The following is a 57,671-nucleotide window of genomic DNA, read 5'->3' on the forward strand; positions in this document are numbered from 1 at the left end:
AACGTACCATCTGCTTTGACAGTGCCAGTACCGATAGTTGTCGTGCCGTTTTTGATGGTCACAGGAGCGTTGGGTTCACCACTTCCTGTTACTTTGACAGAATCTGTCGTTAAAGCGCTGATAGTAGTTGGTGCGATAACGTTGAAAGCTGTTGTTGCTTTGTCAAGTTCAGCTTGAAGTTCAGCTTTTTTAGCTGTGTCTGTTACAGCATCGATTTTAGCTTGCGCTGCGTCGATATCTGCTTGAGAAAGATCAGCTTTAGCAACACCGTCGATGAAAAGGCTATCTACAGCAGTTTGAGCCGCTGATTCCGCTGCTTTTTCATTAATAGCAGCTTGTGCTTTGTCAAGTTCCGCTTGTAGTTCCGCTTTTTTAGAAGCATCTGTTACAGCATCGATTTTAGCTTGAGCTGCATCGATATCTGCTTGTGTAAGATCAGGCTTTACTTTACCATCGATGAAAAGGTTATCTACAGCTGTTGTGGCTGCTGATTCAGCTCCACTTCCAGCCGCTTGTTCAGTAAATTCAGTTTGTGCTTTATCGATTTCCAGTTGGAGTTCCGCTTTTTTAGTAGTATCTGACATGGTATCGATTTTAATTTGAGCTGCATCAAGATCAGCTTGAGTAAGATCAGGTTTAATACCTTTAGATATATCATTATCTACAAATAAATTGTTAACGCTTGATTCTGCAACTTCTTGTGATGTCCATAGCGTTTTAGTTTGACTAGTATAATACACATCTTGAACATCTCTATAGTAATGCACTTTATAAAAATATTTTACTTCGACAGCTGTATCCATTTTAGATACACTAACAAGGTTTGAATTAGCGTAGAAAGTTCCATTATCACTAACATCACCAATCCACTGAGATCTAGTAGATCCATCGGGTTGAAGAGAAAGGAGATATACAGCTGTCTGGAATAAAGTTCCGAAATGTTTTTCATCAGCAAGAGACAATAAAGTATCTTTAGTTGGGAATATTCCACTTATTTGAGAGCCTGAAACCAATGGATTTAAAGAAAAAATTTCTGCAAGCTCGGTACTAGTTTGTTGTGTAGTTCCTTGTTGTTCTGCTGCATGCGTTCCTGTCGGTAAAGTTGTAATCACTGTGCTTGCCAATACGTTTGTTGCTAAAATCACTGCTGCTACTTTTTTGATATTCTTATTCATTTTTTATAATTCCTCCAAAAGTTTATTTGCATCGATTTGATGCGATTATTATTTAATACTAAATCTGATTTTTCTTTCTTTTCAATCTTGTAAGTGATGAGTGTATTTGGCTCATAACTTACTTTAAAAGAATAACATGACTTGGTGTTGAAAAAAATACAGTACTTCTTGTTTTCTAGTTTTAAATGTGAAAACTTTGTTACGCTTTTATTTCTAATTCCTCCTATACTTATGTTGCAACGCATTGGTAGGTTGTGATCTTGATTATGATTTTTGCGTCAGAACAAGATTCTTATGAGTAAGGTGTTCTTAGTGTTGTTTGTGTTACCCGTTTACCTTACTCATTAAGAATACCATGTATAGAACTGGAAAAAAACACAGTACTTCCTGTTTTTTGCTTCATTTTATGAACAATTTGTTACGTTTGTTTTCTAAAAACTAAAGAGATAATGTTATTTTTGAAACTTCTTTATACTGTGCGTCTACACCGATAACTTCGACGACATCATCTGGACTTGTAATGAAGTAGTTCGTGCTTGTGAATGTATAGCCACCATTCTTAGTAGTAGCTTGTTGCTTCAGGTTCCCATTAACCCATAAACGAACTTTAGCTACGTTCTTTCCAAACGTGCCTGTGAGTGTGTTATCTCCTATATTAAATGGGATGGCAGTTAGTCCATTGTCGAGTGGTGCTAAGTCGCTTACTACAACATCTATTCGATTAAGCTCTTGGTACTGCGCATTAACCCCAACAATTTCGACTCTATCGGTGGCATTTTTAATAAAACTTGCAATATTTGTGAATGTGTAGTCACCGTCTGATGTTGTCGTAGCTTGTGTAACAGCTTTTCCATTGACCCATAAGCGAACTTTAGCAACGCTTTTTCCAAAAGTACCATTCAATGTGTTTGTACCAATTGTGTATGCATCAGCAGTGAGCGAGGTCGTTGCAATTGGGGATCCTTTTATAGAGAGGCGAATACGCTTTTTCTCGTTATACGACGCATCGACCCCAACAATTTCAACCTTATCAGTAGCTTTTACAATAAAATTAGCGGCGGCAGGGAAAGTGAAGACGCCATCAGAGTTGGTTGTAGCTTGTGTGACGGCTTTATCATTAATCCAGAGGCGAACTTTTGCGATGTTGCTACTAAAAGTGCCAGACAGTTCGGTGTCACCAAAAGCATAATCGTTTGCAGTCAATGAGTAAGAATCAACGGGGGCAAGAACTGTTTTGATAGTAGACGGGCTGATTAAATCTGCTTGTTTATAGAAGATTTCCACCCGCATACCTGGTACTAAGGTGATAGCTTTACCGTAATAATCAAAAGGAATGCTGAAACTTCCATCTTCTTCAGTATAGTGTAAATATTTTTTGTAGGAGCCATCAAGATTGTATATGTTCATTATTAAGCCGTAATTAGCTGGGACTTTACCAGAAATGGCGGTATCATTTGGATGTAGCTCGTCCAGAATGGGAGCGGTAAATTTATTTTTGGGATCTAGCTCTGAATTAGGCAGTACGTCTTTGTAGTCGTCTAATAAAGTGGATTTAGCCGGTTCATCTAAAAGATTGATAGCTAATAGTAAATCATCTTTGCCTTCTACATAGGGACTAGTTAGCATGGAGTCATTATCTCGAATAACCTTAGCTCCTTTTTCAATAATAGTAGTTAAGTTTGCTTTCATATTTGTCGTGCTACCGATTTGTTGTAAGCCTAATTTTGTAACAAGGAATGTTTGTGTGTTGGCGGATGAATTAGCTATTGTCATGTTGTCGATTGATAAAAGATTAGGATTAGCATGGAAAATTCGAACTTTGTATCCTTCTTTGATAGTCGTATTACTCGTGCTAAGTGAAAGTTTTTCATTTGCAAGTGTTTCTCTAGAATAGGTTACTGTTCCTGCAGTATTAAGCACTTCAATTTTTGAATAAAGAGAGCTACCAAGACCAGGATTAACATTTGCATAATTGTTTTCGATAGCAAGTGTTTCTTTGTTCAGGTCTACTTGTGCGGTTGTATATTCACTGTTACTGACACCCTTAAAATGAATTGTTAAGCCAAGTAGGTTCTTCTAGTACATATGCTTCTTTTGTACGTACTTCATCGGCGTATACTGGATATGAGAAGCCTCCAATGATTATTAGTGTAAGCATTGTAAAAAATAAGCTAGCTGTTTTTCTTTTCATTTTTACGTCTCCTTCTTGAGATGTTCATAACCTCATAATTAGTATGTGTGCAATTTGTAAAAAGCAGTGCATGAACTCTTACCATACCTGTTATTTGGAAGAAAAAATACAGTATTTCCGTTATTTAGAGATTTTAAATGAACATTTCGTCACATTTATACTAATTTAGTTGATGGGAGCGAGAGGATAAAATTTGTTGTGACGTGCGGAATACAATAACTTTATATTGTTATTTTAAGCATATATGAAAGATGTAAGTGAAACAATTTTAGTCGGAATTTGATTTTTTCTGTGCCTTTTCATGTGAATTTAATGTACAATGGAAGTGGAATAATTTTTTAGGAGGAATAGATTATGTTTAAAAAAATGTTTAAAAAAGATAAAGCTGAAGCGGTTGTGGCGCATGCAACGGGACAATTTGTGAAATTGGAAGATGTTCCAGATCCAGTTTTTAGTCAAAAAATGATGGGTGAGGGAATGGCGATTAAACCAACGAGTGGCACGGTTGTAGCGCCGGTCGCGGGTGAAATTATTCAAATTGCTGATACGAAGCATGCGTTTGGAATCAGATCTGAACTTGGTCAAGAGATATTGGTTCATATTGGTTTGGAGACGGTTGCGCTTAAAGGTGAAGGATTTAACGTACTTGTTTCTTTAGGGGATAAAGTGACAGTAGGACAACCAATTGTGGAGGCGGATCTCGATTTCATCGAGAAAAATGCGAGTAGCACAGTTATTCCAATGGTTGTAACGAACAGCATGGAGAATAAATATGATTTTGATTGGAAAGCTTTGACAGATGTTGTTGCTGGCGATACAGTTGTATTTGAATCAAAAACTAAATAATGATGGACGGGCATTGTTCTTCGAGGCAATGCTTTTCGTTTCTTTTCGAGGAGTTTTAAGATAGAATAATACATAGTTAGAATTGGATGAGGAGTTGGGATTATGGTACTTGAAGTTATCGTTGAGAATATACGAGAAGCATCGGAAGCGGAGCATTTTGGTGTGGATCGGTTAGAGGTTGTTTCAGCTATTAGTGAGGGTGGCTTGACGCCGAGTTATGGGGTTATTAAGCAGATTACGCAAGATATTAAGGTGCCTGCGATGGTGATGATTCGTCCGCATAGCCATTCGTTTCATTATGATGCGTATGATATCGCGATTATGCAGGAGGATATTTTGATGGCGCAGGAACTTGGTGCGAGCGGGATTGTTTTTGGTGCGTTGACGAAGGCTGGCGAGATTGATCGCGATTTGTTGGAGAATGTGATTGATTGGAAGGGCGACATGGATTTGACGTTCCACCGGGCGATTGAGAGTGCGCAAGATATCGATAAAGCGTACGCGGTGCTTCGGGAATATGGCAATAATATTACGCAAGTTTTGACGTCGGGTGGTGGCGCTAAGGCTACGGACACGATTGATCGCTTGAAAAAGTGGATCGCGGATAGCCAGGCGGATATGACTTCTTTTGAAATTTTGGTGGGAAGTGGTGTGACGCCGGATAATATTGGTTTACTGCACGAAACGCTTCATAACACGCAATATCACGTTGGTGGTGGCGCGCGCGTGGATGGTGATTTTAGCAAAGGGCTTGATGTGGCGAAGATTAGGGCGCTGCAGGAAGCGATTAAATAGGATGGAAAAGTCGAGCTGAGGATGGTTCGGCTTTTTTAATGGAATAGGCTGTACCGACTTCTTGATTTAAGCTATAATAGGAACAGAATAACTAATGAGGTGGAAAAGTTGATAAATATGATTGGAACGGCGCAAGTGATGACCGTTATTGCAAAAGAGGAAGAATATTTTATGTTGGAAAAGCGTGGCGTGGAAGTGAAGTTACCGCTTACGAATGCGTCTAACTTGGACTTGGCGGTTGGGGATACGGAAACCGTGTTTATTTACCGTGATTATGATCATGAGGTTGTGGCGACGACGATTATCCCGAAAGCGCAAGTTGGTAAATTTGCTTGGGGAACGGTGACGGATGTGCGCAAGGATTTAGGCGTATTTGTGGATATCGGCATTCCGAAAGATGTTGTTGTTTCAATGGATGACATGCCGGCGCTGAACCATTTGTGGCCGAAAAAGAATGACCGCTTAATGATTATGTTGCGCGTGGATGAGAAGGAACGGATTTGGGGCGTGCTTGGTGAAGAGCATGATTTTAAAGCAATCTCGACAAAAGCGACGCAAGATATGTTTAATCAAAACGTGACGGGAACGGTTTACCGGTTGTTGAAAGTCGGGACGTTTGTGATTACGGAGGACGGGCATATTGGCTTTATTCATGAGACGGAGCGGACATCTGAACCGCGTCTTGGGCAGAAATTGGATGCGCGCGTGATTGCTGTGAAACCGGATGGAACGCTGAATTTATCGTTGCGTGGACGGGTTCATGAAGTGTTGGGCGATGATGCCGAAATGATTTTGACGTATTTGCGAAGTGTTGGCGGTAAAATGGCGTTTTCCGATAAATCTGATCCGGATGCGATTCGTGCTAAATTTGGCGTGAGTAAGGCGCAGTTTAAGCGGGCGTTGGGGAGCTTGATGAAAGAGCGCCGCATTAAGCAAGAGGACGGTTTTACGTATTTGACAGAGGATGATACCGAAAAATAAGACTTAAGATGGAGAGGTAGTTCGAGCCATAGCGGCTGTTGTGACTGTATTCCGCACTTTATAATGGGAGCAGAAGTTAAAATTCTAGTTACCCGTTATTTGAGTCTGACTCAAAATTTGACAGCAAAGGGGGTGTATTCAGATGAAAAAATTAGAAGGTTCGTTTATTTTCTTATTCTTGGTTTTAGTCGCGGTGGGTATCGCATTTGAGATGCTTTTCAGATGGGAATTACTCGTGTTATTTGCGATTGGTATTTGTTTTTTATTCACGTCGCGTAAAGAAGGTATTCCGAAAAAGAAAGCTCGGTCAAGACTTTTTATTGCCGCGGTATTTATTTTGATTTCGGTTCTTTTAACGGCGACTTTCAAAATTGGTTTGGTGATCGCAGGGATTTTTGCTGTGTATTATTATGTGAGCCGTAAGCGTGCGCCGCAGTTATTAATGGTGAAGACGAAGGAGACAGCGGAGAATTTGAATCCGCGCAATACGTTTATTCGCAATCAGTGGTTTGGTAATCAGCGGGTGCTAGATGTGGTATATGAATGGGATAATATCAACATTCAAACGGGTATTGGTGATACGATTATCGATCTTGGTAATACGGTTTTGCCGACGGGTGAGAGTGTTGTTTTGATTCGGAGTTTTTCGGGCAAGATTCGATTGTTAGTGCCGTTTGATTTGGGAATTTGTCTGGAGCACTCGGCGATTTTCGGGCATTTGCAGTATGATAAGGAAAGTACGGTCGTGCAAAATGATACGATTAAGCTTTATTCGGATAATTATGAAACGGCGCCGCGTAAGGTGAAAATCATAACGTCTGTCGTGCTTGGTGATTTAGAGGTGATTAGACTATGACGTTTACACGTGCCTCGATGGCGACGACGACAGGTTTGTTACTGCTTGCGACACTTGGAACAACGGTGATTTATCAATCGGGTGGCGATATTTCATGGTATGACCTTTTGATTGGCAAAAAGATCTTTTACTTGCCGTTTATCGTTTTTATCGTGTTGATGGCGATTTCGATTGGACTGATTGTCGGAGCGGTGATTGGTTATATTATTAAGCGGAAGTTCGAGGCGATTGATTTTTCATTGCGGCTTTTAGAGCAGGGGGAATTGGAGAAGAAGCCGGCGGACGATGAGGAAATTTACACGGAGATTCAGCAGGTGTATAATCAGATTGAGCGGTTGCGTGAAAAAATGAAGGCGCAGACGATGATGACGCAGGAAATCGCGAATGAGCGCGCGGAGACGACTGGCCAGACGAAAGAGGCTATTTTAGCGGAGGAGCGGCACAGGATTGCGCGGGAATTGCATGATTCGGTGAGCCAGCAACTTTTTGCGGCGATGATGCTGTTGTCGGCGCTCAATGAACAAAGCGCAAAGAATGCGACGCCGATGATGCAGAAACAGCTGAAAATGGTCGAGTCGATTGTTAATGAATCGCAGTCGGAAATGCGCGCGTTATTGTTACATTTACGCCCGATTCAGTTGGAAGGCAAGTCGCTGAAAATGGGGATTGAGTTGTTGCTGAAAGAGCTGACGACGAAGTTACCGATTCAGGTGGAATGGCAAATTGAGGATATTTCGTTCCAGAAGGGTATCGAGGATCATTTATTCCGAATTGTGCAAGAGTTGCTTTCTAATACGTTACGTCACTCGAAGGCGAATTTGCTGGAAGTTCGGATGATCGTGATTGATAATTTGGTCGTTTTAAAAGTGGTCGATGATGGTGTCGGCTTTGATATGAATAAACCGCAGACGGGTTCGTATGGTTTGCAGAATATGCGTGAACGGGTGGCTGAATTTGGCGGCTCGATTAAAATCATTAGTTTTCCTAAGAAGGGAACGAGTGTGGAGATTAAGATTCCACTGGTGAAGAAAAAGGATGTGGACGGTGAATGATAAAAGTTTTACTAGTAGACGATCATGAAATGGTGCGAATCGGTGTGTCCGCGTATCTTTCGGTGCAGGATGATATGGAAGTCGTTGGGGAAGCGGAGAATGGTCGCGAAGGTGTCGAACTTGCGATGGAGCTGCGCCCGGATATTATTTTGATGGACTTAGTGATGGATGAAATGGACGGGATCGAGGCGACGCAGGAAATTATGCGTCAGTGGAAAACGGCGAAGATTATCATTGTGACGAGTTTTATTGATGATGAGAAGGTGTATCCAGCGCTTGAAGCGGGCGCGTCGAGCTATATGCTGAAAACGTCGACGGCGGGCGAGATTGCAGATGCGATTCGTGCTACATATGGCGGGGATTCTGTATTGGAACCAGAAGTAACTGGGAAAATGATGCAGCGTTTGACGGCGAAACCGGAGAAGAATTTGCATGATGATTTGACGAATCGGGAAAATGAAATCCTATTGTTGATTGCAGAAGGTAAGTCGAATCAGGAAATTGCGGATGAACTTTTTATAACGCTAAAAACAGTGAAGACGCATGTGAGTAATATTTTATCGAAGCTGGACGTGCAGGACCGGACGCAAGCGGCGATTTATGCGTTTAAACACGACCTTGTTGACAAAGAGTAAGGGGGCGGATTTTTGCGATGAAAGAAGGATTTGCAGTTATTGGATTGGGACGTTTTGGCGGTAGTATTTGTAAGTCGCTGGTCGAGCAAGGGATGGAAGTGCTGGCTATTGACTCAAGCGAGGAACGTGTCAACGAATTTATGTCGATCGCGACGCATGCCGTGATTTGTAATTCGACGGACGAGAATGCGTTGCGCCAACTTGGGATCAGGAATTTTGAGCACGTGATAGTATCGATTGGTGAGGATATTCAGTCGAGTATTTTGACGACGCTGATTTTGAAAGAGATGGGCGTGAAATACGTGACGGCCAAGGCGACGAATGACAAACACGCGAAATTGCTCGATAAAATTGGCGCAGATCGGGTGGTGCATCCGGAGCGTGATATGGGTCGCCGGATCGCGCATTATATCGTGTCTAAAAACATGCTGGATTATTTGGAGCTTTCGGATGAGTACAGCCTAGTCGAGATTTCCGTTTCGAGTCGCCGATTCCTAGGCAAAAGCTTGCACGAACTCGATTTCCGGAATACGTTTGGCGTGAATATCGTTGGGATTAAGCGGGATAAACAGATGATTATTACGCCGGAAGCAACGGATGTATTGCAGTCTAGCGATGTCCTCATTGTGATTGGTAGCGATGATGATATTGAGCGTTTGCAGGAACAAATTCAATAAAAGTCGAAAAGGTGAGCATGAAACTGGATGCGAAGCCTTTTTTATTTTGCTTTTTAATAGGACTAGTTGGCGGGGAACTAGGGTATATGAAAAAGAAGTATCCGAATGACGCATTATGTGATAAACTTTCTAGGTGATACTAAAATCAGAAAAAGAAGGGAACAACGCAGAATGAAAAAACTTATTTTAGCCAAGTTAGGAATGAAGGGACTCATACATATGTTACAAGTCTTTATTTTTGCGGTGGTTTGTGTCGGTGTCCATACGCTGATCGTGCCGCAATTAATAGGACTGCTTCCGATCGCCTTATTAATGGGGATTATTTCGATTCAGCCAACGAGTGGTTTCACAAAGAAAGCGATGTCGAAAATCGGCGTGATGTTTGTGTTGGCCTGCGTGATTGTCGGCATTGCATCAAGCTTTTTTGATAACAGTGTGTACGTTTATTTTGTGGTGATGGTGATTGCACTGCTTGCGATTAACTTTATTATGCCGCAGAAATATATGGTCATCACGATGGCGATTGGGACAGCTTTGTTTTTCCTAGACACGTCTGATATGACGATACCGTATTGGGCAGTGCTGCTGATTGCGATTGTGGACGTCGGTTTCTTTTTTATCATCGTGCGGTTGATTGTGCGTTTTGTGCATATTCCAGTGGAGAAATCGATTCAGATGATGATGAAGCAGACGATGATGCTGTTACAAAAGGAACTAAATACTATATTAGTGAAAAAAGAAGCGGGAAAACCGAAGCCATTGTATGGCATTTTTGTGCAGTCGCAAATGTTGATTCGCGAATATTCAGCGGGGAAACAGAGTGATCCAGTGCATGTTGAGATTTATCAAAAAACATTGGCGTCTTATTTGCAGGCTTACTTTAGCTTATTAACGATTTCGGAATTGGGTGCGTACCGAGTGGATGAAACGGCGAAGGGGAACTTGCAAGCGGTTGGAATCGAGGACGTGGCTTTTGTCGCGGATGGGGATTCGATTTTGACTTTCCACATTCAAGAGTTTACAAAAGGAATCCAAGCTATACGCGCAAGTATCCAGACGCTTAGTGGAGGTGGAATCGCATGAAAAAAGCAACTTTAAGAGAACGTTTGGCGCTCGATCCGCGCGTTGCAAAGGTACTTATCAGTATGGCGATTTGTGTTTTGCTATATCCATTTTTCGGTAAGTATATTGTTTATCCGACGTATGTATTTAATGCGATTTACATCACCGCGCAGTTGACGAAAGGCGCGACGTATAAATCGAGTATCGAGCGTATTATTGGGACGGTTGCTGGTGGTTTGACGGGCGTTGTGTTCTATTTTATCGTTCCAGACCACCACTTTCTGATGATACCCATTGCAGCGACGGTTGCGGTGTTATGGGGATATCTTTTTGTCGGTAAATTTACGCCGGTTATGGCGGTTATCACGGTCATGGTTTTAGTCGGAAAAGGAGAAGGCGAGCCGGTGCTCTACATTAATAACCGGATGATTGATACGCTGATTGGCCTCACGATTGGTTTCCTCGTCTACGCGCTTTACCCGAAAAAGAAAACGGAGATGAATCGCGTATTTTATGACCATGCCAAGGCTTGCTTGACACAAATCGAGAAAATCCGTGCGAAATATCAAAAGCAAGAGGCGCTACATGAGGAGTTGGTTGCGGCTTGGAAAGCGTTGCAGGCGTTGAAGCAAGAGCGGATGACGATTGTGAATGACAGCAGTTTTGTGCCTAAAGTGGAGGATTCAGAACCGATGTTGTCGCTTATTCATGATTTGGAGCAGATGTTGCATAATTTGGAGATTCTGTATCATCATCCGATTTCTGAGAACAGGGAACCTGGTTTGCAGGAAGTCATTTCTTTCCATGAAGAGACGTTAAATCGGCTTTACGGAAAAACGAAGCAAGAGATACAGCTGATATAAAATAAAGAAGTATAGTATAAGACTTGCATCCCACAAAAATAAGCAAGACATCACGTCCCCCTTTTAGGTAAGACGTGAATCTTGCTTTACACAAATCGAGCGCTTGTCGCCGATTTATAATGGATATGCCTATAAACCTAGATGTTCTCGGAAGGCTTTGGTTGCTGCTGCTTTGGATTTGGCTTCTGGTTCGTAGTAATATAGATTGAAACCGTAAGCTTCACTGTAAATTGAGACGCCTTCTCCTTCCATTTTGAGTGTGTCGACATCGTTTCGGACGCTAGAATATTTCGTTGCAATTTCTATGATGTCGTCCATCGCGAGGTTGGTCGTGAAATTGTCGCCGACTGCTTTTAGAAGTTTGTTGAAATGTGTGATAGAAGCGGTGCCTGCGAGTTCGTTACTGATTCCCATGATAACATCGCGTTGACGGTCTTGACGGCCAAAATCTCCGCGGGGGTCTTCATGGCGAATGCGTACGTATTGCAGGGCTTCTTTTCCGTTTAGGTCAATCTTGCCTTTGACAAAGCGTTTGTTGACTTCGGTTAGATTAATATCATTCGTGACGCGAACACCGCCTACAGCTGATACGAGGTCGCTGAAGCCTTTCATATTGATCGTAACGTAATAATCGATCGGAACGTTCATCAGCTTCTCCACGGCGCCTACAGTACCTTCTGCGCCACCTTTAGAATAGCTACCATTTATTTTGCCAATATTGCCGTCATCGTAGGTTACTTTCGTATCACGTGGGATACTGAGCATCTTCACGGAATTCTTTTCTTTGTTAATGGTTGCGAGAATCATGGAATCGGAGCGACCATTTGTTTCGCCAGCACGGGCATCAGTCCCAATCATCAGAATGGAAAATGCGTGGCCATCGGTGAGTGTACTAGTGGAAGCTTTATCTTTAGACAATGGTACGTGAATGCTGTTCAATGTTTGCTGGATACCGTTATAATAGTGAATGGCGAAGGCTCCTAATGTGAAGGCAATGCCGAGTAGGATAACAAAGGAGATTTGGAGTCGATGCATCAGTCTGGATGGCTGTTTCTCAAAGGGTTGAAAGCGAATTGTATCCATATTTAGTCCTATCTTTCTGTGTGTGTTGACACGTCTAATTTATTTAAGTAGTCTCTGTAAGTGGTATAAGTATTGCATTATTGTTAAAATTAACACTAACATAATGGTATCACTCCAAGGGCTATAAATCAAATTAGAATTTAATGATAAAATGGGAGGAATTTTGCCATGAAAGAGGAAGAAAAGGTTTCAAAAATGTCGCAAGGGTTGATTGTTTCGTGTCAGGCGCTTGAGGATGAGCCGTTACATAGTCCGTATATTATGGCGAAAATGGCGCTTGCTGCTAAGGTTGGCGGGGCGGTCGGGATTCGGGCGAATTCGGCGGTGGACATTGAGGCGATCAAAGCGGAAGTGGATTTGCCTGTTATCGGGATTTATAAGAAGAATTATGGCGCGTGTCCTGTGTTTATCACGCCGACAATGCAAGAAGTGGACGAGATTGTGGCGACGGGAGCAGAGATTGTCGCGATGGACGGGACGAGTCGGGTTCGGCCTGATGGAACGGTAATCGCGGAGTTGTTTCCCGAAATTAGACGCAAGTATCCGGATCAGTTATTTATGGCGGATGTCGCGACGCTTGCTGAGGCGATCGCAGCGGAAAAATTAGGATTCGATTTTGTGGCGCCGACTTTATTTGGCTATACGGAAGAGACGAAGGGGAAAAAAATTGCAGACGATGACTTTGCGCTTTTGCGTGACATTGTGCGTGAGGTTCGCGTGGCGCGGATTATTGCGGAAGGGAATGTGCTGACGCCGGACATTGCGAAACGAATTCAGGATATTGGTGTATTTGCGATTGTGGTTGGTGGAGCGATTACTAGACCGCAGTTGATTACGGCGCGATTTGTAGATGTTTTGAAAGGGAATTCGTGATGAAGCGCGAATTTCTTTTTCTTTAGTTTGTCTAGTTGACTAGTTGTGTTTCTATGATATATTTCCATTATGAAAGCGTTTAACTAACTGGAAGGTGTGAGGGTATGTTTTGGACGAAGGAAAAGGTGCAGAATCGGAATGCGGAGCTTAGTCAATATCGTTATGTGAAATCGGAGGTTGTCTCGGATTTTGGTATATTGGAAGATCTAGATGGGGCGATTGGGAGTTACCCGGTTGGGCTGGATTTCAAGGAGACGATTGCGCTGGGATCGGATTGGCGTGGGCGGGATCGTTACGTTTGGTTGCGGGCGAGCGTTGTGTTGCCGGAGAAACGGGAGGGTTGTCGGATTCTCGGATTTTTTGATTTTGGGAAGACGGGCGATGGGAATAATGCTGGTTTTGAGTCGTTGTTGTTTGTCGATGGCGAGCCGTATCAGGGTGTGGATCAGAATCATAAGGAAGTGTTTTTTGATGATGCGCTTGCGGGGACGCGGGTGGAGTTGACGTTTAGGCTTTGGTCTGGGCTTGAGGGTGGCGGTCAGGTTAGGACGCAGGAGCATCGACTGAATGCGGCGTTTATTGGGTATTTGGATGTTGCGGTGGATGATCTTTATTATACGGCTTTGGCGGCATTGCAAACGCTTGATTATTTGGCGGAGAACAGCACGGAGCGTTATGGTTTGATGCAGGCGCTGGATCATAGTTTTCGGGTGATTGATTGGGCGAATCCCGGAGGCGCGGAGCATTTGGCGTCGTTGTATGAGGCGGGACGGGTGCTGAATGCGAAAATTGATGCGATGCCGAAAAATTTTGATGTGACGGTGACGTGTGTCGGGCATACGCATATTGATGTGGCGTGGTTATGGCGTTTGAAGCATACGCGTGAGAAGTCGGCGCGCTCCTTTTCGACGGTGATGCGTTTGATGGAGCAGTATCCGAATTATGAGTTTTTGCAGTCGCAGCCGCAGTTGTATGCGTATATTAAGGAGGATTATCCGGATATTTATGCGAAGATTAAGGCGCGGGTTGCGGACGGGCGTTGGGAAGCGGACGGCGGAATGTGGCTGGAAGCGGATTGTAATATTCCGTCTGGTGAGTCGTTGGTGCGCCAAATTTTGCAGGGGACGCGGTTCTTTAAGGAGGAGTTTGGCAAGGAGAGCAAGTTTTTATGGTTGCCGGATGTGTTTGGGTATAGTTGGGCGTTGCCGCAGATTTTGAAGAAGTCAGGGATTGAGACGTTTATGACGACGAAAATCAGCTGGAATCAGTTTAATAAGATGCCGCATGATACGTTTTGGTGGCGCGGGATTGATGGTTCGGAGATTTTGACGCATTTTATTACGACGCCAGATAATGCGCATGATATTTATTACACGTACAATGGGAACATTACGGCGCGTGCGGTGAAGGGCGTTTGGGATAGTTATAATGACAAGAATCTGAATCAGGAGTTGCTCGTTTCGTACGGGTATGGCGATGGTGGCGGTGGTCCGACGCGCGAGATGCTGGAAATGATTGAGCGGTTTGACAGGATGCCGGGCATGCCAAAAGTAGAGACGGGACTGGCGGGGCCTTATTTTGAGCGGTTGCATGAGCGGGTTGAGAATTCGGAGGAGTACGTGCATACGTGGAATGGCGAGCTTTATTTTGAGTATCATCGCGGGACGTATACTTCGCAGGCGCATAACAAGAAAATGAACCGGAAATTGGAATTGCTGCTTCGGGATGCGGAATGGTTCCAAGTGTTGCAGGCGGCGCGGACGGGAGATTTTGCGGCGTATCCGAGTGATCTTTTGCAGGAGAGTTGGCGCATTGTGTTGCGGAATCAGTTCCATGATATTATTCCGGGTTCGTCGATTCATGAGGTGTACGAGGATTGTGTTGTGGAGTATGATGAGGCGGAGAATTTGGCATTGATGGCGTATGACGAGATGAGTGCGATGGATGAGGATGCGCCGAATAAGATGACGTTGCTGAATAGTTCGATTTGGGAGCGACCGCGTTTGGCGGAGATCGCGATTGCGACGGATGAGCCGGTGATTTGGAAGGATGCGGATGGGAAACGGTTGGATGCGCAGCGGAATTTAGCGGGGAGTTGGCTGGTTGCTGTGGATGGCTTGCCTTCGATGGGGACGGCGACGCTGACGTATGAGGTGGATACGAAACCGTCTGACGGGAAGCCATTGGCGCAAGTTCATGATCGCGGTTTGGAGACGAATCGCTACCGAGTCACTTGGAATGAAGCCGGGCAATTCACGGCGATTTTTGATAAGGCGAATGAACGAGATGTCCTTGCAAAAGGTGAGCGCGGCAATGTGCTGCAAGTTTTTGAGGATAAACCGCTGAATTTTGATGCGTGGGATATTGATATTTATTACCAGGAAAAAATGCGTGAGGTGACGCAGTTGGAAAGTGTGATGGTGGTTCAAAATGGTGAACTGCAAACGACGCTGCAGATGAGATGGACTTACGGTGCTTCGATGATTTCGCAAAACATTCATTTTTATCGTGACAGTGCGCGGATTGATTTTGAAACGGAGCTGGATTGGCATGAGAAGCAACAATTGCTAAAAGTGGCGTTCCCTGTGGATGTGATGGCGACGGAAGCGACGTATGATATTCAATACGGGAATGTGAAGCGTCCGACGCATTGGAATACGAGCTGGGATTATGCACGTTTTGAGACGGTTGGGCATCAATGGGCGGATTTAAGTGAGACGGGATATGGTGTCAGTATTTTGAATAATTGTAAATATGGACACGATATTAAAGATCATGTGATGCGCTTGACGTTGTTGAAATCGGCGACGTATCCAGATGTGACGCAAGATCAAGGCGAGCATGTATTTACGTATTCCCTACTACCTCATGCAGGCGATTTTGTGGAAGGTGACGTGGTACAAGAGGCTTGGGCGCTTAACAATCCGCTTCGTGCTGCGCTTGGTTCGCATGATAATCGTTCGTTACTCCAGTCAAATAATGAGCAAATTCAAATTGATGCTCTGAAAAAAGCGGAGGATGACGATGCGATTATAGTTCGGTTGCATGAATATACAGGCGGACGGGGTAAGGTGATAATGACGAGCGATTTCCAAATAAAATCATGGCAGGAATGTGATTTGATGGAACGTCCAATTGGTGAGGAGGAGACAGGAGAATGGACCTTTTCAGTCACGCCATATGAGGTGAAAACGTTCAAAATTAAGTTGAAATAAGAGCATGATACCTTAACGAGGACGGTAAATAATATTACTGTTTCGTTAAGGTATCTTAATTGTATTGAAATGGGGTGTGGCTTTTGTTACAATGATGGAGTACGACTAAAACGCTTACAAGTGTGGTAGAATCGCTAATTTACATACATAACTTTTTACCGCACATATAAAAAGGGAGGAATTTAAAACGTGAATAAAATGTACAAAAAGGGATTAAAGATTGTGTTAGCAGCAAGTTTGACGGTTGGAATTGGGGCGACAGCGCTCGGTGGAAATGCAAACTCGGCGGAGGCAGCGGTGGACCCGAACCTTGTGCCTGTGCAAATACTAGGAGTCAATGATTTCCACGGCGCATTGGACACGCCTTCTAGCTCACCACTCGGAAAAATTGGCGGTGCCGATTATTTGGCAACAAATCTGAATAATTCAGAAGCGGCATTTTTAGCAGCGAATGGTTTAGCGGATAACGCGGCAAGTAATTCGATACGCGTGCAAGCGGGAGATATGGTCGGCGCGAGCCCAGCCGTTTCAGGATTATTGCAAGATGAACCGACGATCAAAGTATTGAATCGGATGAAATTCGAAATTGGAACGCTTGGAAATCATGAATTTGACGAAGGCTTAGCGGAATATAAACGAATTTTAGATGGTGGAGATACGACGGACTTTAATGAAATCACGCAAAATTACGATCATGAGGCATCCGATATGTCGATTGTCGTTGCGAACGTGGTGAACAAGTCTGATGGTGCGATTCCTTATGGTTTCAAACCTTACGAGATTAAAAATATGGGCGGCGTGGATGTCGGCTTTATCGGCGTTGTGACGACAGAAATCCCATCTCTTGTACTCGCCAATCATATTCAAAATTTCAACTTCCTAGACGAAGCGGAAACTATCGCGAAATACTCGGCGGAACTCCAAGCAAAAGGCGTGAAGGCAATCGTTGTTTTATCACACGTTCCAGCGCTCACTCCTGGAAATCCGACGAACGGGGAAGGCGCAGTTTCTGGCGCGGCGGTTGACATGATTAATAAAGTGAATCAAATTGCGCCAAACAATAGCGTGGACCTTGTTTTAGCGGGTCATAATCACCAATATACGAACGGAAAAGTTGGTAGTACGCGTTTGGTGCAAAGTTACAATAACGGAAAAGCGTATTCCAATGTGACGGGTGTCCTCAATAAAACGACGAAAGATTTTGAGACAACGCCGAATGCAGAAATTAAATATAATTTGCAAGATGTGACGCCAGATGCGGCAGTTCGCAGTGTCATTGATGAAGCGTATGCATTGGTGAATCCTGTCATCAGTAAGCCAATAGGGCAAATGGATAGCGCTGCTTTGACGCGTGATACGAATGCGGACAACGAATCACCACTTGGAAATCTAATCACAGATGGCCAGCGCGAAATGGCGAAACAAGCAGGAATTGCTGTCGATTTTGCGATGACAAACAATGGAGGAATTCGTGCCGACCTTGTTGGAACTGCAGCGAACGGTTCCTACGCAGTGACATGGGGCGCAGCGCAAGCCGTTCAACCTTTTGGGAATATCTTGCAAGTGGTCGAGCTTTCTGGCGCGGACATTATCGAAGCATTGAATCAGCAATACGACGAATCTGAAAAGTACTTTTTACAAGTTTCTGGTTTAAAATACACGTACACAAAAAATGATGCGGGCGAAAAGCGTGTCGTTGATGTGATGAAGGAAGATGGCACGAAACTAGATCCAGCAGCGACTTACCGCGTTGTTATTAACGATTTCCTATTTGGTGGCGGCGATTCTTTCTCCGCGTTTACGAAAGGGAAGCAAGTTGATGTCATCGATCCAGACACAGACACATTCATCAACTACATTCAGTCGCAAAGCAAATTGGTGACGCCAGAACTTGGTCGTAAGGTATTCAAAACAGAAGCCGAAATAGCGAAGGAAAAAGAAGATGCGGCGATTCAAGCCATCACGGATAGCACGACTTTTGTATCGTATAAAGAAAAAGATGCTGTGTTTAAAGGTAAAACTATTCCAGGTGCGACTGTGACGCTAGATACGTTGGCAGTGAAGGCGAAAGTAGCGCCAGTTGTCGCGGACGCAGACGGCAATTTTGAAATCGATATGAGCGGTGAAAACTTGAAAGAAGGAGAAACATTCGGTGTCACGATAACGGATGCAGACGGTTACAGCAAGGTATTTACGGTAGCAGTTATGGCTGCTGATCCGATTGATAATGGTGGCGGCGAAGAGATTCCTGGGGATAATAATGGCGGTGGTACAGAAACACCGGATACCCCGGATACAGATAATGGAAATGGCGGCACCGTGACGCCAGAACCAGTGAATCCTCCTGTAAATGGTGATGCGGATTCAGTGGTGACACCTGTGGAAAATACAAACTTGCCACAAACGGGTGATGAAGATCAAACAGGCGTTGTGCTAGGCGGATTAGTGCTAGTTGGCGTTGGTCTATACTATATAAGACGCAAAGCTTAATCACGCAAAAAGGCTCCAATCAGTAATCTCTGATCGGAGCCTTTTTCTATACTACACTTCCATAATGATCGGTAAAATCATCGGACGGCGTTTTGTTTTTTCATATAAGAATGGTTGTAACGTGTCTGTAACCTCGTTTTTAATCTCAGACCATTGTGTTGTTTTGCTATCCATCACTTTGTTGAGATGGCGGCGTAACAAGCCTTGCGCTTCATTTATCAGGTTGCCAGATTCGCGCATGTAGATGAAACCGCGTGAAATGATATCTGGACCAGCCATGACTTTATTTTTCGACGCGCTGATCGATACAACGACAATCACTAAGCCTTCTTCGGAAAGGACACGGCGATCGCGCAATACGATATTACCGATGTCGCCAATTCCGCTACCGTCGATATACACGTTTGCTGCTTGGATTTTACCTGCAACATGCGCGGAATCAGCGGTTAGGGCTAACACATCTCCGTTTTCCATGATGAAGCTGTTTTCATGAGGTACGCCGCAATAGAACGCAGATTGAGCGTGCATCTTTTGCATGCGGAACTCACCATGAATCGGCATGAAATATTTTGGCTTCATAAGACGAAGCATTAGTTTTTGTTCTTGCTGGCCACCGTGACCAGATGTGTGGATATTGTTGACTTTACCGTGAACTACTTCTGCACCAGCTTGGAAAAGTAGGTTGATCGTGCGGTTAACACTGATCGTATTTCCTGGAATTGGTGAAGAGGAGAAGACCACTGTATCACCGGGCTGAATTTGGATTTGACGATGGGTACCATTCGCGATACGCGAAAGTGCGGCCATCGGTTCTCCTTGACTACCGGTACAAAGAATGGTGACTTCGTTCGCGGGTAGTTTGTTCAATTGACCCCATTCGATAAACGTATCTTTTGGCGCTTGAATGTAGCCGAGCTCAATACCAATCGTGATGGCAGAGTCCATACTACGACCGAACACCGCAATTTTACGACCAGTTGCGACGGATGATTCTACGACTTGTTGCAAGCGATAAATGTTGGATGCGAACGTCGCGAAAATAATCCGACCATCGACATCACGGAAAATATTTTTGATACTTTCCCCAACGATGCGCTCACTCATTGTAAAATTAGGAACTTCCGCGTTCGTGGAATCTGAAAGGAGACATAGCACGCCTTCTTTGCCGATTTCCGCCATTTTTGTTAAGTTCGCAGGTTCGCCAACAGGTGTGAAATCGAATTTGAAATCGCCTGTGTGCACGATGTTTCCTGATGGGGTTTTGACAACGATGCCGTAAGAGTCTGGAATACTATGCGTCGTTGCGAAGAACGAAATACTTGTTTTGCGGAATTTGAAAACATCTTCTTCTTCAAACTCGTAAATTTTCGTTTGGCGCAGTAGACCGTGTTCTTCCAGTTTGTTGCGGATAAGTGCTGCCGCGAGTTTCCCAGCGTAGACGGGGATATTTAGTTCGCGAAGCAAGTAAGGAACGCCACCGATATGATCTTCGTGACCATGCGTGATAAACAAGCCTTTAATTTTTTCTTTGTTTTTGATGAGGTATGTGTAATCAGGAATAACGTAATCAATGCCGAGTAGTTCGTCCTCTGGGAACTTGATACCAGCATCGATGAGGATTATTTCGTCCTGAAATTGCACGCCGTAAGTGTTTTTTCCGATTTCGCCTAGACCACCGAGTGCGAAAACAGCTGTTTCATTATTTTTTACAAATTTCATAGCGGATTACTGCCCCCACAGTTGGAAATCTTCATTTTGTTTTTCATATTGTAGGTGCGCCTCGCTCAATTGTTCTACTAGCTCGATATGGAAGGGTTGGTCTTTTAGAATAACGCGCACTTCTGGCACGCTACCTGCTTCCACATAGATGGATTGTGTCTTTTCTCTGACAGGTGTTTCGGTTTTTGTTGCTTGATAGTAAACTTTAAAAATCATTTTTTTCTCTCCTTTATGTTTCGTTATTATTCATTGTAAAAATAGCATTGCTCCTCATTTGCAATCTATTTACATACGGTTTCATGGATAAAGAGGGATGACCCAGTTAAAAAGGCAAAAAGAAACAATGGTAGCCGTGCGTCTAAAGGTTGGCTACGATTTTAGAATATAGCATGACATTCTGCGTTTTTTTCGCCTACTCCAATTGAATACCATTATTCTACGCATTTTAAACAAAATGGGCAGATAATGATTTCAATTCGCGGTAGGTTCAACGAGTCACTTCTTTGTAAAAACAAGATCCGAACTTTTATCCTTGAGTTCTAATATACCATAAAAAACGATAAATGCTACTACAATATACTTAAATAGCTCGAAAAAGTCATAGAAAGCTAGAAAATCGTGTTTTAGATATAGTTTCTGCCCGCTAGCGCACTTTTTTTGGTATACTTAGTGGTGAGTAGTAATGGGTGCATTTTTTCCCGCAAATTTGGTCTGAGGAGATTTGAGCGATGAAGAAAATTGTGTTTTTTGATGTAGATGGTACGTTGGTAAATGACAACAAGGAGATTCCAGATTCAGCGAGAAAAGCAGTGAAAGACTTGCAGGATAAGGGTGTTTATGTGGCGATTGCTTCTGGACGGGCGCCTTTTTTACTGAAAGATATATGTGAGGAATTGAATATTAATTCATACGTGAGTTTCAATGGACAATATGTTGTGTTTGAGGGGGAGATGGTGTTTGATAATCCGCTACCGCAGGCGTCAATGGAGCGTTTGATTGAGATTACGGAGAATTTGGATCATCCGCTTGTGTTCATGAATGAGGAGACGTTGCGGACGAATATTCCGGATCATCATAAGGTGCACGAGGGAATGAACTCGCTTAAAGAAGGGTATCCGGAGCTTGATGCCGAGTTTTACAAAGGTCGGACGTTGTATCAATGCTTATTGTTTGCGGACGAGAGTCATGATGCTTTTTATAAGGAGAATTTTCCTGAATATGGCTTCTTACGCTGGCATGACGTATCGATGGACGTGGCACCGGCGAATGGGTCAAAAGCAGTGGGAATTCGCGAAATGTTGAAGCGCTTGGATTTCAAAATTGAAGATGCTTACGCGTTTGGCGACGGTTTGAATGATATCGAAATGTTGCAAGAAGTCGGCACGGGAGTCGCGATGGAAAATGGTCGTGATGAAGTGAAGGCGATTGCGGATTTCGTGACGGATTCCGTGGATAATGACGGGGTTTTGAAAGGATTGCAACGATTAGGATTATTATAAGCGAGGCGGCGAATCGGAACGTGGATTCGCCTTTTTTGTAGTGCGATAAGAGTAATTAGAATCGCTTGGAAATAGTAGTTTATCGAATAATCTTTATTCTGAATAATAGGAAATATCATGGTATAATAGTCACGTAGAGTAAGGTATGTAAAGGATGGTGGCTTTCTAATTGAAGGGAGTGATGCTTATGTATGTAGGCTATCAAATCTGGAGAAAGGAAATGCCTGATGTCAGTTGCGGAATCGATTATGATGGCGCTTGGGGTTGGAATGTTTATTTTATCCTTTCTCAAGCTAGTTATCGTAATTGTGCAAGCGATGAAGGACGACAAATAAAAAAACCCATCTACTACACTCTGACCAGAGATTAGGTGGGTTCTTGAACATCTAACGAAAGTCACCGTCTTTTAAGCGGCTTACGTCATTCTATACTAGGGAGTCGTGTACCACCACGGCTCTCTTTTTATTTGCCCTAATTATAACATAACTCTGCATCATTACTCAAGCAATGAATGTACATTCTTGTTTTTTCTTCCAGATATCCATTGCGAAAATAGAGAGGTAGCGGTAAAATAGATACTGAATCTTTGCTTTAAAGGAACAAAGATTATACAAAACATAAAAAGGAGACGTTACAAAATGAGTGATAAAATGGGTAGCAAGAAATTTCAGCCTTACATACCTGCTTCCAAGTCATTGCCAGAATTGACAGTAACTTCTATTGTTCTTGGTATTATTCTCGCTATTTTATTTGGTGCGGCAAATGCTTACTTGGGGCTCAAAGTAGGTTTGACTGTATCGGCGTCAATTCCAGCGGCAGTTATTTCGATGGGAATTTTGCGTGGTATTTTTAGGCGGGATTCAATTTTAGAAAATAATATTGTACAAACGATGACGACAGCTGGGGAAGCGCTCGGAGCGGGTGCAGTATTTACGATTCCGGCGCTCTTTATGCTTGGCGTGGATATCAACCAAATTATGTTGGTGTTCATCGTATTAACGGGGGGATTCCTAGGCGTATTCATGATGGTGCCGCTTAGAAGAATGCTGATTGTTAATGAACACGAAACGTTGCCATATCCAGAAGGAACGGCCTGTGCGGAAGTTCTGAAAACGGGTGAAAAAGGTGGCGGGGCGCAAGCGAAACTCGTCGTATTTGGTTTCGGGGTTGGGGCTCTTGTGAAAGTTCTTACAGATGGATTCAAGGTGTTCCGAAGCGACGTGCAGACGGGGATTTATAATTTCCAAAATGCGTTTATTGGGACGCAAATTTATCCGGCGCTGCTCGGCGTTGGGTTCATTATTGGGCCAAAGATTGCAGGTCAGATGGTGGCGGGTGGTTTGATGGCGTCGCTTGTATTGATCCCATCGATCGCGTTTTTCGGTGCGGGTAGTTCGGATGTGATTTTCCCAGCGTCAGAAGCTTTGAAAACGTTAGATGCGAGCATGATTTGGGATAACTACATTCGCTATATTGGCGCGGGTGCGGTTGCTGCGGGTGGTTTGATTACACTTGCAAAAACGATGCCGGCGATTGTGCAGACGCTTCGCAGTACGATGGTTGGTCTGAATAAAAATAAAGGTCAGAAAATGCTTGAAATTGAGCGTACGGATAAAGATATTCCGATGAAATGGGTTTTGATTGGGATTACGGTTTTGATTGTTATCATTGCGTTTGATCCATTTACGAATGTTGGGATTATCGGCGCTTTGGCGATTGCGATTTTCGGATTCTTATTCGTTACCGTGGCATCCCGGATTGTTGGGATTGTTGGTAGTTCTTCTTCGCCAGTTTCGGGGATGACGATTGCGACACTTCTGATTGTGGCGATTGCTTATAAATCGTTCGGTTACAGCGGTACAGAAGGTATTGTTTTAACATTGACGGTTGCAGCGATTGTTTGTACGGCGCTTGCGGTTGCGGGCGATATTTCACAAGATTTGAAAACCGGGTATCTCGTTGGTGGGACGCCTTGGAAGCAACAGGTCGCGATGATGATTGGTGTGATTGCCAGCGGTCTTGTGATGGGTTACATTTTGACATTGCTTGATAACGCGTACGGCATGGGTTCAGAAGCCTTGCCAGCTCCAAAAGCGGCGTTGATGAAAATCTTGGCAGAAGGAATTTTGAATGGTAATTTGCCGTGGACGTTAATCTTTATCGGGGTTTCGATTGCGGTCGTGATCGAATTCCTAGGCATGAACTCGCTTGTTTTCGCAGTAGGCCTATACTTGCCGCTAAACATCAGTGCGACGGTTATGTTCGGTGGATTTGTGCGTTTGATCGTGAACCAAGTAATCAAGTTGAAAAAGGACAAGGAAAAAGCGGAACGAATTGAGCGTGGAACGTTGTTTGCGTCCGGTTTAATTGCTGGAGAATCCCTTCTAGGCGTGATTATCGCGTTTGCGATTTCGATTAACCCGAATATTATCCCGACAGAGTACTTGCTTTCGAATCAATGGTTACCGTTCTTGGTATTCTTGATTGTGTGTACATTGCTGTATTTCTCAACAGTACCACGTAAGCAAAAAGCGTAGCGACAAAGACTCGTCTGCGTCGTTAAAGGCTCCGTTCCAGTGCTCGTGCGCGCGCTGGTACTCGCCTTTGCCTAGCATCTAATCATTTGTCGCTTTGAAATGGTTGGACATAAGGAGGGATTGATTCTATGCGAAAAAAAGAACGGCGAAATATGTTGGAAGAAATTCCAGTTTTGAAGGATGATCTGTTTTTGGAAGTGGCGGAGCAGGAGAAGTACTTGATTGTGCCGCGTTCGGCTTGGTTGGAGCGCGTGGCGACGAAGCTTTTGAAACAGCCTACGGAACGGCGTATTAAGCTCGATGAACATGGTTATTTTATCCTTTCGCAAATGGACGGGGAGACATCGATTCCAGAGATGGAGGAACGGTTTTCACGGACGTTTGGGAACGAAGATGGCATGAGTTTGTCGAGGTTGGTTCGTTTCTTGCAGATTATGGATTCGTATAGTTGGTTGAAGTGGAAAAGAGGATAGGGATAGTGGCGGAGATCAGATTTTTGGTCTTCGCTGTTTTTTTATGATAAGGTGGATTGGGATAGTTTTACATAGGGAAATGGCAGAAAAGAGTGAATTTAGATGATAAAGAAATGGATTGGTAGTTTGAGTATATTGGCGCTGGCTGGTTGTTCGGGGGCTGGTGATTATGAAATTGCTGTGAATGATAAGTATCAAATTGTGGCGATTAACACGATGGAGCATGATTTTGTGCGGAAATATCCTGATGGGGCAATGGATAATGTGTTCACGGTTGCTGTGGATGATACGGAAGAAACAATTGGGAATATCGTGGCATTGGATTGGGACGAGGCGTATTTGATTGCTAAGTCGGAGGACACGGAGGAAGTCGGCGCGCGTCATTTGAAGCATCGGAATCCACAGTATTGGATTTTTGATTTGGAGTGGGAGAAGCCTTATGGTCCGCTTGATTTGGAGGCGTTTTTGAAACTGAAAGCGCAAAAGGGGATAGATTTGGAGTTGGTTCCTTATGATAAGCGAATCAAAGGCGAGGAGCTTGTGTATGACTAGGCAAGTTCGGCTTAATATTTTGGGATGTATAGTTGCGGGGATTATTGGTTGCTTGATTTTTATTCCGGATTACGGTTTTTCGGATATGTATCGCATTCTTATTTTTATCGCTGTTTTTATGGTCTATTTTTATTGTAATAAGTATATCCGTGAACGAAGAAAAGATAAATAGTATGTGAGAAAACCCACCGAATCAATCGTGAATCGGTGGGTTTTCGCGGTCTTTTTTGAGAAATTTCAGTTCGGCGATAATCATGATACTGATGATGATAAGCAGGTACCAGCTGGTGATTTTGCCGAAGCCGACGAGTCGCCAGGTGACTTCTTGGTCAGGGTAGTACCAGGCGCCGAAGAAGCTGGCGATGTTTTCTGCGACCCAGATGAAGAATGCGATGAGCAGGAAGGACAGGGATAGTGGCATCCTCAGGCGTTTGTCGCCGACTGTGAAGGATACGACGGTGCGCAGGAACAGAATTAGGACGGCGATAATGAGTATGTAGCGCAAGTCCCAGATGTAATGATGGGTGAAAAAGTTGAGGTAAATCGCGGCGCAAAGGATGATGACGTAGCTGCTTTTGGGCCAATTTTTGACGGTGAGATCGAAGCGTTTCCAGGCTTGGCAAATGTAACTGGCGACGCTTGAGTACATGAAGCCGCTGTAAAGTGGGACGCCGAGAATTTTTGTGTAAGCGTCTTCTGGATAGGCCCAGGACCCCATCTGGATTTTGTAGATTTCAAGAACGAGACCGATGATGTGAAAAAGCATGATGACTTTGAGTTCGTCCCACGTTTCGAGGCCGAATTTGATCAAAAGTAATTGGGCGATGATGCAGATGATGAGCAGTAAATCGTACCTTGGAAGGAAGGGAATATTGACGTATTTGGAAAAGGCGAGCGAGAGAAAAATGATGGCTGGGAAGATGCAACAGAGTATTTGTGTCCAGGTGAATTGCCAGAGCAGGGATAGGAAACGCATGTGGTACCTCCAGAAGAATGATTATTTGTAGTTTCTATTTTGGAATGGGGTGTCGCTTGGAAAAAGGTGTTTTTGTGTGCCGATGGTTTGTAATAATTGCCGAATGCGAAGGTTATCTGCGCGTAACATGGCCTCGATTTCGTTTTTGCAAGGGGGGATGCAGGCTGTTAGGTAGTGTTGCGCGGTCTCGGTTGCGGCATAGGCATTTCCCTGATGGATGAGCTCGGCGAAAATGGCGGTCGTTATGTGTGGTGTGTCGGTTGGTGAGAGTAGGTAGTGATCGTAATTGCTGGCGTTCATGACTGCGTGAATGCCGCCGAGTGGTCCTTTGTCGACGAACGGTTCTTGGTCGGTTAGGACGGTTGTTGTGCCGTCGTGGAATAGTGCTTGGATGCTTGGGAATAGGCGTTGATTCGTGACGATGAAGACGTGATCGACAAGTGGGCGCATTTTATCGGCGGTTTGTTCAACCCATGTCGGCGAGCCGGGTGTTTCTTTGTACAGCGCTTTATCTTCGCCGAAACGTCGGGAATTTCCACCTGCGAGTACGATACCTGCGATTGTTTTAGTTTTTGACAAGGCGACCATCCTTTATCTTTAAAATTTCGCCTGTGAGGGAGGCGGCTTCTTGGTGATAATGGGTGACAAAGATGACAGGAATGTCGAAATCGCGCGCCATTTGGCCAACGAGTTCGATACAGATGTTGCGCGTATCTTCGTCAAGACCATTAAATGGTTCGTCTAAAAGTAGTAGGTTCGGATTGATAATCATCGCACGAGCCATGGCTACGCGTTGTTTTTCACCGCCGGATAATTTCTGAACGGAGGAAAAAAGGAGATGGGAAATCTGTAAGTAATCGCTTATTTTGCGGACTTGTTGCTTGATTTCGGCGCGATTTTTTTTGTTGACGGTTAGGCCGAATGCGATGTTTTGAAAGACGTTCATATTTGGAAAGAGGGCTAGATTTTGGAAGAGGTAGCCGACTTTGCGAGCAGCGGTTGGAACGGTGATATCACTATATGTATCGTCCCAAGCGGTGTTGCCAAATTCGATGATGCCTTCGTCGATTTTTTTGAGGCCGCTGATGCATTGAAATAGGGTAGATTTGCCGGAGCCGCTAGAGCCCATAATGGCGGTGATTGGCGCGACGAAATCGTAGTTGATATCAAGGTCGTGAAAGGGTAGTTTCTTTTTGAATTTTAAGCGTAGTCCCATGGGTTACATTCCTCTCGTTAAGTTGGTTTGGCGGACGGTCAGGATGTGGATGATCATTAGCGCGAAAATGCCGATGATAACATTGATGAGTCCAAGATAAATGGCTGTGCGCATGTTGCCTTGTTGGACCATGAAGTAAATACTGGAGGCAATGGTATTGGTTTTTCCTTCGATGTAACCGGCGACCATGAGGCTTGCTCCGAATTCACCCATTGCCCGGCAAAAACTAAGTAAAATCCCTGCTAAAATTGGTTGCCAGCAGTTTGGTAGGATAATTTTTAAAAAGATAGTTCTGGCGTTGGCTGACAGGGTTTGTGCGGCCCAGACGAGGTCGTGATCGATGGAGAGAAACGCGCTTTTTAGGCCTTGGTACATAATTGGTAAAATGATGATCGTTGTTGCGATAACGGCACCGGCGAGCGTGAAGATGAAGCTATAGTTGAAGTTATTCCATAAAAAGGCGCCGAGAAGATCGTTTTTTCCGAACAGATTGAGTAGAATCAGGCCTACAACGGTTGGCGGTAAAACGAGTGGTAGCAGGATGATGATCTCAATGATGAGTTGAAATCGTGATTTGCGGTTCGCGAAGTAGTAGCTGAGTGGGAGCATGGTGAGGAACGCGAGAAGTGTGGATGCAAACGCGATGATAAGTGAGTGTAGGACTGGTGTTAGCATAATTGTTGAACCTCCGATCAAGCGCGCCGACAAGGGCTCATTTCCGTCGTTAAAAACTCTGTTCCGATGCTCGAGTGCAAATCGCACATTCCGCTTCGGTACTCGCTTTTGCCTAGGAACTAAACCCTTGTCGGCGCGCTTGAAGTTTGGTGGGACAGAATGAAAACCTGGATAATGGTCTGCGGATTGATTTTTTATGTATTCCTTCTCTATTATGTTATGCGAATCATGCATTGTCAAAGAATATTAGTCGCGAAAATATAGGGATTCTCCCGATGCGCGGAAATGGGAGAAGTTGTACTATCGGATTAGATAGGAATTTTACTGTTTTTCTTTGTGAATATAATAACAAAAATGAGGTGGTACATAGTGAGGAAAAAAGGTTTGCGGTTCTTTAAACGGACGGAGAAATTTAATGGTAACTGGACGGTGATGGAGGAGAAAAGCCGGGCTTGGGAGAAGATGTATCGGGATCGTTGGAGTCATGATAAAGTGGTTCGCACGACGCATGGTGTCAATTGTACGGGTTCGTGTAGTTGGCAGGTTTTCGTGAAGAACGGGATTATTACGTGGGAAAATCAGGCGACGGATTACCCGAGTTGTGGGCCGGACATGCCGGAATTTGAACCCCGTGGCTGTCCGCGTGGCGCGAGTTTTTCGTGGTATGAGTATAGTCCGTTACGTGTGAAATATCCGTATGTGCGCGGGAAATTGTGGCGTTTATGGCAAAATGCGTTGAAGCAGTACGGGGACCCGATTAAGGCTTGGGCGAGTATTGTGGAAGATCCTGAGAAGGCGGATAGTTACAAGAGTGCGCGTGGTAAGGGTGGACAGATTCGTGTGACTTGGCAGGAAGCGTATTATATGGTTGCGGCGATGCTTATTTATACGATTAAGAAATATGGACCGGATCGCTTGGCTGGGTTTACGCCGATTCCTGCGATGTCGATGATTAGTTATGCGGCTGGGTCGCGGTTTTTGACGCTGCTCGGTGGTGAAATGTTGAGTTTTTATGATTGGTATGCGGATTTACCGCCTGCTTCTCCGCAAATTTGGGGTGAGCAGACGGACGTGCCGGAATCGAGTGACTGGTATAATGCGGGTTACATTATGATGTGGGGCTCGAATGTGCCGCTGACTCGGACGCCGGATGCGCATTTTATGACGGAAGTTCGTTATAAGGGGACGAAGGTTGTTGCGGTTGCGCCGGATTATGCGGAGAACGTGAAGTTTGCGGATAATTGGTTGGCGCCGAATCCTGGGACGGATGCTGCTCTTGCGCAAGCGATGACGCATGTTATTTTGAAGGAGTTTTATGTGGAACGCGCGGAATCGCAGTTTATTGATTATGCGAAACAGTTTACGGATTTGCCGTTTTTGCTGTTGCTTGATCAGACGGATAAGGGCTTGACGCCGGGTCGTTTCTTGCGTGAGGACGATTTGCATGCGGGGCTTGAGAAGGCGGCTAATGCGGATTGGAAAACGTGTTTGATTGATGAGACGACGGGCGAGATTGTGGTTCCGAATGGGACGATGGGTCAGCGCTGGGAAGAGGGCGTGAAGTGGAACTTGTCGCTTGCACGTGAGGATGGTTCTGTGATTGCGCCTGCGATGACGGTTGGCTTGGATCGGATCGATACGGTTGCGTTTCCTTATTTTGATAATACGGGGAATGGGATTTTTGAACGGGAATTGCCGGTTCGGGAAATTACGCTGGCGGATGGTTCGAAGCGCTTAGTTGCGACGGTTTATGATGTGATGTTGAGTCAGTATGGTGTGGCGCGGCATGATGGGGACACGATGGCGGCGCGTGGATTGGATGATGCGGAAAGCTTGTATACGCCGGCTTGGCAGGAACCGATTACGGGTGTGAAGGCGGATATTGTGACGCAGATTGCGCGTGAGTTTGCGCAGAATGCGATTGATACGGGTGGTCGTTCGATGATCATCATGGGCGCGGGAATTAATCACTGGTTTAATAGTGACACGATTTACCGCTCGATCTTGAACTTGGTTATTTTGACGGCATCGCAAGGCGTGAATGGCGGAGGCTGGGCGCATTATGTTGGTCAGGAGAAATGTCGTCCGATTGAGGGCTGGCAAACAGTGGCTTTTGCGAAGGATTGGCAGGGCGCGGTGAGACAGCAGAACGCGACGAGTTTCTGGTATTTTGCGACGGATCAGTGGCGTTATGAGGAGATGGACACGGATGCTTTGAAGTCTCCACTGGCGCAAAAAACGAGCTATAAACACCCGGCGGATTACAATGTGTTGGCGGCGAGACTTGGTTGGTTGCCTTCGTATCCGCAGTTTAACAAGAATAGTTTGCTGTTCGCGGCTGAAAATAAGGACAAATCGGATGCGGAAATCGTGTCGGGTATTGTCGAGGATTTGAAATCGGAGAAATTGCAGTTTGCGGTGGAAGATCCGGATAATCCTGTGAACTTCCCGCGTGGTCTTTTTGTATGGCGCTCGAACCTTGTTTCTTCTAGTGGAAAAGGGCAGGAGTACTTTATGAAGCATTTGTTTGGAACGACGAATAATTTGTTGTCGACGCCAAATGATGAGTTCAAGCCGGAGGAAATGGTGTGGCGTGATGAGGAAACGGAAGGAAAACTGGACTTGATGGTGACGCTTGATTTCCGGATGACGGCGACGCCAATTTATTCGGATGTGGTGCTTCCTGCTGCGACGTGGTATGAGAAGACGGATATTTCGAGTACGGATATGCATCCTTTTGTGCATCCATTTAACCCGGCGATTAGCCCGCTTTGGGAGTCGAAATCGGATTGGAATATTTTCAAGGATTTGAGTCAGACGTTTTCTGAGATGGCGAAGGATCACTTGCATGAGGTGCAGCGGGATGTGATTATGTTGCCGCTGAACCATGATTCGCAGATGGAGATTTCGCAGCCTTATGGTGAGATTAAGGATTGGAAAAAAGGCGAGGTTGAGGCGATTCCAGGTAAGACGATGCCGCATTTCCAATTTGTAGAGCGTGATTATACGCAGATTTACGATAAATTTATTACGCTTGGTCCAAATGTGGGAACGGGCAAGGTTGGCGCGCATGGGACGCAGTTCTCGGTCGCGGAGGAATATGAGGAAATGAAAGGCATCAACGGGGTTTATGAGGATGACTCGATTAAGAACGGGATGCCAATTATGGAGTCGGAACGGCAGGCGGCGAATGCGATTCTGCATATTTCTAGTGCGACGAACGGGAAGGTTGCGGTTCGGGCTTGGGAAGTGGCGGAGGACGCGACGGGAATGGAGCTTAGTCATTTAGCGAAGCCACGCGAGGCGGAGCGGATTACATTCCAAAGCATTACGGCGCAACCGCGTGAAGTGATTCCGACGCCAGTATTTACGGGTTCGAATACGGATGGCAAGCGTTATTCGCCATTTACGACGAACATTGAGCATTTGGTGCCATTCCGGACGCTGACTGGGAGACAACATTTTTATATTGATCACGAGATGTTTTTACAATATGGGGAAGCGTTGCCGGTGTATAAGCCGACATTGCCACCGCAAGTTTTTGCACCACGTGATAAGGAGATTGTGGAGACGCCGGATACGATTGTGTTGCGCTATTTGACGCCGCACGGTAAGTGGAATATTCACAGTATGTACCAAGATAATCAGCATATGTTGACGCTTTTCCGTGGTGGCCCGAACGTGTGGATCAACCATGAAGACGCAGAAGCTGGCAAAATTAAAGACAATGACTGGCTCGAAGTTTATAACCGAAATGGTGTGGTAACGGCGCGTGCGGTTGTTAGTCACAGAATGCCTAAAGGAACGATGTACATGTATCACGCGCAAGACCGTCATATCAACGTTCCAGGCACTTCGATTACAGGAACGCGAGGCGGTAGTCACAATGCGCCGACGAAAATCCACGTGAAACCAACACAAATGGTTGGTGGATATGCACAACTTAGCTACGGTTTTAACTATTATGGACCAATTGGAAATCAGCGGGATCTCTATGTTGCTGTCCGGAAACTGAACGAGGTGAATTGGCTTGAAGATTAAAGCACAAGTAGGAATGGTAATGAATCTAGATAAATGCATCGGCTGCCATACGTGTAGTGTGACGTGTAAAAATACGTGGACAAACCGCCCTGGTGCCGAGTATATCTGGTTTAATAATGTCGAAACGAAGCCCGGTATCGGTTATCCGAAACAATGGGAAGACCAAGAACGCTACAAAGGCGGCTGGAAACTGAAAAAAGGGAAATTGGAGCTTGCGGCTGGTTCGAAGTGGAATAAAGTTATGCTTGGGAAAATTTTCTACAATCCAGATATGCCGGAATTAAAGGATTATTATGAGCCGTGGACGTACAATTACGATACACTTTTCACGCCGAAAGAGAAGAAAAACCAACCGGTGGCGCGTCCAAAATCCGTGATTACAGGCAAGAACATGGAAATCGAATGGGGCCCAAACTGGGAGGATGATTTGGCGGGAGCACCAACCACGATGCCGCTTGATCCGAACATGAAAAACATCGAAACGGAGATAAAAACCAATTTTGAGACAGCGTTTATGATGTATTTGCCGCGTTTGTGCGAGCATTGTTTGAATCCTTCTTGCGTGGCGTCGTGTCCGAGTGGCGCGATGTATAAACGCGATGAAGACGGAATTGTTTTGGTTGACCAGGAAGCGTGTCGTGGCTGGCGCTATTGCATGACTGGTTGTCCGTATAAAAAAGTATATTTCAACTGGAAAACGAATAAGGCGGAGAAATGCACGTTCTGTTTCCCGCGTATCGAGGCTGGTTTGCCAACGGTTTGTTCGGAGACGTGTACAGGTCGGATTCGCTATCTTGGCGTCATGCTGTACGATGCGGATGGCGTGAAAGAAGCGGCTTCTGTAGAGGACGAGAAGGAGTTGTATCAAAAACAGCTTGACTTGTTCCTTGATCCGAATGATCCAGCGGTGATTGAGCAGGCGCGCAAAGACGGTATTAAAGAAGATTGGATTAAGGCAGCGCAGAATTCTCCTGTTTACAAAATGGCGAAGGAATACAAGATTGCGTTCCCGCTGCATCCAGAATACCGCACGATGCCAATGGTTTGGTACGTGCCGCCACTTTCGCCAATCATGAACTATTTTGAAGGGAAAGATTCGATTAATAATCCGGATATGATTTTCCCGGCGATTGATGAAATGCGGATTCCTGTTGATTATTTGGCGAGTTTGCTGACGGCGGGAAATACGGATGTGATTAAGACGTCGCTACAAAAAATGGCGATGATGAGGATGTATATGCGTGCTGTGAGCTCTGGTAAGGAGTTTGATACGGAGAAATTGGCGCGAATCGGGATGACGGAGCAGGAAGTGAAGAAAATGTATCGTCTGCTTGCGATTGCGAAATATGAGGATCGTTTTGTGATTCCGGCGAGTCATAAAGAGGATTACATCGATACGTATAAAGCGCAAGGTTCATCTGGCTTTTCGGAGGACGTTTGTGGTGGTTGTAGTTTGGCGGATCAGATTAATAAGCCGGATGTTACGAATACACCAATGCCGATGGGAAATAGTACGCAGCAGCCTTCGAAATCCACGCAGGATATGTATGAAGAAAGTTTTTATGGGGGGATTTGGCGTGATTAATTATGCCTTGCTAGACGAGAAACGCGCTGTTTTTGGCGCTATTTCGGCAGTGTTGTCGTATCCTGAAAAACGCTTTATTAATGATCGGTTTCTACTTTTAGAAACGTTTGAAAATCCTAAAACGCTGGCATTGATAACAGCGTTTTGGGAGGAAATTTCTGCGCTGACTTTGGGTGAGATTACAGAAACATATGTGGACACGTTTGATTTTAATAAAAAGACGACGCTTTACATGACGTTTTACAAGTTTGAGGATGCGCGGGAACGTGGGCAGATGTTGGCGAAGTTGAAGGTGCTTTACGAGATGTTTGGTTTGTTGCCGGATGATGCAGAGTTGACGGATTATTTGCCACTGATGCTTGAGTTTATTGATGCGGGTGATTGGTATCTGGATGAGCGTTCTGGTGATAGTATTGAGCTTTTGATTGGCGTGATTGAAGACGGTTCGTATCATTTGCTTCAGGCGCTTGAAGAGGCGGGAAATCCATATCGGTTTGTGATTGAGGCAATGCGGAATGAATTGCGCGTTTGCGTGAAACAGGGAGAGGAGAAGCAGCATGTGGAATAATTTTTTATGGGTTGTTTTGCCCTATCTTGTTTTGGCGAGTTTCGTGTTCGGTCATATTTTCCGTTACCGCTACGACCATTTTACGGTGACCTCGAAGTCTTCGGAAATGATTGAGAAAAAGCAATTGATGGTTGGGAGTATTTTATTCCACATCGGGATTATTTTCGTTGTCGGCGGACATTTTATTGGCTTGGTCATTCCGAAAAGCTGGACGACATCGATTGGTATTAGCGAGCATATGTATCATATCGTCGCGGTCGGGATTGGAAGTATTTTTGGGATTATGGCATTTGCAGGGATGTTTTTGTTGACTTTCCGGCGGTTGTCGAATGATCGCGTGCGAATGACGAGTTCGATTATGGATATCATCGTGAATGTGACGCTATTGTTCACGCTATTTCTTGGAATGGCGAGTACGTTGTTTGCGAACCCGGCGAATCCTGGCTTTGATTACCGCGAATCGATTGCGGTTTGGTTTAGGCAGTTGTTCATTTTCCAGCCAGATGCGAGTCTGATGGCGAACGTGCCGGTATTTTTCCAACTGCATATTATTAGCGCGTTTCTGATTTTTGCGCTATTTCCGTACACGCGATTGGTGCATGCATGGAGCGTACCGCTGTCGTATTTGAAGAGGAGTTATATTATTTATCGTCGCTAGGAATTTTATGAGATTGGGACATAACTAAAAGCTGAGAAATAACTGCTTTACCATATTTAAAGGGTAGGACGAAAAGTTGGCTTAACACAAATCGAGCGAAAGCGTTTGTATTCCATCCGTTTGGTGGAACTATGGACCGCCTGTTCGCGATGCTGTAACTCATTGTATTCGAACAGCTAGGAAAGATTACATGCTCGCTTTGCTCTCATGCATATTGGGGCTGTAACTCATTACATTTCGAACAGCTCCAACAATGCGAACGCTTGCCGCCGATTTACACCGGTTATGCACCAAACTCTATACGAGGGGAGAAATAAACATGCAACATACATCAAAAAAAGACGCGTATATCGCGCTCACCATTGCTACAGTTGCGATGGCGATTTCATTTATGGTCTGGGCTTCTTTATCGCCCGTTTCTAATCAGATTGCCGCGGAATTTGGCCTGTCTGCTTCACAAAAAAGTTTACTTATTGCAACGCCTGTACTTCTGGGTTCTATTATGCGAATTCCAATGGGGATTTTAAGTGATCGGTATGGTGGTAAGAAAATATATATTATCACGATGCTATTCACGCTCATTCCGTTGGCGTTGATTCCGTTTGCGAGCACTTATTTATACTTAATGCTCTGCGCGTTTTTCATCGGTATGGCTGGAACGACTTTTGCTATCGCGATTTCTTACGTTTCTACCTTTTTCCCGGCTGAAAAACAAGGCTTGATTTTGGGGATTGCTGGAATGGGGAACATTGGGAATGCACTTTCTGGACTGATTATCCCGCGTATTAATGCGAACTGGGGATTTGATTGGATTTATTATTCTTTGATGATTGCGATTGTGATTATTGTCGCTATCTTTGCGATTTTTGCGAAAGAAATGAAGTTGTCGACGGAAAAGAAAACGTTGAAGCAGTCGCTGTCGGTTGTGAAGGATAAGAACACGTGGTATTTATCTTTGTTCTATTTCCTGACGTTTGGCTCGTTTGTAGCGCTGAGTAACTATTTACCGGCATTTATGGGCGATCAGTTCTCGATTGGGGCGGTGAACGCTGGGTTATTCTCTGCTGGATTTGCAGCGACCGCGACATTTATGCGTCCTGTTGGTGGGATTTTAGCGGATAAACTAAATCCGACGAAACTGTTGACGACTGGTTTTGCGATGATTGCTGTGGCCGCGTTCTTGATTGCTTTTTCACTGACGCAATATGGCGTCTTTACAACACTTATTTTCATCACCGCGCTTATTGTAGGTCTTGGAAACGGGATTATTTTCAAAATGGTGCCGATGGTTTCCAAAGGGAATACGGGTGCTGTGACCGGGTTTGTTGGGGCTGCCGGCGGACTTGGTGGATTTTTCCCGCCGCTTCTGTTAGGTATTATTAAACAAAATACAGGTTCTTATACGCTTGGATTTATTTTGCTCGGCGTGTTTGCACTCGTTTGTCTTGTGACGGTTTGGGCTGTTTATTTACGCAAACCGACTATAACAACCTGATTTGAAATGGAAGGCAGTGGAACTATTTCGCTGTCTTTTTTTTAGGAAATTCCGTACAATAGGAGTAGACTGAAATAGGGGGCAAGCAAGGTGAAAATGTGGATAAAAAGTGGGTTGCTTTTCGTTGGGGTATTATTGGTTTTGACAGGATGTGGCGAGCAGGAACCGCAATCGATACATATTTCTGTGGCGGCGAGTTTGAAAGATGTGATGGATGACGTGAAACCTTTGTATGAGGGTGAGCACGACAATGTGACATTGGAATTCGACTTCGCTGGTTCAGGGCAAATCCGCGAGCGTGTGGAAAATGGGGCGCCAGTTGATGGTGTTGTGCTCGCAAGCGCGGCGGATGCGGATAAGTTGATGAAGAAAAAGTTGATTGATGATAAAGCGGAAATTGCTTCGAATACGCTGGTGGCTGTGATGCCGAGTAAGAGCGTTCCGAGCGGGGATATTACAACGGAACTAGCGAAGGCGCGCGTGATTGCGATTGGGGATCCTGCTTCGGTGCCGGCGGGGAAATATGCGGAGGAATTTTTGACGAAAGAGCAGTTGATGGATAGTGTGAAAGCGCGTTTGGTGAAGGCGAGCGATGTGCGTCAAGTGTTGGCGTACGTGGAATCTGGAAATGCGGATATCGGTTTTGTTTATCAAACGGACGCGATGATTTCGAAAAAAGTGCAGACGGCGTATAAAATTAGCAATGATTTGCATAGCCCAATCGGGTATTATGCGGCGACGATTCAAGATTCAGAAGCTGCGGATGAGACGTCCAAATTTATGGATTATATGAAGGGAACGCAAGCTCAGAAAATTTTGAAGAAATATGGATTTGGTGAGGCGAACTAACGATAAGTGAGCGCTTACACTGTTATTTTCATAGGGATTGATGTATAGTGGAATTAGCTGAAATTTGCGAGAAAAGGAAGTGTCGGGCATGTTGGATAAACGAGTAGCGATTCGAGTGGAGGAAGCGCAGAAAAGGTTGCTGGATAACGCGGTCATGCTTGGCGCAGAAGAGATCGGAATCGCAGACGCGAACGGTCGAATACTGGCGCAGGAAGTAAAAGCAACGATGGCGATGCCGCATTTTAGGCGTTCAGGCTACGACGGTTTCGCAATCAGAATCGAGGACGACGCCAACTATCCACGAACGTTTCAAGTGGTGGCGGACGTGCCATGCGGTTCTGCGTACAATCACGATTTGCAGGCAAACGAAACCGTGCGCATCATGACCGGCGCCAAAGTCCCTGAAAACGCTGGCAAAATTATCATGTTGGAGCAGTCCCGCGAAACAGGTGACGTAGCGACCATCACACTCATCAATACGCATAAAAATACCAATATCACCGAGCGCGGCGAAGAATTCGAGGAGGGCGCAACATTACTCCAAGCCCATCACCACCTGAATCCCGGCTCCATCAGCCTACTCGCAGCATTCGGCGTCCCGAACGTGACGGTATTCCGCCGTCCCCGCGTCGCGATTTTATCCACCGGTTCCGAGCTAGTCCAACCCGGCGAGCCACTCCCAGACGGCAAAATTTTCAACAGCAACCATCTGATGTTGGCGGCGCTAGCAAAAGACGCAGGCGCGGAAGTCATTGCCGTGGAGCAAATTGAAGACGACCTAGCATTGACCAAAAATCGGCTCACCGACCTTGCCAAACAAGCCGACCTAATTTTGACGACAGGCGGTGTTTCCGTCGGGGACTTCGATTTCATGGCCATCATCGCAAAAGAAGACGCCGAACTGCTCTACAACAAAATCCAAATGCGGCCAGGCAGCGTCACGACAGCGATGCGCTACGAAAACACGCTAGTCGCGGCTCTATCCGGCAATCCCGGCGCCTGCTTCACCGCGTTCCACCTACTCATCGCGCCAGTCCTTGCCAAAATGAGCGGCGACATCGAAACCCAGTTCACTTTTCAACCGGCAAAAATGGGCGCAGATTACTCGAAAAACAACGCGTACGATCGCTTTTTACGCGGCCAATTATTATACGAGGCAGGGGAACTAACCGCCGTTCCCGTTGGCAGTGACATGTCGAGCGCGCTAGGCAATTTACACCTAACCGAATGCCTCATCAAAATACCGAGCGGCAAAACCGGCAAAAATAAACGAGAGGAGATCGAGATATGGCGCTTATCTTCCAAATAACTGGATTCAAAAAAAGCGGCAAAACAACGCTCACCAATTGTTTCGTGCAACAACTAAAAGCGCAAGACTACACGGTGGCCGTCATCAAACACGACGCGCACGCCTTCGCAATCGACCATCCAGACACAGATTCCTACTCATTTCGCGAAAGCGGCGCAGATATCGTCGCTTTATCTTCCTCCTCCCAACACGCCATCATGGTCGACCAAGGCATCACGCTAAAAGACATGATTGCGAGCCTGCCGCCAACCGATGTGATTTTAATCGAAGGCTACAAGGAAGCACCGTTTCCAAAAATCGTGATGGTGCGAGACGCGGAAGATGTGGCGACACTAGAAACGTTACCAGCCATTTACAAGATAGCAACGTTGCGCGACGGGCTCCCAGCCAACATTTTGAAAGTAAGTACGCAAGATGCTCAAGAAGCACTATGTCAGACGATAATCGAGGAATTTTTACAATGATAGATGTTAGATTACAACAGGAGCCGATTGACGTTGGCACCACATACCAGAAGTTAGCCAATGCCAAATTTGGCGCTGTGAATATGTTTGTTGGCACGATTCGCGAATGGACTGGCGAAATCCAAACGCAGACGATTCGTTACACGGCGTACAAAGAAATGGCGATCAAGGAACTGTCAAAACTAGCGCATGAAGTAGAGACGAAATATGACGCGGACGTGATTGTGATTCACCGCCTGGGCGAGTTAGCATTGACCGATATTGCTGTATTTATCGGAGTTGCGACGCCTCATCGTGCCGCCTCTTACGAAGGTTCGCGTTTTATCATTGAAGAGCTAAAAAAACGTGTGCCAATTTGGAAAGAAGAAGTCGATACGGATCGTGTTCGTTGGGGAGGTGAGCGAGATGACGCCCATTAAACTATTCGCTTTTCTCGTCCAGAAAGCCGGGTTTTCACAAATAAATCTCGACCTTTCTGATTGCAAGACTGTCGCAGATGTGAGACAGTTAGTGAGTAAGGAAATTCCAGCGATTGAAGCCGACGTGGCCAAGTGCATGATTGCGGTCAACATGGAGTTTCAAACAGACGATTGCCTTTTGACAGACGTTTCAGAAATCGCGATAATCCCTCCAGTAAGCGGAGGATGAGATGAAGGAGCCGATAAAATGACTGATGAACTATCCCATTTTAATGACGAACAACGGGCCCACATGGTGGATGTAACGAAAAAAAGTGAGACGCAAAGACGTGCCATCGCCAAAACAACGCTACATATGGAAGAGGCGACCTTAACACGTATTAAAGACGGGCTCATCGATAAAGGCGATGTGCTAGCCGTTGCGCAAGTAGCAGGAATTATGGCTACAAAAAAAACAAGCGAGCTAATCCCGATGTGTCACCCAATCATGACGACAAAAGTCAATATCATGTTCACTGATGATGGCAAGGATCACTTAACGATTATCGCCGAAGTAGTCACGATTGGAAAAACCGGTGTAGAGATGGAAGCTCTGACCGCCGTATCTGTGACCGCGCTGACCGTTTACGATATGTGTAAAGCAATAGATAAAAAAATTGTCATTGAAAATACCCATCTAGTTGAAAAAACAGGTGGCAAAAGCGGAAAATTCCGTTTCGATAAATAACGATAGGAGGCAGGTATCATGCAACTATTAACCGATCGCTTTGGACGCGTCCATGATTATATCCGTATTTCCGTCACCGACCGCTGTAATTTGCGCTGTGTTTATTGTATGCCCGATGAAGGTATGACATTCCTACCTCACGAACAAGTCCTATCCAAAGATGAGATTGTAGACTTTATGAAAATCATCGTCGGTTACGGCATCAAAAAAGTCCGGATTACAGGCGGCGAACCACTTTTACGGACGGACATTGTGGACATTATCGCAGGCATTAGTGCCATTCCAGAAATCGAGGATATTGCGGTAACAACCAACGCGATGTACCTTGTCAAAAAAGCCGAAGCCCTGAAAGCAGCTGGTTTAACGCGTGTCAACATCAGCTTAGATTCCCTGCATGAAGACCGTTTCAAAACCATCACCCGTGGCGGTAAGCTACAAAAAGTGCTGGATGGTATCGCGAAGGCAGAAGAAGTTGGATTTTTCCCGATTAAACTGAATGTCGTCTTGATCAAAGGTCAGAACGACGATGAAATTCTGGATTTTCTGCAATTTACGAAAGACAAAGATATCAACATCCGCTTCATCGAATATATGCCAATCGGTCACGCTGGCGATGGCTGGAAAAAACAATATTTATCGCTACAAACGATTTTCGATGCCTGTGATGAGGCGGGACTTTCCTACAAACCAGTGGACTCGATTCGTGGCAACGGCCCATCCGAGAACTACCGCTTAGAAGGCGCAAAAGGAACATTTGGCTTGATTCACCCAGTCAGTTCCCATTTTTGCGCGAGCTGTAATCGGTTGCGTCTGACCGCGGACGGCTACATTAAAGCGTGTCTGTACTGGGACGAGGAAATGAATATTCGCCCGTTCATTGACGATCCAGAGAAACTGATGGCACTCGTACAAAAATCCATCGATAATAAACCAGAAAGTCACGAGATGGCGATTGCTTTACAAGACGAAATGCAATCACACAAACCGACAACAAGACGCATGAGCCAAATCGGCGGATGATATAGACAGAGTATAAGCTAAGTAAATCGGCGGCAAGCGTTCGCATTGTTGGGGCTGTTCGAAATGAAATGAGTTACAGCCCCAATATGCATGAGAGCAAAGCGAGCATGTAATCCTCCCCGGCTGTTCGAAATGAGTTATGCCTATGAGCATTGAGAGTAGGCCGTTCTTCCGAGTATTTAGAACAAGGATGCGGTACATCTCTACGGTTCTACTACACAAGAGCCGTTTCGCTTAACTTCTCGCATGGTTGAGGAAACTACCCTCTCCCTGCTTTCAGTCATCACATACACCAGTATGCTCCGCTTTGTTGTGGTTCTTTGAAGCAAAGCGAATTAGAACCTCAATATGCAAAGGAATGAAATGCGTTTTGCCGTCCTCGTTCCGCCAAACGGATGGAATACAAACGCTTTCGCTCGATTTGTGTGAAGCGGGATTTTACGTCTTACCCAATTCAAAACGCAAAAAAGTCTGTGTCTCTTTTCGAGATGCGGGCTTTTAAGTCATAAAAGGAGTCGTGGAAAATGTCTACAAAACCAAATATAGGGTTAATTATCGGGAGTAATCGGCCAACACGAGTTTGCCGTACTGTTGCAGAATGGGCGATGAAAGAGATGGAACATGAGGCGTTAAATCTGAGCCTTATCGACCTTGCCGAAATCAATTTGCCATTTTTAGATGAGCCAGAAATTCCGGCGCATCACAATTACGAAAAAGAACACACCAAGGCTTGGAGTGAACTGATCAGCGGATATGACGGCTTCGTTCTCATTTTTCCGCAATACAACTGGGGATATCCTGCCGTTTTAAAAAATGCGTTAGACTTTCTATATGATGAATGGCGTGGGAAACCTGTAAGCATCATGTGTTACGGCGGGCATGGCGGCTTCCAAGCAACGCTCAGCATGAAGCTCGTTACGCAAGGGTTACATATGTACAATATGGCGACCAACCCACCGCTCGATATTTCCGACGAGATGTTCGACGCATCAGGCCAATTTAAAAACATCGAAAAAGACTTCGCGCGCTATAAAACTTCCTTGCAAGCCGTATCTAACGAGTTCGCGGATCTTTTAACCAAATAGACAGGAGTTGCCAATTTTGAATTATATCGCAGTATTTTGTGGCGCAAACATGGGGAACAGCCCAATATATCAAGAAGCGACCGTAGAACTTGGAAAATGGATTGCAGAAAAACACGATGGCCTCGTTTACGGTGGCGGAAAAGTAGGCCTGATGGGAGTGCTCGCCGATCAAGTTTTAGCAAATGGTGCGGAGGTGATAGGCGTTATTCCAGAGGCATTGAAAAATAGAGAAATTGCGCATGAGGGTCTGACGGAACTGCATGTAGTCGCGAATATGCACGAACGAAAAGCGCAAATGATTGCATCGGCAAACGTATATATCGCGATGCCCGGCGGACCAGGAACGCTAGAAGAAATAACGGAGGTCATCTCGTGGGGAAGGATTGGCGAGCATGCAAATCCATGCATATTATACAACGTGAACGGGTATTACGATTTACTAGGGAGATTTTACGATCAAATGGTGGAAGAGGGCTTTTTGACGCAAATCGATCGAGATAAAATTTTGATATCAGAATCGCTGGATGAGATCGACCAGTTTATAGCTTCTTACACGGCGCCAACAATTCGGACCTATTAAATAACGCAAAAAATCCTAGCGATTCGCACACCGCTAGGATTTCTTCTATTTTCGACGCTCGGCTAAAAAATGTGGCAACTCCGGAATAATAAGCTGGTTAATTGCAAGTCCGCAAGCGTTGGACGAACCCGGAATCACGAAAAGCAACACATTATCTAGCGTGAATCCAGCAAAAGCCCGAGACAACATCGCTCGTGTGCCAATCTCCTGATAACTCAACATCCGAAACAGCTCGCCGAATCCTGGAATCTCTTGCGCCACTTGATCCCACAGAGCCTCAAATGTTACATCACGCACAGCAATTCCCGTACCACCATTCGAAATCACACAGTCCGATTGCGGCTTCAATTTGGCAAGTCCCTCATTGATCAAGAAATCATCATCCTTCACGACAATCCGCTGCGTCACAATGTGTCCAGCGGCTTCAAGCGCCTCCGCAATCAATTGCCCACTCTTATCCGTGTCCAAATTCCGCGTATCGCTAATCGTCAAAATCCCAACCCGAGCCTGAATAAATTCCTTCTGTTCCATTTTTCTCGCCTCCTCAAATTTCATTAAAAAAGTGCTGATATTGCTTCTTCGCCACCATTAAATCATCGGTTCCGTGCACCAAGACACGCCCATTTTGAAAAACCGTAAAATCATAATCCCGAAACGTAAAAGTCAGGACGAAACGATTGGCACTACAAGAAATATCCTGATTCCCAAGCACCGTCTTAAATGCGTTAAAATCAATCGCCGTCCCAATCTGAAACTGAACCGTATCACGCCCACAAAGCAGCACAGGCTGTTTCGAAAAAGCCACCTCGCTCTTCTCTCTACGAACACAAACCGCACAATCCGGATTCCGCGAAACGCCAAATTTTTGAAACGTCATCTCCCAATTATCCAGCTGATAATAGTTCGCGCTTCGCTCCCCAAGCAACAGCTTCGTCAAAAGCGACACCTGAAGCCCCGCCAGCATCGGAATCAGCGCCCCGTGAACCCCGATAATATCACAACTCGTCTCATTAAAAAGCGGCATTTTCTCCATCAAGCAATGCAAACAAGCCGTCTCACCAGGAATAATCGGCATCAGATTCGCAAAAGTCCCCGCGCACGACGCAAAAATCCAAGGCACCCGCTGCTCCAAACACCATTCATTCAAAAAACGCCGCGTCGCAAAATTATCCGTACAATCCAAAACCGCATCGATATCTCCCACAAAAGGCAACAACGATGAACCGTTCGCATCATCCACCAAAAAATCAATCATAATATCCCGATTAATCGCGCGCAAAGCTTTCGCAGCGGCCCACGCCTTCGCCTCTTTTTGCGTCGCATCCTGCTCCGTAAACAACGTTTGCCGTTGCAAATTCGATAACTCCACGAAATCACGATCCACCAAAATAAGCCGGCCAATTCCCATCCGAGCCGCAATCTCTGCTGCATATGTACCAATCGCGCCAACGCCGACGATAAGCACCGTGCTCGCCTGCAACGACTCCTGCCCTGACCTTCCAATTTGAGCCACCCGCATTTGCCGATCATAACGCTCCATCCGAAACACCTTCTTCCTGCTCTTCTATTTTACCAGAAAAACGCGTAGGAAGCTTTAAAAAATCCCCAACGTCAAGATAACATTTTTCTATGTAGTCCAACCGTTAGGAATTGCGATAACAAAAAAACAATCCGAGCAAATAAGAGCTCAGATTGTTTCTACGTTCTATTCATAAACAGTCACATCAGGCGGTAAATAAGACGGATTCTCCTTATTGATATGATCATAAAACATAATCCCGTTCAAATGGTCAATCTCATGTTGCACGACAATCGCCGGGTATCCCTTCAAACGCAATTTCAGCGGCTTCCCGTTAATATCAAAAGCTTCCACCGTCACACGCGCATGACGCACAACGAAACCAGGAACCTCACGATCAACCGAAAGACAACCTTCCCCGCCACCAAGGCACGCATTTTCGACAGAATGACTACGAATTTTCGGGTTGTACAAAATATAACTGTATAAACGATCATTATCATCATGCACATGAATCGCAATCAAACGCTTGGAAACAGCAATTTGGGGCGCAGCGATACCGACACCACCACGCAACTCATGTTCCTCAGCGATTTCAGGATCTTGACTATTAATGAGGAACTCTAACATCTTTTGACCAGTTTTCTTATCTTCATCCGATAGTGGGAAAGTGACCGGCTCTGCGACAGCGCGCAAAACAGGATCTCCTTCACGGACAATATCATCCATTGTAAGCATTATTTTCTCCCCTGTTCTAATAAACTTATCTCCATTTTACCAAAAAAAGCACGTGTTGGAAATGAATTTTACTTCCAGCTCCTATCCAAAAGGGTAAATGCTTGGGATGAAATAACTTTTATGTTAAAATATAGACACTAAAAAGACGAACGTTAAAAAGTCAAGTCAACCAATTGTTCGCTATGCCGAGCTGTTATACAAATATAATTGTTTGTGAATTCACAAACAAAAGAAAGCCGTTTCAAATAAAATTCGAAAGATGACGCCTAAGCCATCTTTGCTTTATTATATAACAGTTTCGTTTGAGAAACACAATTCCTAATACAGTTTTTGAAAGCGAATGATGGGACGTAAAACCTTGGTAACACAATAAAAACAAAGTGAGCTTAAGTTATTGACGAATGCAGATGGATGGTGTAAATTAAAGAGGAAGATTGGTGTATTAATATTAAGGCGTTTAAAAAATATAACAGCAAAGACGAAATCCAAACGATTGCCGCGAAGCAAGGTGAATTTGTGAATGTGAAGGTATTTCGTATCTTTTTTCACAAACTCATCCCAAAACCATGTTTTCAGTCCTACCAGATTGGGAATAGGCAGAAGGTGGACAGGCGTCACTGCGAACTATTTTTGAAACTAGCCGACTAATACACGAATCCAGTTAGGAAAATTGAGAAGCGAACCATGCATTGTATTGCTTGCCTGACAAGCGGAACTTTTGCTACATTATACGTAGTGGAAAGAATAACTAATGTTTGCGCATTCAATTCTTAAAAATATTTCAAACCAGAAGGGAAGAGATTACACGATGGCTTCTAAAACAAAGAAGACTGTAGTAGATGTACAAGCACAGTTTCAAGCTGTTGCCGATCAATTTGAATTGGTCCAAATTTTAAATGAAAAAGGAGAGGTTGTTAATCCTGACTTGATGCCCGACTTAACAGACGAGCAATTAGTAGAATTAATGACACGCATGGTTTGGACACGTGTTCTTGATCAACGTTCGATTTCTTTGAACCGTCAAGGTCGCCTAGGTTTTTACGCACCGACAGCTGGACAAGAAGCTTCACAACTTGCAAGTCACTACGCGTTAACGAAAGCGGATTACGTGCTTCCTGGTTACCGTGATGTACCACAAATGATTTGGCATGGTCTTCCACTTACGAAAGCATTCCTATTCTCACGTGGACATTTTGTCGGAAACCAATTCGCAGATGACTTAAACGTTCTATCTCCACAAATCATCATCGGTGCACAAATCGTTCAAGCTGCCGGCGTTGCTTTAGGACTTAAGAAACGTAAAAAAGATGCAGTTGTCATCACATATACAGGTGACGGCGGATCTTCACAAGGTGATTTCTACGAAGGTATGAACTTCGCGGGTGCCTACAAAGCTCCAGCAATCTTCGTTGTACAAAATAACATGTTCGCAATCTCGACACCACGCGAAAAACAATCGGCTGCCGTAACACTAGCTCAAAAAGCAGTTGCAGCTGGTATTCCAGGCGTTCAAGTAGACGGCATGGATCCACTAGCAGTATACGCTGTTACAAAATTTGCGCGTGATCGTGCAGTTGCAGGCGACGGCCCAACGCTAATCGAAACAATGACTTACCGTTACGGTCCACATACACTTTCAGGTGATGATCCAACACGTTACCGTACGAAAGAACTCGATGGCGAATGGGAATTGAAAGATCCAATCGTGCGTTTCCGTACTTTCCTAGAAGCGAAAGGACTTTGGAACGAAGCAAAAGAAAACGAAATCATTGAACAAGCAAAAGAAGAAATCAAAACATCGATTAAAGAAGCTGACGCTACACCGAAACAAAAAGTATCAGATCTTCTTAAAAATATGTACGAAACACCAACTGCTCCAATCAAAGAGCAACTGGCAATTTTTGAAGCGAAGGAGTCGAAATAATCATGGCGCAAAAAACAATGATTCAAGCGATTACAGATGCGCTTGCAGTAGAACTAAGAAATGACGAGAACGTCCTCGTTTTTGGTGAAGATGTAGGTAATAACGGCGGGGTTTTCCGTGCTACAGAAGGTCTTCAAGAAGAGTTTGGCGAAGATCGTGTATTCGATACGCCACTTGCAGAATCAGGTATCGGTGGTCTTGCTATCGGTCTTGCACTAGAAGGCTTCCGTCCAGTTCCTGAAATTCAATTCTTCGGTTTCGTTTTTGAAGTAATGGATTCTGTTGCTGGTCAAATGGCACGTATGCGTTACCGTACTGGTGGCACACGTACTGCTCCAATCACGATTCGCGCGCCATTCGGTGGTGGGGTTCATACGCCTGAACTTCACGCAGATAACTTGGAAGGCCTAATGGCACAATCACCAGGTCTAAAAGTGGTTATCCCGTCAACACCATACGATGCAAAAGGTCTTTTGATCTCGGCAATCCGCGATAATGATCCAGTTATTTTCTTAGAGCACATGAAATTATACCGCTCATTCCGTCAAGAAGTACCAGAAGGCGAGTACACAATTGAAATCGGTAAAGCTGCCGTTCGTCGTGAAGGTACAGACGTTTCTGTTATCACATACGGTGCAATGGTTCAAGAATCTGTGAAAGCAGCAGAAGAACTAGAAAAAGAAGGCGTATCTGTTGAAGTTATCGACCTTCGTACAATCAGCCCGTTGGATGTAGACACAATCATCGCTTCCGTTAAGAAAACAAACCGCGTAGTAGTCGTTCAAGAAGCGCAAAAACAAGCAGGAATCGCTGCTAACGTTATCGCTGAAATCAACGACCGCGCTATCCTTTCGTTAGAAGCACCAGTGATGCGTGTTACAGCGCCAGACAGCGTATTCCCGTTCGCACAAGCAGAAACAGTTTGGTTACCAAACCATAACGATATTGTTGAGCGTGTGAAGGAAGTACTTGCTTTCTAAGAAACGAAGAAAATCAGCGTGTTTTCGAGTTTATCATGAAATTTGGATAAACTCGGAAAACGTCTTTTTATAAACTAATTCAGGAGGCTTTTAAAAAATGGCATATTCATTTAAATTACCGGACATTGGTGAAGGTATACATGAAGGAGAAATCGTCAAATGGTTCGTGAAACCAGGCGACAAGATCGAAGAAGACGCGTCCCTTTTTGAAGTACAAAATGACAAATCCGTTGAAGAAATTACATCTCCTGTAACAGGAACTGTAAAAGAAATTCTTGTCGGTGAAGGCGTAGTAGCAACAGTTGGTCAAGTTCTTATCACGTTTGACGGCGTAGAAGGTCACGAAAATGACGCAGAAGAAGCGCCAGCAGCACCTGCATCTACACCCGCAGCAACTCCAGCTCCAGCAGGCGGAAAAGGCATTTACGAATTCAAATTACCAGACATTGGTGAAGGAATTCATGAAGGCGAAATCGTGAAATGGTTCGTTAAACCAGGCGATCAAATCGAGGAAGACGCGACTATTTTTGAAGTACAAAATGACAAATCTGTCGAAGAAATTACATCTCCTGTCGCAGGCACTGTAAAAGACATTTTAGTTGGTGAAGGCGTAGTAGCAACAGTTGGTCAAGTGTTAATCACATTCGAAGGCGACTTTGAAGGCGAAACAACAGCAGATCACTCTTCTACTCCAGAATCTCCAGCCGACACTGCGAAACTTGCAAACAATAACGCAGCACAAGCTCCAGTATCAGGTGGAAACGGTACACCATCATCGCAAAAAGATCCAAACGGTCTAGTTATCGCGATGCCATCTGTACGTAAATATGCACGTGAAAAAGGCGTAGACATCCGTCAAGTTGCAGGATCAGGCAAAAACAACCGCGTTCTTAGCGTAGACGTTGACGCATTCCTAAATGGCGACACGGCAGCAGTAGCAACAAGTGAAGCAGCACCAGCAGCGGCATCACAAGAAACTACAGCGGCGAAACCAGCAGCAAAAGCAGCACCAGTTGTTAGCGGTGGAACATACCCAGAATCACGCGAGAAATTAACGCCAACACGTAAAGCTATCGCGAAAGCAATGGTTAACTCGAAACACACTGCGCCACACGTAACGTTGATGGACGAAATCGAAGTTTCTGCTTTGATGGTTCACCGTAAACGTTTCAAAGACGTAGCAGCTGAAAAAGGAATCAAGCTTACTTTCCTACCATACATGGTAAAAGCACTAGTAAACACATTGCGTGAGTTCCCAGTGCTCAACACGACGCTTGACGACGCAACAGATGAACTAGTTTACAAACATTATTTCAATATCGGTATTGCAGCAGATACAGATCACGGTCTTTACGTACCAGTTATCAAAGACGCTGACAAAAAATCGATTTTTGCAATCTCAAACGAAATTAACGAATTAGCTACAAAAGCACGCGACGGTAAATTGACTGGCGAAGAAATGCGTCACGGTTCTTCTACTATCTCTAATATCGGATCAGCTGGTGGACAATGGTTCACACCAGTTATCAACTACCCTGAGGTTGCCATTTTAGGCGTAGGTCGTATCGCAGAAAAAGCAATCGTTAAAGATGGTGAAATCGTAGCAGCACCAGTACTTGCTCTATCGCTAAGCTTCGACCACCGCGTAATCGACGGCGCAACAGCTCAAAAAGCTATGAACAATATCAAGCGGTTATTAAATGACCCAGAACTTTTACTAATGGAGGCGTAAAAAAATGGTAGTAGGCGATTTTCCAGAAGAAAGAGACACCATCGTCATTGGTGCAGGACCCGGCGGATACGTTGCGGCAATTCGCGCAGCACAATTAGGACAAAAAGTAACAATTATCGAGAAAGAACATTACGGCGGCGTTTGCTTAAATGTTGGTTGTATCCCTTCCAAAGCCTTGATCACAGTTGGTCACCGATTTGCTGAAGCGAAACATTCCGATAACATGGGTATCACAACGGATGGTGTGAACCTAGACTTTACAAAAGCGCAAGAATGGAAAGGTTCTGTCGTTAGCAAATTAACAACAGGCGTAAAAGGCTTGCTTAAAAAGAATAAAGTGGAAATGCTAGAAGGAGAAGCTTTCTTCGTTGATGAGCACTCCCTACGTGTTATCCACCCTGAATCAGCGCAGACTTACACATTCAACAACGTGATTATCGCGACTGGATCTCGTCCAATCGAGATTCCAGGATTCAAATTCGGCAAACGTGTCCTTAGCTCAACAGGCGCGCTAGCTCTTACAGAAGTACCGAAAAAACTTGTCGTAATCGGCGGTGGTTACATCGGTACGGAACTTGGTGGCGCATTCGCTAACCTTGGAACAGAGCTAACAATCCTAGAAGGCGGACCAGAAATTTTGCCAACGTACGAAAAAGATATGATTTCCCTTGTCAAACGCAACCTTAAAGGTAAAGGCGTGGAAATCGTAACAAAAGCTTTGGCGAAATCTGCCGAAGAAACAGAAAACGGCGTAAAAGTAACATACGAAGCTGACGGCGAAACAAAAACCGTGGAAGCAGATTATGTATTAGTAACAGTAGGTCGTCGTCCAAATACAGACGATATCGGCTTAGAACAACTAGGCGTTAAACTAAGCGAACGCGGTTTGATCGAAGTAGACAAACAAGGTCGCACAAATATTTCTAACGTCTATGCTATCGGCGACATCGTTCCAGGTGTTCCACTTGCCCACAAAGCAAGCTACGAAGCAAAAGTTGCCGCTGAAGCAATCGCTGGCGAAGCATCTGAAAATGACTACACAGCCTTACCAGCAGTTGTTTTCAGTGATCCAGAACTAGCGACAGTTGGTTTGACAGAAAAAGAAGCAAAAGAAAAAGGCTTCGACGTAAAAGCTGCTAAATTCCCATTCGGCGGTAACGGTCGTGCCCTATCTCTTGACGCTCCAGAAGGTTTTGTACGTCTCGTAACACGCAAAGAAGACGGACTTATCCTTGGCGCTCAAGTTGCTGGAATGAACGCATCCGATATCATTTCTGAAATCGGACTTGCAATCGAAACAGGCGTAACAGCAGAAGACATCGCGCTTACTATTCACGCTCACCCATCATTAGGCGAGTTGACAATGGAAGCAGCAGAGTTGGCGTTAGGCCGCCCAATACACATGTAAAATAGTTATATATTCCTGATAAATCGGCGACAAGCGTTCGCACTCAGGAGATTCAGCGGACTTCCGGTTCTCACGTACAGTCGTACGCTCCGCTTCCGGCTTCCACTGAATCTCCTGACTACAAACGCTTTCGCTCGATTTGTTGTAAGCTGAATGTACGTCTTACCCAATGGAAGGGTTTGGCGTTCTTTTGCTTAATAGGTTATTTATTGTGAATTTGGTATCAAAGTAGTATGATAAAGATATAAAATTAAAGAATCCAGGTGTAAAAATGAAAAAGCAGGTTGAAAAAATTATTTTCGGTATTGTTTATGGTTTCTCAGCGATTTTCTTTCTCGGTTTTGTGGTTAATATTGTGCACGGCTTTATTCTTCACATGCATGAAACTGATAGCTGGCGAGCGGTTCTGCGGATTTTAGCAAGTCCAGTCACCGATCCTGCCATCTTTGCCATTCACTTAACAAACCCAATCTGGTCGACGTTTCTAGCGATTATCATTAGCTATTTGATGCCAGCCTTTTTCTGTGTTGCGACGCATTTCCTGAAAAAAGATTATCTCGAAACGCACGAAAACAGCCGCTTTCTTCACTAAAAGTTGTTTTTGTGTGATTTTACATAGCAAAAGGAGTAGAATAGGACAAGAATAGACACACAAAATACGAGAAGAATTAGGTGAAAAAATGGGGACATGGAAACGCGCGTTGTTTTGGTTAGCGTATGTGATATCAGGGATTTGTTTTGTACTGACGATTATTGCTTTTGGAATCGGATTTTTCCATCATATGCACGATACAGGTGGCATGAAATCCGTGATACAAATCTTAGAAACACCGATTACCGGTTTTATCAAACTGACGAGCGGAACAATCCAGAAATCAGTGCTGGAAGTCATCTTGTTATGCATTGTGAGCTATGTGTTACCAACGTTTTTCTGTATCGCCACACACTATATACGGAAAAATCGGCGCATCGCTTTAGAAAACGAAGAGGAATAGTTAGGAGCATTGATTCTGCGCGTGATAGAATCGATGCTTTTTTTAAATCACAATATTTTAATCGCTACGGCTTTCATGATAAAATGAGGAGGATACATGGAAAGAGGGAGTGTGATGCGGGTTTGGCGATAGATCAGAAAAAAATTGCGATTATCGGGAACAATAAGATAAGCACCAGCTATGCTTTTGCATTGATGAACCAGCAACTAAATGTGGAGGTTTGTCTGATTGGGGATAAGAAGGCGCAGGTCTTGAAAGATATTGGATACAGCGCTTATTTCAGACCTAAAACGGCGCTCGCTTCGGGTGGTATGGCGGAATGCCGGAACGTGGCGGTGATTGTTTTTACGCAGGACCCATTTGTGGATACAGAGAATATGCAACAAGCTTCGGCGGTCGTTCGCCGATTTGTGAATCAGTGGATGGAGACGGGATTTCATGGGATTTGTGTGATCGCGACGCCGCAGAGTGAAGTGGTCGCGCTTTGGATTATGAAGTTCTCAGGCCTTGCCGCTGAAAAAATTATTGCGCTTGGAACGATGCTCGATACGGCTTTTCTGCAATGGGAATTGGGACGCCATTTTCAGGTCAACGCGAAAAATGTCCATGCGTATATGATTGGAAGCACCCTCGCAAACGGTGTCCCGGCCTGGAGTCGCGCCTACATTGGTGGCCGTCCGATTTTGAGTTATATGATGGACGATCCAGAACGCTATTCGTTCGAGAAGTTGCAGCCCATCGTGACGCAGATGCAGGAACTGCCTAGCGAGCCATTAGCAGAGAATCGGTTATTTGACTACAGCATCGCGCTCGCATTGGTAGAGCTGACGCGCATTATTCTGGAAGATGAACGAATGATTTTGACTGTGGGAGTCTATGTGCAAGATAAATTCGGGATGGCATCTGGTTTTATCAGTATCCCAGCAGTCATCGGAGCCTCCGGTGTGAAAACGACCGTTCCATTAACACTTTCGGATTCCGAGCAAAAACAGCTGGCAACCGTTGTCAAAGCACTAGAAGAAGCTGTACAAGCAGGGTTGCCAAATGAAGGAGGGACGAAACGTGGAGTATAGTTACCCGCTAAATTTAGATTGGTCCAAAGAAGAAATGGCCACCGTTATTAACTTTTATCAAGCCGTTGAGAAAGCCTATGAAGTTGGCATCGACGCGTCGGAAATAAAAGCAAAATATAGTGATTTTAAGCAAGTCGTACGCTCAATTGGCGAAGAAAAAAGCCTAGGCAAAGAGTTCGAAAAGGCGAGCGGATATTCCGCCTATCGCGTCATGCAACTTGTAAAAAATGCGACGACAAGCAAAATCAAAATGCAACCATAAGGAGGAATTATTAAGATGGATATTAGTGAAATTATTGCAAGTAATGTAGGAACAGAAGCAGGGATTCATATTGGGAAAAGTGACGCGCCGGTGAAAGTGATTTCGTTTGTAAATGTGCGTTGTCCGTTCTGTCGCGAATGGCATGAAAAATCGCGTGATGTGATCAGTCGCTATTTGGAATCAGGTCGCATTGAACTGATTGTGAAGCCGTTTGATAAGGAGAAGGAATCGTTGCAACGCGGGAATATTATCCACCACTATCTAGATTACGCAGCGCCGGAGCAAACACTAGAAGTTTTAGACGAAGTATACGCGAGACAAGATCTTTGGGGCTCCTTAACGCACGAAGAAGTTGCGAATTTTGCAGAAGACGAGCTAGGCCTTTCTAAGCAAGATAACGAAGAACAAGCGGAGAAAATCATAGCAGAAGCAAATGTTGCGAACATCCGCCTGGTACCAACCGTGATTATCGGAGAACATATTTTTGACGAACATATTTCACCAGAAGAGTTGGAAAAACTGATTTTAGAAGAAGCAGGGAAAGAATAAAAATAAGCGGCGACTTTAGGATTTGGAGTCGTCGCTTATTTTTATTCGGTAAAACTTGTTGCGATGTGCACACCGTCTAGCGGATCATTGAAATCACTGACCATATAATCTGTTTTTCCGTCTTGCCAGCTGATGATATTGCCTTTTGCTTTGTTTGGAGCGACTTCAAGCTGCATGCCACCAACTTGATGTGGAGCGGGGAGCGTTTCTTTTTCAAGCACGGCGACGACTTTTTTAGCGAGGTCAATCGAATCTTGCGGATCTGCGCTCGTGGTGTTGCGAACGCTCATGCTCCAACGACCTTCCGCCCAATTGAGAAAAGTAGAGCCGGCACCAGCGTCAGAATACCCAGTAATGCCAGAACCGAGATCCACGCCGTTTATGCCTGTATTGACATCATTCATGTGACCCGTGGCATTGGCTGCCGCTTCTTCTGTCGCATACATTTTCCCAGAAACCGTGGCAATCTGCGTTGCTTTCGACGTGTCTTTCAAGTCAGAACTATTCACCGAAATAGGAGCCTTCGTTTCGTAAAAAATGACTTGATAGGCATCCGATGAATCGCTTGTTTTCGCACTGAGGTAGTGCTTGTCGGAGGAGAGTGGAATTGCTTTTGGAAGCCTCACCACGACGTCGGAGTTAAGTTTCGATTGTACCGTTGCCAAAACATCTTTTTGCGTGAGTGTTGGCGTTTTTGTACTACCGCTCATGTCATTTTTGCGCATATCATCGGTGGTTTTGCCGTAGTTATTGTTGCTACTACCGTAGGAATTAGAGCCACCCGAACTATCTGAGGAGTAAGAACCGCCACAACTTGCAAGAACCAGCGCACTAAAAACGACTGGAATAACCATAAATTTAGCATTCATTACTTTCACCTCTTTGCTAAGGGTTTTCCCGATTTTGACATAAGAAAACCACCTTCCGTAGCAGAAAGTGGTTTAGATTTAGAAAAATTTCCGTTTCCAAAAGACGAATCCGAGTATCCCTGCGATGCCAAACGAAATACAGATGACTAAAATCCATGCCAATGGCGCTTGAGAAAGCGGTAAATCGACGTTCATCCCATAAAAACTAAACACCATCGTCGGAATCGTTAAAATGATTGTAAACGAGGTCAGAAATTTCATCACGATATTCATGTTATTGGAAATAATCGACGCATAGGCATCCATCATCCCACTCAAAATATTCGAGTGAACTTCAGCCATCTCAATCCCTTGCCGGTTTTCAATGATAACGTCTTCCAGTAAATCTTGGTCTTCCTCGTACATCTTCACGATATGTTGGCGCATCATTTTGTCGAGCACCAGTTTGTTCGATTTGAGGGCGGTCAGGAAGTAAACCAAACTTTTCTCAATCCCCATTAAATCGTAAAGTTGCTTGTTTTTCATCGACTCATGCAGTTCTTTCTCGATATCATCTGTTTGGCGACTCATTCGCTTCAAGTGACGGAGAAATTGCGTCGAAATCATATACAATATTTGTAAGGCAAAGCGCGTTTTCATGTGCGTAAAAAAGCCCTTTATCCGATTTTTAATGAAGGACTGAATAATCGACGAGTCAATCGTGCAAATCGTGATAAAATAATCCTTCGTCATAATCATCCCAAGCGGAATCGTTTCAAAAGACGCGTAATGAATATCGTCCTCATCCACAATCGGAAAGTCACAAATAATCAGGACGGCTTCGGTATCGTCATCCCGCTCAATCCGCGCACTTTCATCTTTATCCAGTGGATCTTCGAGAAACTCAAGCGGAATCCCGTACTGATCGGCAATCTGATTGATTTCTTCCGATGACGGCGCCACGATGTTAATCCAACAATTGCGTTCTGGTTTCTCTAATTCTTCTAATTTACCAGCTTCATTCGATTTGAAAATTTGATGCATAGGCGTATTCCTCCTTTTCTAAGGATTCGGCCACATGGAGTGCTGTTGCAAGCCATGACTCGAATCCTTGTATGACCTCGGGTTTGGATCTGGTTCGCTCGGCGCGATACTCGTTTTCATGGTGCTCAACTCCTTTTCCTCAAATAATCACAACTTCATCATTATACAGAGATTTAGCCGTTTTGTACATCCTATCTTCTAAATTTCTTGCATGTCAAAACTCATATCGTAAAGCGGTAGCAACAAGTCCACCGTTTTTTCGAGTTCTTTTGTAAACGCCGCATCATTTTTCAAGGCCTCATCGCCAGGTTTGAAAATACGGCCAACCATAAATTCGCCCTTCTTCACATCGCGGAACCGTTCCAGAACCTTGGTCAAATCCGTATTTTGGATAAGGCTTGTTGGTTTTTCCGTATGATCTGGTGAAATCGAAAAGTTCGCGGGCAAGTTTTTCAGCTGATCCAGATTTTCTAGGAAATTATGCACGACGATTTGGCGGTTCTCCGTTTCATAGATAAAAGCAAGCCAAATAAAGACGTATTCATCCCAAATCCCAACTTGGAAATGCGGATGTTTTTTGTAGCCACGTTTATTGTTCGCGACTGCAAGCCATGTACTGTCAGGCGGATTCACCGAACGGCGGGCGTGACGCGCAATATGCAGAAACATCTCGGTTCCCGTTTTGGCACTCAAATAAGTAGCAAGACCTTCGCCGATTTCGCGAAATTTAGGCTGAATCTGCGTTTGAATAGCTTCCATCCGGTCCTCGAGTCCCGGCGTTTGCATGGTTTTAAAATCATTTTTTGTAAAAGTCATTAAGATTCCTCGCTTTCGTAAAAATAGGCGCTTCTTTCATTATAACGTAAAAACGAGTCGTAGAGGCTGTATTTAGCTTGAAATTATGATAAGCTAGGAAAAATAAGAAACAAAACGAAGGAGTGGTGCGAAGATGGTACTGGAGAAAATTGATCAACTAGCGCGGGAATGGTTGGAGGAAGCGGGAAATCGGATTTTTATGGCGCTTGAACAGTCCAATATTGAAGTCGAAGCGAAATCGGATCGCAATGATTTGGTGACGAATGTCGATAAAGCAACGGAACATTATTTTGCGGAGAAAATTGCGGCTCATTTCCCGGAACATCGCTTGCTTGGCGAAGAAGGGTACGGCGAAGAAATCACCAGTTTAGAGGGCGTTGTTTGGGTGCTTGACCCGATTGATGGCACGGTGAATTTCGTCGAACAGAAACGGAATTTTGCGATTTCGCTCGGCATTTACCAAGAAGGCGTCGGCGAACTGGCGTATATTTACGATATCGTCGGCGGTGAATTTTACTTCGCCAAGCGCGGAGAAGGTGCCT

General features: G+C 44.7%; 58 protein-coding genes (1 of these 58 running past the window's edge). 42 read left to right on the forward strand and 16 right to left on the reverse strand.

Annotated elements, in window-relative coordinates; all coding sequences use genetic code 11:
• The 3 genes from EP58_RS04200 to EP58_RS17460 form a co-directional block, all read right to left on the reverse strand.
• On the reverse strand, positions 1 to 1,175 hold a 1,175-nt coding region (locus EP58_RS04200; RefSeq protein ID WP_036090492.1), incomplete at its 3' end, for a toxin Cry1Ac domain D-VI-related protein.
• A 438-nt stretch (positions 1,176 to 1,613) separates the two neighbouring features.
• On the reverse strand, positions 1,614 to 3,230 hold the full coding sequence (locus tag EP58_RS04205) for an immunoglobulin-like domain-containing protein (RefSeq protein ID WP_077917823.1): 1,617 nt from the start codon (positions 3,228 to 3,230) through the stop codon (positions 1,614 to 1,616).
• Positions 3,220 to 3,366 (reverse strand): hypothetical protein, encoded by a 147-nt coding sequence (locus EP58_RS17460; protein ID WP_156110614.1) that lies wholly within the window; start codon positions 3,364 to 3,366, stop codon positions 3,220 to 3,222. Before EP58_RS17460 ends, EP58_RS04205 begins: the two co-directional genes overlap by 11 nt.
• A gap of 354 nt (positions 3,367 to 3,720) precedes the next feature.
• Here EP58_RS17460 and EP58_RS04210 point away from each other — a divergent pair, with 354 nt between their 5' ends.
• The 9 genes from EP58_RS04210 to EP58_RS04250 all read left to right on the forward strand — a co-directional run bounded on the left by EP58_RS04210 (position 3,721) and on the right by EP58_RS04250 (position 11,133).
• Positions 3,721 to 4,212 (forward strand): PTS sugar transporter subunit IIA, encoded by a 492-nt coding sequence (locus EP58_RS04210; RefSeq protein ID WP_036090496.1) that lies wholly within the window; start codon positions 3,721 to 3,723, stop codon positions 4,210 to 4,212.
• Between the two features lie 102 nt (positions 4,213 to 4,314).
• A complete protein-coding gene (locus EP58_RS04215; RefSeq protein ID WP_036090500.1) occupies positions 4,315 to 5,007 on the forward strand; it encodes a copper homeostasis protein CutC in 693 nt (230 codons plus the stop codon).
• A gap of 108 nt (positions 5,008 to 5,115) precedes the next feature.
• Complete coding sequence (locus EP58_RS04220) at positions 5,116 to 5,988, forward strand: CvfB family protein (protein ID WP_036090503.1); 873 nt, start codon at positions 5,116 to 5,118, stop codon at positions 5,986 to 5,988.
• A gap of 142 nt (positions 5,989 to 6,130) precedes the next feature.
• The gene (gene liaF, locus EP58_RS04225; protein ID WP_036090507.1) at positions 6,131 to 6,844 is read left to right on the forward strand and encodes a cell wall-active antibiotics response protein LiaF; all 714 of its coding nucleotides are present in this window, start codon (positions 6,131 to 6,133) and stop codon (positions 6,842 to 6,844) included.
• Positions 6,841 to 7,896, forward strand: coding sequence for a sensor histidine kinase (locus EP58_RS04230; protein ID WP_036090510.1), 1,056 nt, complete (start codon positions 6,841 to 6,843; stop codon positions 7,894 to 7,896). The genes liaF and EP58_RS04230 overlap by 4 nt, the downstream gene beginning before the upstream one ends.
• The gene (locus tag EP58_RS04235; RefSeq protein WP_036090513.1) at positions 7,893 to 8,531 is read left to right on the forward strand and encodes a response regulator; all 639 of its coding nucleotides are present in this window, start codon (positions 7,893 to 7,895) and stop codon (positions 8,529 to 8,531) included. Before EP58_RS04230 ends, EP58_RS04235 begins: the two co-directional genes overlap by 4 nt.
• 17 nt (positions 8,532 to 8,548) lie before the next feature.
• Positions 8,549 to 9,208: a potassium channel family protein gene (locus EP58_RS04240; RefSeq protein ID WP_036090516.1), complete on the forward strand. Its 660-nt coding sequence runs from the start codon at positions 8,549 to 8,551 to the stop codon at positions 9,206 to 9,208.
• Positions 9,209 to 9,379: 171 nt separating this feature from the next.
• Positions 9,380 to 10,291 (forward strand): membrane protein, encoded by a 912-nt coding sequence (locus tag EP58_RS04245; protein WP_036090518.1) that lies wholly within the window; start codon positions 9,380 to 9,382, stop codon positions 10,289 to 10,291.
• Positions 10,288 to 11,133 (forward strand): FUSC family protein, encoded by an 846-nt coding sequence (locus tag EP58_RS04250; protein WP_036090519.1) that lies wholly within the window; start codon positions 10,288 to 10,290, stop codon positions 11,131 to 11,133. Before EP58_RS04245 ends, EP58_RS04250 begins: the two co-directional genes overlap by 4 nt.
• Before the next feature lie 129 nt (positions 11,134 to 11,262).
• Here the strand turns inward: EP58_RS04250 and EP58_RS04255 are convergent, their stop codons facing one another.
• On the reverse strand, positions 11,263 to 12,216 hold the full coding sequence (locus EP58_RS04255; protein ID WP_036090521.1) for an LCP family glycopolymer transferase: 954 nt from the start codon (positions 12,214 to 12,216) through the stop codon (positions 11,263 to 11,265).
• 168 nt (positions 12,217 to 12,384) lie between these two features.
• On the opposite strand from EP58_RS04255, the gene EP58_RS04260 reads away from it, so the two are divergent.
• The 3 genes from EP58_RS04260 to EP58_RS04270 all read left to right on the forward strand — a co-directional run bounded on the left by EP58_RS04260 (position 12,385) and on the right by EP58_RS04270 (position 18,794).
• A complete protein-coding gene (locus tag EP58_RS04260; RefSeq protein ID WP_036090522.1) occupies positions 12,385 to 13,089 on the forward strand; it encodes an N-acetylmannosamine-6-phosphate 2-epimerase in 705 nt (234 codons plus the stop codon).
• A gap of 104 nt (positions 13,090 to 13,193) precedes the next feature.
• Positions 13,194 to 16,304 carry an alpha-mannosidase gene (locus EP58_RS04265; RefSeq protein ID WP_036090524.1) on the forward strand — a complete coding sequence of 1,037 codons (3,111 nt, stop codon included), beginning with the start codon at positions 13,194 to 13,196 and terminating at the stop codon, positions 16,302 to 16,304.
• 189 nt (positions 16,305 to 16,493) lie between these two features.
• On the forward strand, positions 16,494 to 18,794 hold the full coding sequence (locus EP58_RS04270; RefSeq protein ID WP_036090528.1) for a bifunctional metallophosphatase/5'-nucleotidase: 2,301 nt from the start codon (positions 16,494 to 16,496) through the stop codon (positions 18,792 to 18,794).
• 51 nt (positions 18,795 to 18,845) lie between these two features.
• Here EP58_RS04270 and rnjA read toward each other — a convergent pair whose 3' ends face one another.
• Both rnjA and EP58_RS04280 read right to left on the reverse strand, forming a co-directional pair.
• Positions 18,846 to 20,513, reverse strand: coding sequence for a ribonuclease J1 (gene rnjA / locus EP58_RS04275; protein WP_036090530.1), 1,668 nt, complete (start codon positions 20,511 to 20,513; stop codon positions 18,846 to 18,848).
• 6 nt (positions 20,514 to 20,519) lie between these two features.
• Complete coding sequence (locus EP58_RS04280; RefSeq protein ID WP_036090531.1) at positions 20,520 to 20,729, reverse strand: DNA-dependent RNA polymerase subunit epsilon; 210 nt, start codon at positions 20,727 to 20,729, stop codon at positions 20,520 to 20,522.
• Between the two features lie 512 nt (positions 20,730 to 21,241).
• On the opposite strand from EP58_RS04280, the gene EP58_RS04285 reads away from it, so the two are divergent.
• From EP58_RS04285 to EP58_RS04305, 6 genes are all read left to right on the forward strand, one after another.
• Complete coding sequence (locus EP58_RS04285) at positions 21,242 to 22,012, forward strand: Cof-type HAD-IIB family hydrolase (protein ID WP_036090534.1); 771 nt, start codon at positions 21,242 to 21,244, stop codon at positions 22,010 to 22,012.
• 227 nt (positions 22,013 to 22,239) lie between these two features.
• Positions 22,240 to 22,347 carry a putative holin-like toxin gene (locus EP58_RS17660; protein ID WP_112859869.1) on the forward strand — a complete coding sequence of 36 codons (108 nt, stop codon included), beginning with the start codon at positions 22,240 to 22,242 and terminating at the stop codon, positions 22,345 to 22,347.
• A 303-nt stretch (positions 22,348 to 22,650) separates the two neighbouring features.
• Positions 22,651 to 24,549: an OPT family oligopeptide transporter gene (locus EP58_RS04290; RefSeq protein ID WP_036090536.1), complete on the forward strand. Its 1,899-nt coding sequence runs from the start codon at positions 22,651 to 22,653 to the stop codon at positions 24,547 to 24,549.
• A gap of 128 nt (positions 24,550 to 24,677) precedes the next feature.
• Complete coding sequence (locus tag EP58_RS04295; protein ID WP_036090539.1) at positions 24,678 to 25,022, forward strand: PqqD family protein; 345 nt, start codon at positions 24,678 to 24,680, stop codon at positions 25,020 to 25,022.
• A gap of 102 nt (positions 25,023 to 25,124) precedes the next feature.
• A complete protein-coding gene (locus EP58_RS04300) occupies positions 25,125 to 25,574 on the forward strand; it encodes a hypothetical protein (RefSeq protein ID WP_036090541.1) in 450 nt (149 codons plus the stop codon).
• A complete protein-coding gene (locus EP58_RS04305; RefSeq protein WP_036090544.1) occupies positions 25,567 to 25,746 on the forward strand; it encodes a hypothetical protein in 180 nt (59 codons plus the stop codon). The genes EP58_RS04300 and EP58_RS04305 overlap by 8 nt, the downstream gene beginning before the upstream one ends.
• Before the next feature lie 21 nt (positions 25,747 to 25,767).
• Here EP58_RS04305 and EP58_RS04310 read toward each other — a convergent pair whose 3' ends face one another.
• Genes EP58_RS04310 through EP58_RS04325 form a run of 4 tightly spaced genes read right to left on the reverse strand, consistent with a single transcriptional unit; the run spans position 25,768 to position 28,441 of the window.
• Positions 25,768 to 26,550, reverse strand: coding sequence for a DUF817 domain-containing protein (locus EP58_RS04310; protein WP_036090547.1), 783 nt, complete (start codon positions 26,548 to 26,550; stop codon positions 25,768 to 25,770).
• A gap of 21 nt (positions 26,551 to 26,571) precedes the next feature.
• Positions 26,572 to 27,129 carry a molybdenum cofactor guanylyltransferase gene (locus tag EP58_RS04315; protein WP_036090549.1) on the reverse strand — a complete coding sequence of 186 codons (558 nt, stop codon included), beginning with the start codon at positions 27,127 to 27,129 and terminating at the stop codon, positions 26,572 to 26,574.
• Positions 27,116 to 27,766 carry an ATP-binding cassette domain-containing protein gene (locus EP58_RS04320; protein WP_036090552.1) on the reverse strand — a complete coding sequence of 217 codons (651 nt, stop codon included), beginning with the start codon at positions 27,764 to 27,766 and terminating at the stop codon, positions 27,116 to 27,118. The genes EP58_RS04315 and EP58_RS04320 overlap by 14 nt, the downstream gene beginning before the upstream one ends.
• A 3-nt stretch (positions 27,767 to 27,769) precedes the next feature.
• The gene (locus EP58_RS04325; RefSeq protein WP_036090659.1) at positions 27,770 to 28,441 is read right to left on the reverse strand and encodes a molybdate ABC transporter permease subunit; all 672 of its coding nucleotides are present in this window, start codon (positions 28,439 to 28,441) and stop codon (positions 27,770 to 27,772) included.
• Between the two features lie 366 nt (positions 28,442 to 28,807).
• Here EP58_RS04325 and EP58_RS04330 point away from each other — a divergent pair, with 366 nt between their 5' ends.
• From EP58_RS04330 to EP58_RS04395, 14 genes are all read left to right on the forward strand, one after another.
• The gene (locus EP58_RS04330) at positions 28,808 to 32,482 is read left to right on the forward strand and encodes a nitrate reductase subunit alpha (protein ID WP_036090662.1); all 3,675 of its coding nucleotides are present in this window, start codon (positions 28,808 to 28,810) and stop codon (positions 32,480 to 32,482) included.
• A complete protein-coding gene (gene narH / locus EP58_RS04335) occupies positions 32,472 to 34,067 on the forward strand; it encodes a nitrate reductase subunit beta (protein WP_036090555.1) in 1,596 nt (531 codons plus the stop codon). Before EP58_RS04330 ends, narH begins: the two co-directional genes overlap by 11 nt.
• On the forward strand, positions 34,030 to 34,635 hold the full coding sequence (gene narJ / locus EP58_RS04340; protein WP_236637292.1) for a nitrate reductase molybdenum cofactor assembly chaperone: 606 nt from the start codon (positions 34,030 to 34,032) through the stop codon (positions 34,633 to 34,635). Before narH ends, narJ begins: the two co-directional genes overlap by 38 nt.
• Positions 34,625 to 35,293 carry a respiratory nitrate reductase subunit gamma gene (gene narI, locus EP58_RS04345; protein ID WP_036090560.1) on the forward strand — a complete coding sequence of 223 codons (669 nt, stop codon included), beginning with the start codon at positions 34,625 to 34,627 and terminating at the stop codon, positions 35,291 to 35,293. The genes narJ and narI overlap by 11 nt, the downstream gene beginning before the upstream one ends.
• A 319-nt stretch (positions 35,294 to 35,612) precedes the next feature.
• Positions 35,613 to 36,788, forward strand: coding sequence for a nitrate/nitrite transporter (locus tag EP58_RS04350; RefSeq protein WP_036090563.1), 1,176 nt, complete (start codon positions 35,613 to 35,615; stop codon positions 36,786 to 36,788).
• A 96-nt stretch (positions 36,789 to 36,884) separates the two neighbouring features.
• Positions 36,885 to 37,637 carry a molybdate ABC transporter substrate-binding protein gene (gene modA, locus EP58_RS04355; RefSeq protein WP_036090664.1) on the forward strand — a complete coding sequence of 251 codons (753 nt, stop codon included), beginning with the start codon at positions 36,885 to 36,887 and terminating at the stop codon, positions 37,635 to 37,637.
• A gap of 88 nt (positions 37,638 to 37,725) precedes the next feature.
• Positions 37,726 to 38,946 (forward strand): molybdopterin molybdotransferase MoeA, encoded by a 1,221-nt coding sequence (locus tag EP58_RS04360; RefSeq protein ID WP_036090564.1) that lies wholly within the window; start codon positions 37,726 to 37,728, stop codon positions 38,944 to 38,946.
• On the forward strand, positions 38,925 to 39,410 hold the full coding sequence (gene mobB, locus EP58_RS04365; RefSeq protein ID WP_036090567.1) for a molybdopterin-guanine dinucleotide biosynthesis protein B: 486 nt from the start codon (positions 38,925 to 38,927) through the stop codon (positions 39,408 to 39,410). Before EP58_RS04360 ends, mobB begins: the two co-directional genes overlap by 22 nt.
• Positions 39,407 to 39,829, forward strand: coding sequence for a molybdenum cofactor biosynthesis protein MoaE (locus EP58_RS04370; RefSeq protein ID WP_036090570.1), 423 nt, complete (start codon positions 39,407 to 39,409; stop codon positions 39,827 to 39,829). Before mobB ends, EP58_RS04370 begins: the two co-directional genes overlap by 4 nt.
• Complete coding sequence (gene moaD, locus EP58_RS04375) at positions 39,816 to 40,058, forward strand: molybdopterin converting factor subunit 1 (RefSeq protein ID WP_036090572.1); 243 nt, start codon at positions 39,816 to 39,818, stop codon at positions 40,056 to 40,058. The genes EP58_RS04370 and moaD overlap by 14 nt, the downstream gene beginning before the upstream one ends.
• An 18-nt stretch (positions 40,059 to 40,076) precedes the next feature.
• Positions 40,077 to 40,556 carry a cyclic pyranopterin monophosphate synthase MoaC gene (gene moaC / locus EP58_RS04380; protein WP_036090574.1) on the forward strand — a complete coding sequence of 160 codons (480 nt, stop codon included), beginning with the start codon at positions 40,077 to 40,079 and terminating at the stop codon, positions 40,554 to 40,556.
• An 18-nt stretch (positions 40,557 to 40,574) separates the two neighbouring features.
• A complete protein-coding gene (gene moaA, locus EP58_RS04385; protein ID WP_036090576.1) occupies positions 40,575 to 41,576 on the forward strand; it encodes a GTP 3',8-cyclase MoaA in 1,002 nt (333 codons plus the stop codon).
• Between the two features lie 524 nt (positions 41,577 to 42,100).
• Positions 42,101 to 42,661, forward strand: coding sequence for an NADPH-dependent FMN reductase (locus EP58_RS04390; protein ID WP_036090578.1), 561 nt, complete (start codon positions 42,101 to 42,103; stop codon positions 42,659 to 42,661).
• A 16-nt stretch (positions 42,662 to 42,677) separates the two neighbouring features.
• Positions 42,678 to 43,241 carry an LOG family protein gene (locus EP58_RS04395; RefSeq protein WP_167333277.1) on the forward strand — a complete coding sequence of 188 codons (564 nt, stop codon included), beginning with the start codon at positions 42,678 to 42,680 and terminating at the stop codon, positions 43,239 to 43,241.
• A gap of 45 nt (positions 43,242 to 43,286) precedes the next feature.
• Here the strand turns inward: EP58_RS04395 and EP58_RS04400 are convergent, their stop codons facing one another.
• The 3 genes from EP58_RS04400 to def form a co-directional block, all read right to left on the reverse strand.
• Positions 43,287 to 43,772: a MogA/MoaB family molybdenum cofactor biosynthesis protein gene (locus tag EP58_RS04400; protein WP_036090580.1), complete on the reverse strand. Its 486-nt coding sequence runs from the start codon at positions 43,770 to 43,772 to the stop codon at positions 43,287 to 43,289.
• 13 nt (positions 43,773 to 43,785) lie between these two features.
• On the reverse strand, positions 43,786 to 44,781 hold the full coding sequence (locus EP58_RS04405; protein ID WP_036090583.1) for a ThiF family adenylyltransferase: 996 nt from the start codon (positions 44,779 to 44,781) through the stop codon (positions 43,786 to 43,788).
• Positions 44,782 to 44,946: 165 nt separating this feature from the next.
• The gene (gene def, locus EP58_RS04410) at positions 44,947 to 45,498 is read right to left on the reverse strand and encodes a peptide deformylase (RefSeq protein WP_036090586.1); all 552 of its coding nucleotides are present in this window, start codon (positions 45,496 to 45,498) and stop codon (positions 44,947 to 44,949) included.
• 808 nt (positions 45,499 to 46,306) lie between these two features.
• Between def and pdhA the strand changes: the two genes are divergently transcribed.
• The 9 genes from pdhA (at position 46,307) to EP58_RS04455 (ending at position 54,421) form a co-directional block, all read left to right on the forward strand.
• Positions 46,307 to 47,422, forward strand: coding sequence for a pyruvate dehydrogenase (acetyl-transferring) E1 component subunit alpha (gene pdhA, locus EP58_RS04415; RefSeq protein ID WP_036090589.1), 1,116 nt, complete (start codon positions 46,307 to 46,309; stop codon positions 47,420 to 47,422).
• Between the two features lie 2 nt (positions 47,423 to 47,424).
• On the forward strand, positions 47,425 to 48,402 hold the full coding sequence (locus EP58_RS04420) for an alpha-ketoacid dehydrogenase subunit beta (RefSeq protein WP_036090592.1): 978 nt from the start codon (positions 47,425 to 47,427) through the stop codon (positions 48,400 to 48,402).
• A gap of 97 nt (positions 48,403 to 48,499) precedes the next feature.
• A complete protein-coding gene (locus EP58_RS04425; protein WP_036090593.1) occupies positions 48,500 to 50,134 on the forward strand; it encodes a dihydrolipoyllysine-residue acetyltransferase in 1,635 nt (544 codons plus the stop codon).
• A gap of 4 nt (positions 50,135 to 50,138) precedes the next feature.
• The gene (gene lpdA, locus EP58_RS04430; protein ID WP_036090596.1) at positions 50,139 to 51,542 is read left to right on the forward strand and encodes a dihydrolipoyl dehydrogenase; all 1,404 of its coding nucleotides are present in this window, start codon (positions 50,139 to 50,141) and stop codon (positions 51,540 to 51,542) included.
• A gap of 271 nt (positions 51,543 to 51,813) precedes the next feature.
• Positions 51,814 to 52,134 (forward strand): hypothetical protein, encoded by a 321-nt coding sequence (locus EP58_RS04435; RefSeq protein WP_052165077.1) that lies wholly within the window; start codon positions 51,814 to 51,816, stop codon positions 52,132 to 52,134.
• Between the two features lie 88 nt (positions 52,135 to 52,222).
• Positions 52,223 to 52,537 (forward strand): hypothetical protein, encoded by a 315-nt coding sequence (locus EP58_RS04440; protein WP_036090598.1) that lies wholly within the window; start codon positions 52,223 to 52,225, stop codon positions 52,535 to 52,537.
• A gap of 122 nt (positions 52,538 to 52,659) precedes the next feature.
• Positions 52,660 to 53,610 (forward strand): Rossmann-fold NAD(P)-binding domain-containing protein, encoded by a 951-nt coding sequence (locus EP58_RS04445; RefSeq protein ID WP_052165078.1) that lies wholly within the window; start codon positions 52,660 to 52,662, stop codon positions 53,608 to 53,610.
• Positions 53,600 to 53,872 (forward strand): UPF0223 family protein, encoded by a 273-nt coding sequence (locus tag EP58_RS04450; RefSeq protein WP_036090601.1) that lies wholly within the window; start codon positions 53,600 to 53,602, stop codon positions 53,870 to 53,872. Before EP58_RS04445 ends, EP58_RS04450 begins: the two co-directional genes overlap by 11 nt.
• A 15-nt stretch (positions 53,873 to 53,887) precedes the next feature.
• The gene (locus EP58_RS04455) at positions 53,888 to 54,421 is read left to right on the forward strand and encodes a DsbA family protein (protein ID WP_036090604.1); all 534 of its coding nucleotides are present in this window, start codon (positions 53,888 to 53,890) and stop codon (positions 54,419 to 54,421) included.
• A gap of 41 nt (positions 54,422 to 54,462) precedes the next feature.
• On the opposite strand, the gene EP58_RS16900 is transcribed toward EP58_RS04455, so the two are convergent.
• From EP58_RS16900 to EP58_RS04470, 3 genes are all read right to left on the reverse strand, one after another.
• Positions 54,463 to 55,290 carry a hypothetical protein gene (locus EP58_RS16900; protein WP_052165079.1) on the reverse strand — a complete coding sequence of 276 codons (828 nt, stop codon included), beginning with the start codon at positions 55,288 to 55,290 and terminating at the stop codon, positions 54,463 to 54,465.
• 78 nt (positions 55,291 to 55,368) lie between these two features.
• On the reverse strand, positions 55,369 to 56,313 hold the full coding sequence (locus EP58_RS04465; protein WP_036070040.1) for a magnesium transporter CorA family protein: 945 nt from the start codon (positions 56,311 to 56,313) through the stop codon (positions 55,369 to 55,371).
• Between the two features lie 198 nt (positions 56,314 to 56,511).
• On the reverse strand, positions 56,512 to 57,129 hold the full coding sequence (locus tag EP58_RS04470; protein WP_036090606.1) for a YktB family protein: 618 nt from the start codon (positions 57,127 to 57,129) through the stop codon (positions 56,512 to 56,514).
• Between the two features lie 133 nt (positions 57,130 to 57,262).
• Here EP58_RS04470 and EP58_RS04475 point away from each other — a divergent pair, with 133 nt between their 5' ends.
• Positions 57,263 to 57,671, forward strand: partial view of an inositol monophosphatase family protein gene (locus EP58_RS04475; RefSeq protein ID WP_036090608.1) — the 5' portion only. Its footprint extends 368 nt past the window's final position; only the first 409 of its 777 coding nucleotides appear in the window; it begins with the start codon at positions 57,263 to 57,265; its stop codon lies off the right edge, out of view.

The sequence above is a fragment of the Paenilisteria newyorkensis genome (assembly GCF_000766145.1).
Taxonomy (GTDB): Bacteria; Bacillota; Bacilli; order Lactobacillales; family Listeriaceae; genus Listeria_A; species Listeria_A newyorkensis.

What these genes read in the sequence shown, in the direction of transcription:
- EP58_RS17460 (WP_156110614.1), bottom strand. Translation starts at nt 3,366, where the DNA reads ATGAAAAGAAAAACAGCTAGCTTATTTTTTACAATGCTTACACTAATA.
- EP58_RS04210 (WP_036090496.1), top strand. Translation starts at nt 3,721, where the DNA reads ATGTTTAAAAAAATGTTTAAAAAAGATAAAGCTGAAGCGGTTGTGGCG.
- EP58_RS04215 (WP_036090500.1), top strand. Translation starts at nt 4,315, where the DNA reads ATGGTACTTGAAGTTATCGTTGAGAATATACGAGAAGCATCGGAAGCG.
- liaF (WP_036090507.1), top strand. Translation starts at nt 6,131, where the DNA reads ATGAAAAAATTAGAAGGTTCGTTTATTTTCTTATTCTTGGTTTTAGTC.
- EP58_RS04230 (WP_036090510.1), top strand. Translation starts at nt 6,841, where the DNA reads ATGACGTTTACACGTGCCTCGATGGCGACGACGACAGGTTTGTTACTG.
- EP58_RS04235 (WP_036090513.1), top strand. Translation starts at nt 7,893, where the DNA reads ATGATAAAAGTTTTACTAGTAGACGATCATGAAATGGTGCGAATCGGT.
- EP58_RS04240 (WP_036090516.1), top strand. Translation starts at nt 8,549, where the DNA reads ATGAAAGAAGGATTTGCAGTTATTGGATTGGGACGTTTTGGCGGTAGT.
- EP58_RS04245 (WP_036090518.1), top strand. Translation starts at nt 9,380, where the DNA reads ATGAAAAAACTTATTTTAGCCAAGTTAGGAATGAAGGGACTCATACAT.
- EP58_RS04250 (WP_036090519.1), top strand. Translation starts at nt 10,288, where the DNA reads ATGAAAAAAGCAACTTTAAGAGAACGTTTGGCGCTCGATCCGCGCGTT.
- EP58_RS04255 (WP_036090521.1), bottom strand. Translation starts at nt 12,216, where the DNA reads ATGGATACAATTCGCTTTCAACCCTTTGAGAAACAGCCATCCAGACTG.
- EP58_RS04260 (WP_036090522.1), top strand. Translation starts at nt 12,385, where the DNA reads ATGAAAGAGGAAGAAAAGGTTTCAAAAATGTCGCAAGGGTTGATTGTT.
- EP58_RS04265 (WP_036090524.1), top strand. Translation starts at nt 13,194, where the DNA reads ATGTTTTGGACGAAGGAAAAGGTGCAGAATCGGAATGCGGAGCTTAGT.
- rnjA (WP_036090530.1), bottom strand. Translation starts at nt 20,513, where the DNA reads ATGAAATTTGTAAAAAATAATGAAACAGCTGTTTTCGCACTCGGTGGT.
- EP58_RS04280 (WP_036090531.1), bottom strand. Translation starts at nt 20,729, where the DNA reads ATGATTTTTAAAGTTTACTATCAAGCAACAAAAACCGAAACACCTGTC.
- EP58_RS04285 (WP_036090534.1), top strand. Translation starts at nt 21,242, where the DNA reads ATGAAGAAAATTGTGTTTTTTGATGTAGATGGTACGTTGGTAAATGAC.
- EP58_RS17660 (WP_112859869.1), top strand. Translation starts at nt 22,240, where the DNA reads ATGTCAGTTGCGGAATCGATTATGATGGCGCTTGGGGTTGGAATGTTT.
- EP58_RS04290 (WP_036090536.1), top strand. Translation starts at nt 22,651, where the DNA reads ATGAGTGATAAAATGGGTAGCAAGAAATTTCAGCCTTACATACCTGCT.
- EP58_RS04295 (WP_036090539.1), top strand. Translation starts at nt 24,678, where the DNA reads ATGCGAAAAAAAGAACGGCGAAATATGTTGGAAGAAATTCCAGTTTTG.
- EP58_RS04300 (WP_036090541.1), top strand. Translation starts at nt 25,125, where the DNA reads ATGATAAAGAAATGGATTGGTAGTTTGAGTATATTGGCGCTGGCTGGT.
- EP58_RS04305 (WP_036090544.1), top strand. Translation starts at nt 25,567, where the DNA reads ATGACTAGGCAAGTTCGGCTTAATATTTTGGGATGTATAGTTGCGGGG.
- EP58_RS04310 (WP_036090547.1), bottom strand. Translation starts at nt 26,550, where the DNA reads ATGCGTTTCCTATCCCTGCTCTGGCAATTCACCTGGACACAAATACTC.
- EP58_RS04320 (WP_036090552.1), bottom strand. Translation starts at nt 27,766, where the DNA reads ATGGGACTACGCTTAAAATTCAAAAAGAAACTACCCTTTCACGACCTT.
- EP58_RS04325 (WP_036090659.1), bottom strand. Translation starts at nt 28,441, where the DNA reads ATGCTAACACCAGTCCTACACTCACTTATCATCGCGTTTGCATCCACA.
- narJ (WP_236637292.1), top strand. Translation starts at nt 34,030, where the DNA reads ATGAAGAAAGTTTTTATGGGGGGATTTGGCGTGATTAATTATGCCTTG.
- narI (WP_036090560.1), top strand. Translation starts at nt 34,625, where the DNA reads ATGTGGAATAATTTTTTATGGGTTGTTTTGCCCTATCTTGTTTTGGCG.
- EP58_RS04350 (WP_036090563.1), top strand. Translation starts at nt 35,613, where the DNA reads ATGCAACATACATCAAAAAAAGACGCGTATATCGCGCTCACCATTGCT.
- modA (WP_036090664.1), top strand. Translation starts at nt 36,885, where the DNA reads ATGTGGATAAAAAGTGGGTTGCTTTTCGTTGGGGTATTATTGGTTTTG.
- EP58_RS04360 (WP_036090564.1), top strand. Translation starts at nt 37,726, where the DNA reads ATGTTGGATAAACGAGTAGCGATTCGAGTGGAGGAAGCGCAGAAAAGG.
- mobB (WP_036090567.1), top strand. Translation starts at nt 38,925, where the DNA reads ATGGCGCTTATCTTCCAAATAACTGGATTCAAAAAAAGCGGCAAAACA.
- EP58_RS04370 (WP_036090570.1), top strand. Translation starts at nt 39,407, where the DNA reads ATGATAGATGTTAGATTACAACAGGAGCCGATTGACGTTGGCACCACA.
- moaD (WP_036090572.1), top strand. Translation starts at nt 39,816, where the DNA reads ATGACGCCCATTAAACTATTCGCTTTTCTCGTCCAGAAAGCCGGGTTT.
- moaC (WP_036090574.1), top strand. Translation starts at nt 40,077, where the DNA reads ATGACTGATGAACTATCCCATTTTAATGACGAACAACGGGCCCACATG.
- moaA (WP_036090576.1), top strand. Translation starts at nt 40,575, where the DNA reads ATGCAACTATTAACCGATCGCTTTGGACGCGTCCATGATTATATCCGT.
- EP58_RS04390 (WP_036090578.1), top strand. Translation starts at nt 42,101, where the DNA reads ATGTCTACAAAACCAAATATAGGGTTAATTATCGGGAGTAATCGGCCA.
- EP58_RS04400 (WP_036090580.1), bottom strand. Translation starts at nt 43,772, where the DNA reads ATGGAACAGAAGGAATTTATTCAGGCTCGGGTTGGGATTTTGACGATT.
- EP58_RS04405 (WP_036090583.1), bottom strand. Translation starts at nt 44,781, where the DNA reads ATGGAGCGTTATGATCGGCAAATGCGGGTGGCTCAAATTGGAAGGTCA.
- def (WP_036090586.1), bottom strand. Translation starts at nt 45,498, where the DNA reads ATGCTTACAATGGATGATATTGTCCGTGAAGGAGATCCTGTTTTGCGC.
- pdhA (WP_036090589.1), top strand. Translation starts at nt 46,307, where the DNA reads ATGGCTTCTAAAACAAAGAAGACTGTAGTAGATGTACAAGCACAGTTT.
- EP58_RS04420 (WP_036090592.1), top strand. Translation starts at nt 47,425, where the DNA reads ATGGCGCAAAAAACAATGATTCAAGCGATTACAGATGCGCTTGCAGTA.
- EP58_RS04425 (WP_036090593.1), top strand. Translation starts at nt 48,500, where the DNA reads ATGGCATATTCATTTAAATTACCGGACATTGGTGAAGGTATACATGAA.
- lpdA (WP_036090596.1), top strand. Translation starts at nt 50,139, where the DNA reads ATGGTAGTAGGCGATTTTCCAGAAGAAAGAGACACCATCGTCATTGGT.
- EP58_RS04435 (WP_052165077.1), top strand. Translation starts at nt 51,814, where the DNA reads ATGAAAAAGCAGGTTGAAAAAATTATTTTCGGTATTGTTTATGGTTTC.
- EP58_RS04440 (WP_036090598.1), top strand. Translation starts at nt 52,223, where the DNA reads ATGGGGACATGGAAACGCGCGTTGTTTTGGTTAGCGTATGTGATATCA.
- EP58_RS04455 (WP_036090604.1), top strand. Translation starts at nt 53,888, where the DNA reads ATGGATATTAGTGAAATTATTGCAAGTAATGTAGGAACAGAAGCAGGG.
- EP58_RS16900 (WP_052165079.1), bottom strand. Translation starts at nt 55,290, where the DNA reads ATGAATGCTAAATTTATGGTTATTCCAGTCGTTTTTAGTGCGCTGGTT.
- EP58_RS04465 (WP_036070040.1), bottom strand. Translation starts at nt 56,313, where the DNA reads ATGCATCAAATTTTCAAATCGAATGAAGCTGGTAAATTAGAAGAATTA.
- EP58_RS04470 (WP_036090606.1), bottom strand. Translation starts at nt 57,129, where the DNA reads ATGACTTTTACAAAAAATGATTTTAAAACCATGCAAACGCCGGGACTC.